The sequence below is a fragment of the Thermoactinomyces mirandus genome (assembly GCF_013868055.1).
Taxonomy (GTDB): Bacteria; Bacillota; Bacilli; order Thermoactinomycetales; family Thermoactinomycetaceae; genus Thermoactinomyces; species Thermoactinomyces mirandus.
On the sequence record NZ_JACEOL010000066.1, the window covers coordinates 1 to 52,523 of the forward strand.

52 protein-coding genes and 1 pseudogene are annotated in these 52,523 nt (G+C 44.4%); 9 read left to right on the forward strand and 44 right to left on the reverse strand.

Translation table 11 applies throughout. The features are described from left to right. A partial coding sequence (locus H2C83_RS17495) for a hypothetical protein (RefSeq protein WP_220184232.1) occupies window positions 1-234 on the forward strand: 234 nt, incomplete at its 5' end. Window positions 235-319: 85 nt separating this feature from the next. Continuing rightward, entirely contained in the window at window positions 320-871 is a 552-nt protein-coding gene (locus tag H2C83_RS15945) for a hypothetical protein (protein WP_181742175.1), read from the forward strand. Window positions 872-1,029: 158 nt separating this feature from the next. Here H2C83_RS15945 and H2C83_RS15950 read toward each other — a convergent pair whose 3' ends face one another. From H2C83_RS15950 to H2C83_RS15990, 9 genes and pseudogenes are all read right to left on the reverse strand, one after another. Then, the gene (locus tag H2C83_RS15950; RefSeq protein WP_181742176.1) at window positions 1,030-2,055 is read right to left on the reverse strand and encodes an NAD(P)H-dependent glycerol-3-phosphate dehydrogenase; all 1,026 of its coding nucleotides are present in this window, start codon (window positions 2,053-2,055) and stop codon (window positions 1,030-1,032) included. Beyond that, entirely contained in the window at window positions 2,052-2,660 is a 609-nt protein-coding gene (plsY, locus tag H2C83_RS15955; RefSeq protein WP_312853945.1) for a glycerol-3-phosphate 1-O-acyltransferase PlsY, read from the reverse strand. The genes H2C83_RS15950 and plsY overlap by 4 nt, the downstream gene beginning before the upstream one ends. A 4-nt stretch (window positions 2,661-2,664) precedes the next feature. Further along, window positions 2,665-4,002, reverse strand: a complete 1,338-nt coding sequence (der, locus tag H2C83_RS15960; protein ID WP_181742177.1) for a ribosome biogenesis GTPase Der — start codon at window positions 4,000-4,002, stop codon at window positions 2,665-2,667. 156 nt (window positions 4,003-4,158) lie between these two features. Then, entirely contained in the window at window positions 4,159-4,773 is a 615-nt protein-coding gene (locus H2C83_RS15965) for a hypothetical protein (protein WP_181742178.1), read from the reverse strand. A 111-nt stretch (window positions 4,774-4,884) separates the two neighbouring features. Then, complete coding sequence (rpsA, locus tag H2C83_RS15970; protein WP_181742179.1) at window positions 4,885-6,039, reverse strand: 30S ribosomal protein S1; 1,155 nt, start codon at window positions 6,037-6,039, stop codon at window positions 4,885-4,887. Between the two features lie 97 nt (window positions 6,040-6,136). After that, window positions 6,137-6,727, reverse strand: coding sequence for a lysophospholipid acyltransferase family protein (locus tag H2C83_RS15975; protein ID WP_181742180.1), 591 nt, complete (start codon window positions 6,725-6,727; stop codon window positions 6,137-6,139). A 3-nt stretch (window positions 6,728-6,730) separates the two neighbouring features. Next, a complete protein-coding gene (cmk, locus tag H2C83_RS15980; RefSeq protein ID WP_181742181.1) occupies window positions 6,731-7,399 on the reverse strand; it encodes a (d)CMP kinase in 669 nt (222 codons plus the stop codon). 306 nt (window positions 7,400-7,705) lie between these two features. Further along, the gene (ypeB, locus tag H2C83_RS15985; protein WP_181742182.1) at window positions 7,706-9,052 is read right to left on the reverse strand and encodes a germination protein YpeB; all 1,347 of its coding nucleotides are present in this window, start codon (window positions 9,050-9,052) and stop codon (window positions 7,706-7,708) included. 15 nt (window positions 9,053-9,067) lie between these two features. Further along, a pseudogene (locus tag H2C83_RS15990) lies at window positions 9,068-9,427 on the reverse strand (cell wall hydrolase); the annotation flags it as partial. Between the two features lie 261 nt (window positions 9,428-9,688). Here H2C83_RS15990 and H2C83_RS15995 point away from each other — a divergent pair. Then, on the forward strand, window positions 9,689-10,708 hold the full coding sequence (locus H2C83_RS15995; RefSeq protein WP_281364198.1) for an asparaginase: 1,020 nt from the start codon (window positions 9,689-9,691) through the stop codon (window positions 10,706-10,708). Window positions 10,709-11,067: 359 nt separating this feature from the next. Here the strand turns inward: H2C83_RS15995 and H2C83_RS16000 are convergent, their stop codons facing one another. Together H2C83_RS16000 and H2C83_RS16005 are read right to left on the reverse strand one after the other, a co-directional pair. Next, window positions 11,068-12,051: a YpdA family putative bacillithiol disulfide reductase gene (locus tag H2C83_RS16000; RefSeq protein ID WP_181742184.1), complete on the reverse strand. Its 984-nt coding sequence runs from the start codon at window positions 12,049-12,051 to the stop codon at window positions 11,068-11,070. Window positions 12,052-12,124: 73 nt separating this feature from the next. Then, entirely contained in the window at window positions 12,125-13,408 is a 1,284-nt protein-coding gene (locus H2C83_RS16005) for a Glu/Leu/Phe/Val family dehydrogenase (RefSeq protein WP_181742185.1), read from the reverse strand. Between the two features lie 111 nt (window positions 13,409-13,519). Here H2C83_RS16005 and H2C83_RS16010 point away from each other — a divergent pair, with 111 nt between their 5' ends. Then, window positions 13,520-14,167: a PIG-L deacetylase family protein gene (locus H2C83_RS16010; protein ID WP_181742186.1), complete on the forward strand. Its 648-nt coding sequence runs from the start codon at window positions 13,520-13,522 to the stop codon at window positions 14,165-14,167. A gap of 75 nt (window positions 14,168-14,242) precedes the next feature. Here the strand turns inward: H2C83_RS16010 and H2C83_RS16015 are convergent, their stop codons facing one another. Further along, window positions 14,243-14,833 (reverse strand): genetic competence negative regulator, encoded by a 591-nt coding sequence (locus H2C83_RS16015; protein ID WP_181742187.1) that lies wholly within the window; start codon window positions 14,831-14,833, stop codon window positions 14,243-14,245. 174 nt (window positions 14,834-15,007) lie between these two features. After that, window positions 15,008-15,571: a CPBP family intramembrane glutamic endopeptidase gene (locus tag H2C83_RS16020; RefSeq protein WP_181742188.1), complete on the reverse strand. Its 564-nt coding sequence runs from the start codon at window positions 15,569-15,571 to the stop codon at window positions 15,008-15,010. A gap of 123 nt (window positions 15,572-15,694) precedes the next feature. Here H2C83_RS16020 and H2C83_RS16025 point away from each other — a divergent pair, with 123 nt between their 5' ends. The 4 genes from H2C83_RS16025 to H2C83_RS16040 all read left to right on the forward strand — a co-directional run bounded on the left by H2C83_RS16025 (window position 15,695) and on the right by H2C83_RS16040 (window position 18,283). Continuing rightward, window positions 15,695-15,904 carry a ferredoxin gene (locus tag H2C83_RS16025; RefSeq protein WP_181742189.1) on the forward strand — a complete coding sequence of 70 codons (210 nt, stop codon included), beginning with the start codon at window positions 15,695-15,697 and terminating at the stop codon, window positions 15,902-15,904. A gap of 207 nt (window positions 15,905-16,111) precedes the next feature. Beyond that, entirely contained in the window at window positions 16,112-16,606 is a 495-nt protein-coding gene (locus H2C83_RS16030; RefSeq protein ID WP_181742190.1) for an inorganic diphosphatase, read from the forward strand. A 178-nt stretch (window positions 16,607-16,784) separates the two neighbouring features. Then, the gene (locus tag H2C83_RS16035) at window positions 16,785-17,183 is read left to right on the forward strand and encodes a GntR family transcriptional regulator (RefSeq protein ID WP_181742191.1); all 399 of its coding nucleotides are present in this window, start codon (window positions 16,785-16,787) and stop codon (window positions 17,181-17,183) included. Continuing rightward, a complete protein-coding gene (locus H2C83_RS16040; protein WP_181742192.1) occupies window positions 17,180-18,283 on the forward strand; it encodes a DUF1648 domain-containing protein in 1,104 nt (367 codons plus the stop codon). Before H2C83_RS16035 ends, H2C83_RS16040 begins: the two co-directional genes overlap by 4 nt. A 73-nt stretch (window positions 18,284-18,356) precedes the next feature. On the opposite strand, the gene H2C83_RS16045 is transcribed toward H2C83_RS16040, so the two are convergent. The 12 genes from H2C83_RS16045 to recA all read right to left on the reverse strand — a co-directional run bounded on the left by H2C83_RS16045 (window position 18,357) and on the right by recA (window position 30,382). Then, a complete protein-coding gene (locus H2C83_RS16045) occupies window positions 18,357-19,223 on the reverse strand; it encodes a 2-oxoacid:ferredoxin oxidoreductase subunit beta (protein WP_181742193.1) in 867 nt (288 codons plus the stop codon). Then, the gene (locus H2C83_RS16050) at window positions 19,210-20,970 is read right to left on the reverse strand and encodes a 2-oxoacid:acceptor oxidoreductase subunit alpha (protein WP_181742194.1); all 1,761 of its coding nucleotides are present in this window, start codon (window positions 20,968-20,970) and stop codon (window positions 19,210-19,212) included. The genes H2C83_RS16045 and H2C83_RS16050 overlap by 14 nt, the downstream gene beginning before the upstream one ends. A 249-nt stretch (window positions 20,971-21,219) precedes the next feature. Beyond that, on the reverse strand, window positions 21,220-22,164 hold the full coding sequence (locus tag H2C83_RS16055; RefSeq protein WP_181742195.1) for a dipeptidase: 945 nt from the start codon (window positions 22,162-22,164) through the stop codon (window positions 21,220-21,222). Window positions 22,165-22,239: 75 nt separating this feature from the next. Continuing rightward, window positions 22,240-22,500, reverse strand: a complete 261-nt coding sequence (locus H2C83_RS16060) for a stage V sporulation protein S (protein ID WP_037996879.1) — start codon at window positions 22,498-22,500, stop codon at window positions 22,240-22,242. 118 nt (window positions 22,501-22,618) lie between these two features. Beyond that, window positions 22,619-23,413, reverse strand: coding sequence for a TIGR00282 family metallophosphoesterase (locus H2C83_RS16065; protein WP_181742196.1), 795 nt, complete (start codon window positions 23,411-23,413; stop codon window positions 22,619-22,621). Window positions 23,414-23,477: 64 nt separating this feature from the next. Beyond that, a complete protein-coding gene (gene rny, locus H2C83_RS16070) occupies window positions 23,478-25,022 on the reverse strand; it encodes a ribonuclease Y (protein ID WP_181742197.1) in 1,545 nt (514 codons plus the stop codon). A 210-nt stretch (window positions 25,023-25,232) separates the two neighbouring features. Then, window positions 25,233-25,910 carry an ATP-binding protein gene (locus H2C83_RS16075; RefSeq protein ID WP_181742198.1) on the reverse strand — a complete coding sequence of 226 codons (678 nt, stop codon included), beginning with the start codon at window positions 25,908-25,910 and terminating at the stop codon, window positions 25,233-25,235. 1 nt (window position 25,911) lies between these two features. After that, window positions 25,912-26,157: a hypothetical protein gene (locus tag H2C83_RS16080; RefSeq protein ID WP_181742199.1), complete on the reverse strand. Its 246-nt coding sequence runs from the start codon at window positions 26,155-26,157 to the stop codon at window positions 25,912-25,914. Beyond that, window positions 26,123-27,610, reverse strand: a complete 1,488-nt coding sequence (locus tag H2C83_RS16085; protein WP_181742200.1) for an AAA family ATPase — start codon at window positions 27,608-27,610, stop codon at window positions 26,123-26,125. Before H2C83_RS16085 ends, H2C83_RS16080 begins: the two co-directional genes overlap by 35 nt. Next, window positions 27,607-28,593 carry a metallophosphoesterase family protein gene (locus H2C83_RS16090; protein WP_181742201.1) on the reverse strand — a complete coding sequence of 329 codons (987 nt, stop codon included), beginning with the start codon at window positions 28,591-28,593 and terminating at the stop codon, window positions 27,607-27,609. Before H2C83_RS16090 ends, H2C83_RS16085 begins: the two co-directional genes overlap by 4 nt. A 3-nt stretch (window positions 28,594-28,596) precedes the next feature. Further along, window positions 28,597-29,262: a RecX family transcriptional regulator gene (locus H2C83_RS16095; RefSeq protein WP_181742202.1), complete on the reverse strand. Its 666-nt coding sequence runs from the start codon at window positions 29,260-29,262 to the stop codon at window positions 28,597-28,599. Window positions 29,263-29,278: 16 nt separating this feature from the next. Continuing rightward, window positions 29,279-30,382: a recombinase RecA gene (gene recA, locus H2C83_RS16100; protein WP_181742203.1), complete on the reverse strand. Its 1,104-nt coding sequence runs from the start codon at window positions 30,380-30,382 to the stop codon at window positions 29,279-29,281. Window positions 30,383-30,546: 164 nt separating this feature from the next. On the opposite strand from recA, the gene H2C83_RS16105 reads away from it, so the two are divergent. Beyond that, window positions 30,547-30,864 (forward strand): metal-sulfur cluster assembly factor, encoded by a 318-nt coding sequence (locus H2C83_RS16105; RefSeq protein ID WP_376766373.1) that lies wholly within the window; start codon window positions 30,547-30,549, stop codon window positions 30,862-30,864. Window positions 30,865-30,945: 81 nt separating this feature from the next. Here the strand turns inward: H2C83_RS16105 and H2C83_RS16110 are convergent, their stop codons facing one another. From H2C83_RS16110 to H2C83_RS16200, 19 genes are all read right to left on the reverse strand, one after another. Then, window positions 30,946-32,529 (reverse strand): DEAD/DEAH box helicase, encoded by a 1,584-nt coding sequence (locus H2C83_RS16110; protein ID WP_181742205.1) that lies wholly within the window; start codon window positions 32,527-32,529, stop codon window positions 30,946-30,948. After that, the gene (locus tag H2C83_RS16115; RefSeq protein WP_181742206.1) at window positions 32,526-33,785 is read right to left on the reverse strand and encodes a competence/damage-inducible protein A; all 1,260 of its coding nucleotides are present in this window, start codon (window positions 33,783-33,785) and stop codon (window positions 32,526-32,528) included. Before H2C83_RS16115 ends, H2C83_RS16110 begins: the two co-directional genes overlap by 4 nt. Before the next feature lie 39 nt (window positions 33,786-33,824). Further along, window positions 33,825-34,406 (reverse strand): CDP-diacylglycerol--glycerol-3-phosphate 3-phosphatidyltransferase, encoded by a 582-nt coding sequence (gene pgsA / locus H2C83_RS16120; RefSeq protein WP_181742207.1) that lies wholly within the window; start codon window positions 34,404-34,406, stop codon window positions 33,825-33,827. 240 nt (window positions 34,407-34,646) lie between these two features. Further along, window positions 34,647-35,498: a helix-turn-helix domain-containing protein gene (locus H2C83_RS16125; protein ID WP_181742208.1), complete on the reverse strand. Its 852-nt coding sequence runs from the start codon at window positions 35,496-35,498 to the stop codon at window positions 34,647-34,649. Window positions 35,499-35,627: 129 nt separating this feature from the next. Next, entirely contained in the window at window positions 35,628-37,073 is a 1,446-nt protein-coding gene (locus H2C83_RS16130) for a helix-turn-helix domain-containing protein (protein WP_181742209.1), read from the reverse strand. A gap of 518 nt (window positions 37,074-37,591) precedes the next feature. Then, window positions 37,592-38,236 carry a helix-turn-helix domain-containing protein gene (locus H2C83_RS16135; protein WP_312853947.1) on the reverse strand — a complete coding sequence of 215 codons (645 nt, stop codon included), beginning with the start codon at window positions 38,234-38,236 and terminating at the stop codon, window positions 37,592-37,594. Window positions 38,237-38,271: 35 nt separating this feature from the next. Further along, a complete protein-coding gene (locus H2C83_RS16140) occupies window positions 38,272-39,516 on the reverse strand; it encodes a helix-turn-helix domain-containing protein (RefSeq protein WP_181742211.1) in 1,245 nt (414 codons plus the stop codon). A 29-nt stretch (window positions 39,517-39,545) separates the two neighbouring features. Beyond that, the gene (locus tag H2C83_RS16145; RefSeq protein ID WP_181742212.1) at window positions 39,546-40,313 is read right to left on the reverse strand and encodes a DUF3388 domain-containing protein; all 768 of its coding nucleotides are present in this window, start codon (window positions 40,311-40,313) and stop codon (window positions 39,546-39,548) included. A 162-nt stretch (window positions 40,314-40,475) separates the two neighbouring features. Next, window positions 40,476-40,730 carry a DUF3243 domain-containing protein gene (locus H2C83_RS16150; RefSeq protein WP_181742213.1) on the reverse strand — a complete coding sequence of 85 codons (255 nt, stop codon included), beginning with the start codon at window positions 40,728-40,730 and terminating at the stop codon, window positions 40,476-40,478. A gap of 62 nt (window positions 40,731-40,792) precedes the next feature. Further along, window positions 40,793-41,542 carry an elongation factor P 5-aminopentanone reductase gene (gene ymfI, locus H2C83_RS16155; protein ID WP_181742214.1) on the reverse strand — a complete coding sequence of 250 codons (750 nt, stop codon included), beginning with the start codon at window positions 41,540-41,542 and terminating at the stop codon, window positions 40,793-40,795. 110 nt (window positions 41,543-41,652) lie between these two features. After that, entirely contained in the window at window positions 41,653-42,948 is a 1,296-nt protein-coding gene (gene yfmH, locus H2C83_RS16160) for an EF-P 5-aminopentanol modification-associated protein YfmH (protein ID WP_181742215.1), read from the reverse strand. Beyond that, the gene (gene yfmF, locus H2C83_RS16165) at window positions 42,935-44,242 is read right to left on the reverse strand and encodes an EF-P 5-aminopentanol modification-associated protein YfmF (protein ID WP_312853946.1); all 1,308 of its coding nucleotides are present in this window, start codon (window positions 44,240-44,242) and stop codon (window positions 42,935-42,937) included. Before yfmF ends, yfmH begins: the two co-directional genes overlap by 14 nt. A 425-nt stretch (window positions 44,243-44,667) precedes the next feature. Then, entirely contained in the window at window positions 44,668-46,989 is a 2,322-nt protein-coding gene (locus tag H2C83_RS16170) for an FtsK/SpoIIIE family DNA translocase (RefSeq protein ID WP_181742216.1), read from the reverse strand. Between the two features lie 233 nt (window positions 46,990-47,222). Then, a complete protein-coding gene (locus tag H2C83_RS16175) occupies window positions 47,223-47,447 on the reverse strand; it encodes a YlzJ-like family protein (RefSeq protein WP_181742217.1) in 225 nt (74 codons plus the stop codon). Then, window positions 47,444-48,178 (reverse strand): ClpP family protease, encoded by a 735-nt coding sequence (locus H2C83_RS16180; protein ID WP_181742218.1) that lies wholly within the window; start codon window positions 48,176-48,178, stop codon window positions 47,444-47,446. The genes H2C83_RS16175 and H2C83_RS16180 overlap by 4 nt, the downstream gene beginning before the upstream one ends. Window positions 48,179-48,271: 93 nt before the next feature. Beyond that, complete coding sequence (gene dhaM, locus H2C83_RS16185) at window positions 48,272-48,664, reverse strand: dihydroxyacetone kinase phosphoryl donor subunit DhaM (RefSeq protein ID WP_181742219.1); 393 nt, start codon at window positions 48,662-48,664, stop codon at window positions 48,272-48,274. A 3-nt stretch (window positions 48,665-48,667) separates the two neighbouring features. Continuing rightward, a complete protein-coding gene (dhaL, locus tag H2C83_RS16190; protein ID WP_181742220.1) occupies window positions 48,668-49,291 on the reverse strand; it encodes a dihydroxyacetone kinase subunit DhaL in 624 nt (207 codons plus the stop codon). A gap of 12 nt (window positions 49,292-49,303) precedes the next feature. Further along, window positions 49,304-50,299 carry a dihydroxyacetone kinase subunit DhaK gene (gene dhaK / locus H2C83_RS16195; protein ID WP_181742221.1) on the reverse strand — a complete coding sequence of 332 codons (996 nt, stop codon included), beginning with the start codon at window positions 50,297-50,299 and terminating at the stop codon, window positions 49,304-49,306. Between the two features lie 368 nt (window positions 50,300-50,667). Then, window positions 50,668-52,523, reverse strand: a 1,856-nt coding sequence (locus H2C83_RS16200; RefSeq protein WP_246333972.1) for a condensation domain-containing protein, incomplete at its 5' end; no start/stop codon positions are given.

A 52,523-nucleotide genomic window follows, 5' to 3' on the forward strand; every position in this document is an offset into this window, starting at 1 on the left:
ATTACAGGAATAGCTCCTTATAACAACATACGAAGCACAAAAAGTGCAACCACCAGTAACAGCAAGAAAGATTGCACAGATAAAAACTTTCGTACCCAAGCTTTCTTTTGCTGTCGGCCAATAGCAATAAGGATATTGATCAGCACGAGCAAAAATAAAACAATCATCAAGTCCAATCGTCCAACACATCCCTTGTCAATTTTTAAACAAGCCGGCAAATCCGCATCAGCCTAAGGAAATAGCAGGACATTTGCCTTAATTCATTCGCCTGTTTGTGCATAAGATAAATGGACATTAGCCTGAAATGGAGGAAACAGACATGAATGGCAAACGGAACAGGCCAAAAACTCCCCCCAGAAAAACCAAAAAAACAAAACCCGCTTCGGTGAAACCTGTTGAATCACCGAAACAACCGCCTGATATACTATCACCACTGTCTTCCATCAATATTGCAAAAGTACTGAGTGGATTCATGACTTTGCGCTCAACCGTCCATGACCTGAGCCAATCGATCCAGAAAATAGAAAATATGCTGGATTCCGCTTGCAAAATTCTGGAGCTGACAAACCATATCTCGGCAGCCAACCGCAGGCACCGGCATCGTTCATTTCCCATGCTCTCTCCTTCCCGCCAGGAAAGAAAACAGCACCAGCCCACAGGAGACGAAGAAATTCCCGTCATCGAATGGCCGGATGAGGAGAAGCCACCCAATCCGGAACCGCCATTTGCGCCACTATTGCAATCAATCAATATCGGGCAAATAATCGAAATTCTAAAATCGCCATTTATGCAAAAGATGCTCACCCAAATATTCCAGCCAAAACCCGCGTCTACTTCATCCTATTCGCCAATGAAACGAAAACAGGGGTAATGTCCAAAGGCATTACCCCTGTTTTTCCTCTGCTTCTTCTGACCAATCTGAATCCCTGTCCTTGTATTTGTGCTCAAATTTGTGGATATTGGTTGAAGCTATTACAGAGTATGATTTCATTGAAAAGCTTGCAACAGGGAAAAAGCCCAAAAATCAATTTACCAGCCCTGAACGATCTCTTCCAGTTCCTTGGTTCTTCCACGGCTCATCAGTTCCTTGACCGCCTGCTCCGGATCTTTGTTTTCAAACAGTACCAGATAAAGCTGTTCGGCAATCGGCATCTCCACATGAAATTGCTGCTTCAGGTAATGAGCCGCCTTGGTTGTTTTTACTCCTTCCACTACCATTTGCATTTCTTCAAGAATCTCATTTAATTTTTTCCCCTGACTGAGCATATGGCCTGCCCGCCAATTCCGGCTGTGCTTACTGGTACAGGTTACGACAAGATCTCCGACCCCCGCCAGACCTGCAAACGTAATCGGTTCTGCTCCCATTGCTGAACCCAGACGGGCAATTTCCGCCAAACCGCGGGTGATGAGTGCCGCCCTTGCATTGTCTCCAAACTGCAGGCCGTCAGCCAAACCGGAGGCAAGAGCGATAATATTTTTGAGTGCCCCGCCCACCTCTACTCCAACCACATCCGGATTGGTATATACACGCAGATACCGGTTCATGAAAATCATCTGTATTTTTTCGGCAACTGTCTGTTGAGGCGAAGCTACCACAACAGTTGTCGGGCATTTTTTTATCACTTCTTCTGCATGACTGGGACCCGATAAAACGGTAATGCGATCCTGGAAAGGCGCTCCCAGCTCCTCGGTCAATACTTCGGACATGCGTTTCCACGTATTCAACTCAAAACCCTTGGCAGCATGGACAATCAGCGTCTTTGTTAATAGCAGCGGTTTCACCTGACGGGCCGTTTCTCTCACCGAATGGGAGGGTACGACAAAAACAACAACGTCGCACTCCGCCAGCGCTTCCGCCAGTGAAGAAGTGGCGGACAAAGTTTCAGGCAGATTAATTCCCGGCAAATATTTCTCATTGGTATGATGCTGACTGATTTCTTCTGCCTGGGATTCCCTGCGCGCCCACAACCTGACATCATGTCCATTTTCCACGAGAACCGTTGCCAAAACCGTTCCCCAACTCCCTGCACCAAGAACTGCAATTCGTTGTCTCATGCATCTTCTCCTTTGAAATGAATCTTTCTTTCTGTTCCATGTATTAAATTTGAAATATTTTGTTTATGACGCAAAATAGCCATAGCAGTAATGATCAACATAAGCCCGATCATCAGGCCTGAATAGTTCATGATCCACATGACAATGGGAATAAAGATGGTCAAGACAAGGGAACCCAATGAAACATAACGGGTAACCGCAATAAACAGGATGGCCAGAATCCCGGAAATGAGCGTTGCGCCAAAAAAACAGGAGGCTGCTACACCAACGGTAGTAGCAATCCCTTTCCCTCCACGAAAGCGAAGAAACACAGGCCAGTTATGGCCAACGACAGCGGCAATTCCACAAACAACCATCATAATATGGTCGCCGTGAGACATCCAATTTCCTATTCCTACAGACGCCACTCCCTTTAACGCATCCAGCACAAAAACTATGGCAGCAGGTCCTGTGCCAAGAACACGCAGGGTGTTGGTAGCACCCGCATTTCCGCTTCCATAGTTGCGGATGTCCACTCCTTTCAACCAACGTGTAAACAGGTAACTAAAACTGATTGATCCCAATAAATAGGATATTAAAATGGATATCCCCCAAATAAACAGCATTTCTTCAATCTCTCCCTGCTCGTGATTGATTAACTTTTTTCCTTAATTTAATCTTAAGAGGCGTACCGTGGAAAGGAAATGCCTGCCGCAGTTGATTTTCCAGATATCTGAGATAACTGAAATGGGCAATGTCCGGGTCATTGACAAATAACACCATCGTGGGTGGCTTAACAGCAACCTGTGTGATATATTGAACACGAAACCGTCTGCCTTTTTCCGACGGAGGTGGCGTTGTAACCATGGCATCCTGAATCACTTGATTCAGAACAGAAGTGGGGACGCGCATAGCATGTTGCTCTGCAACCTCTTCAACCTTTGGCAAAATTCTTTGAATCCGTTTGCCTGTTTTCGCTGACACAAACAGGATCGGCGCATAATGCATGAATTGAAATGAATCCCGAATCTTTTGCCGGAACTGGTCCATCGTTTTTTCATTCTTTTCGACAGCATCCCATTTGTTAACAATGAAAACAGCCGCTCTCCCGGCTTCATGTGCGTATCCCGCAATTCTCTTGTCCTGTTCGGCAATGCCACGCTCTCCATCAATGACAATCAGGCAGACATCCGAACGTTCAATGGCTCGCAACGCACGGATAACACTGTATTTTTCAACCGATTCATACACTTTTCCCCGTTTGCGGATCCCGGCGGTATCGATCAGCACAAAAGATTGCCCGTCATACTGGAACGGAGTGTCTACGGCATCACGGGTGGTTCCGGCTGTCGGACTGACAATGACCCGTTCTTCTCCCAAAATCGCATTCACTAACGAAGATTTTCCTACATTGGGCCGGCCGATCAATGAAACCCGAATCGTATCTTCATCATACTGCACATCAGTTTGCTCCGGAAATAGAGAAACAACGGCATCCAGCATATCCCCGGTTCCGGTTCCGTGAATCGAAGAGACGGGAATAACCTGCTCAAATCCCAATTGATAGAACTCATACGCGTTTTCTATATGTTTTACATCATCAATTTTGTTTACCATTAAAATGACCGGTTTATTTGACCGATACAGCCAATGTGCAATTTCCTCATCAGTTGGTGTTACTCCCTGCCGGCCATCCGTCACAAACAGGATAACATCCGCCTCATCGATCGCCAGCTCTGCTTGTTTACGAATATGTTCGATGATCTCATTTTTTTCTCCAAACTCGACTCCGCCTGTGTCAATCAGATGGAACTGGCGACCGTTCCACTCACAGGAAGAGTAAATCCGGTCACGTGTAATGCCCGGTTTATCTTCCACAATTGCAATCCGCTCACCAGCCAGTCGATTAAATATTGTGGACTTTCCCACATTCGGTCTTCCTACAATAGCAACAACAGGTAAACTCATATAAAATCCTCGCTTTTCAATTTGCCAATCGTTTATTATAACAAAATGCAGACAAATTTGCCCTACCGGTAAGTTTGCTCAATTTATAAGCCATACCTAATCTTAACGGTAAATATTTTTTTAGGCAACCACTGGCGCCCTGTTTTTAGCTTATTTTCAGTTATGACCAGTGCCGCTGCTTTTTTTCATCACCCTGATCCAAATCCATTTTTCAAGAAAATGCATGAACAGGATTCCGATCAACACAAGCCATAATGTATCCATAAATGCTTCCGACCCCAAGACAAAGGGATTAAGCCTTTCACGATAAAAAAACAGAATCCAGACATGCAATATCATTAAACACATTCCCGTGTACCAGATTCGTTCAGACAATCGGCCGGAAATCAGATAAGAAAGGAAAATCACTCCGCAAAACAGTACAAACTGAAACGGTCTATAAGTCCAGTCAGCATTTGCTTTCATCAATTCATGCAAAAAAAGAAATAATGTGCCCGTACAGAAAGAACGGCCGAATAAAGGAAAAATGGAATCGGCCGAAAGCTTATGCCCAAGACCGAAAAAGATGATCAAAAAACCAATCCAGGCCGGATGGACAAAAAACTGGCCGTTTACTTCCCACGGCCGGCACCAGCTGAGAGCAGACATCGTCAGCAAAACAAAAGTCAGGTTGGAATGGCTGGTCCTGAAATCTTCCTCCCAATCCGGAAACCATCCGCTCAAATATAAAATCAGCAAACTGAGTGAGCCGATTGGTTCTGCAATCTCCATGTCACCTTCTTCCCCTTTGTTTGTTTTAAAGTAGTTTCTGTAAAGTTTTTTTATTTAAGCATACAAAGACCAGCCAAGTTTTGGCTGGTCTTTGTACGAGGAAAATCTTCTTTATTTCAGATTGCGCAATTCGGGATAAACATCCCCCAAGGTTACATTTAAACCAGATGACTGCTGCTGTGACTGGTCACTTTCTTTTTCCTCCTTGCGCACTTCTTTCGGTTCAACTTCTTTCATGCTCAGGCTGATCCGCTTTTGCTCCGGAAGCATATCGAGCACTTTTACTTCAATTTCCTGACCTTCTTCCAATACATCAGAAGGGGTCGCTACATGACGATGGGAAATTTGGGAAACGTGAACCAGTCCTTCCACTCCGGGATAAACCTCTACAAACGCACCAAAAGATACCAGGCGTTTCACCGTACCTTTGATGACATCGCCCGTGCTGATGGCTTTTGCCACCTTCTCACACGGTCCTTCTTCTGTTTCCTTGATGCTCAGGCTGATTCTTTGCTCTTCAATATTTACTTTTAAAACTTTTACTTTTACGGTATCGCCTTCATTCAGCACATCAGCCGGATGTTCCACCCGGTGCCAGGCAATTTCAGATACATGAACAAGCCCGTCAACACCGCCAATGTCAACAAACGCACCAAAGTCGGTCAAACGTTGGATCGTTCCTTCCAACACCTGCCCTTCTTCAAGTTCCTGCAGGCGCTGTTTCCTTTTAAGTTCCTGTTCTTCTTCCAGGACCACTTTATGGGAGAGGATCAGTTTGTTTTTTTCAGGATCCATCTCAATTACTTTTAAAGTAAGTCCACGTCCCTTATATTCTGAAAAATCTTCTACGTAATGCAGTTCAACATGGGATGCGGGAATAAAGCCGCGAACTCCTACATCGACAACCAAACCGCCTTTGACGATATCATGAACGGTTGCTGTAAGAACTTCTCCTGTTTCAAATTTCTGCTGTAACTCAGCCCACGCCTTTTCAGCGTCAACCGCTTTTTTCGAAACAATCAACTTATCTTCATCTTCTTTGATGCGAAGCACCTTTACAGTTACTTCGTCCCCTTCTTTTAAAACATCAGAAACTTTATCCACATGCAGGCTGGATATTTCGGAAATCGGCAAAATCGCTTCGGATTTATATCCAGTATCCACAAGTGCCTGGTTGTTTTCCACCTTGACCACTTTTCCCTTCAGCACATCACCTACTTCAACACTTGCAACATTCGTCAATTCGGATTTCATCTCTTCAGCCATCAGCGAGCCCTCCTCATCATTGCCACGCAATCAAAACTTTTTTTATAAAAGAAAGATCAATTTGAAAAAGGAGAAAGTCTCACCTTTTCGCAGATCTTCATTCCCCTGTTTGTTCTTTTAAAGAACGTATTTCATTGACAACAAGTTCCGTTACTTGTTTGGCCGTAGCTGTTCCCACTTTTTCCTGCAAAAAAGGAGCAACATCAATGGGTGAACCAAAAACTATCCTTATTGGCCGAAACAGTCGAAATGACCCGCAGATTGCTACGGGTACAATAGGTGCTTTCCCTTTCAGGGCAATCAATGCGGCACCAAAATGAAATGGCCCCATTTCCCCGGTTTTTGAACGGGTTCCCTCGGGGAAAATACCCACCGTATGCCCATCTTTCAACAATTGAATCGCTTTTTTCAATGCTTGTCGATCCCCTGCTCCGCGCTTGACAGGGAATGCTCCCAAACGCTGAATCAAACTGCCCAGAACCGGAATGCGAAACAACTCCGCCTTGGCCATGAAATGAACTTTTCTTTCTATGGAGACTGCAAGAAGAGGGGGATCCAAATTACTGATATGATTGCAACACAAGACAACAGGACCTTTTTCGGGAATATGTTCTGTGCCTGTAGTTTTATAAAGAAAAAGCAACTTCATCAGGAATCTTGCAATTACACGAATGAAACGATATAACATATTTTACTCCTTATCGCCTAATTTGTTACGACAGAGGTGCAGAATCTTTTCGACAATTTCCGTAACTGAATGATGGGTCGAATCAATCAAAACAGCATCTTCTGCCTGTTTCAATGGAGCAATTTCACGCGTACAGTCATTTTCATCGCGTTTTTGCAGTTCAGCCTTTAATTGCTCCAGCTCAACCGCCATTCCCTTTGCTTTCATTTCCTTATACCGGCGCAATGCCCGCTCCTCAATGGAAGCAGTCAGGAAAATCTTAACATCAGCACAAGGAAGTACATTGGTTCCAATATCCCGGCCATCCATAACTACGCTTTGATGCTCAGCGATTTGCTGCTGTTTATTGACAAGCACTCGGCGAACTTTTGGCATCTTGGCAACCACTGAAGCAAGCGAAGTGATTTCCGGGGTGCGGATCTCATTTTTCAACAGGTGATCATTTATACAAATACCTTCGGGATGAAGCGAAATGTCAAGTGATTCTGCAAGCTGGGCGACCTCTTCTTCTTTCATTATATCAATACCACTGTTAAGCGCTTTCCATGCAATCGCCCGATACATGGCTCCCGTATCCACATAGGTAATTCCCAAACAGTCAGCAACCTTGCGCGCCACTGTACTTTTGCCTGCACCGGCAGGTCCATCAATTGCTACTAGAAACCTTCTCATCAGTCCATTATATCCTCCACAAACCGGGATAAAAAAAATAAAAGCAGGCGCAGCCTGCTCGATTGGAAATACTTTATTCGATTCCAAGTAAATTCCTCTCGACAAACTCAACGCATTCACATAACAACAAAAATAACATATGTATTTCCTTTTTAAGTTAAAACATGAAATTCGAGTAAAACAATGTCAAGATTTTAATAAAGGAAACCTGTATAAAGGATAACATAATTTTGTAACTGTTGCAATGAAAACAATTAAATGAGCCGATTGTATTATATCGGCTCATTTAAAAGTTTAAACAAAAATTTAAATTTGGTCCGCATCTGCCTTTTCAATCCGATCGATATACTCTTCCTCGCCATTATTGGCATTGATAAAAACCCGATACTGGTTTCCTTTGATGGAACCCAAAAATTCATAACACAATACCGGTTGGCCGGATTGATTATAGATGATGGCCAATCCGCTTTTTTGCACTTTAAGATGAGTGCTTAATTTTTTTCTTGCTTCCTCTCTGGTTAATTTTGGCTTTGTTTTGGACAAACGGAAATTGTTAAATACATATTCATCTGCCTGCAATCCCATGATTTCACCATTATCCAGAGCGACTTTTACCGCAAGAGTCTGCGGATAGATTGAAACTCCATTCTGGCGATGGACAAAGGTATAGGAGACAATGTTTGCCGTTTCATCATAGGCAATCGGTTCCATATTCTTATAACCGATTCGCTCCAAAAACCGGTCTGCTTCTTCCAGCGCCTGATTCAGACGCAACTGTTTTTTCTTGACGGGGCGGTCAAATACCATCCATACAATATGCCCGCCTTTAGCAGTAAGTTCTGTGTAAACTTCCGTATGATTGGCTCCGCTATAACGGACACTGATGGTCTCATAATCTCCGTTTTTGTTGAGTTCTGCCTTCATCCCCCTGGTTGACCCTTTTCCAAAGGCTCTGGCCACAATCTGTTTGGCCTCGTCCAGGGAAATTTTTGTACCGGAAATATTCCTGGCTCTCTCCCGTACTCTGACTTCCATATTGTTAACAGTTGGTCCCCAGTCCACTTCCGGAAATTCCTGCACTTTTTGGTTGACCATTTTAAATCCATCAATAATGGTATTGTCCATATTCTTGTCTTCGGTTGCTATTGCCAGTTCCACATCCATCCAGCGCAAGTTTTTGTCTAAAACCTTGTGCTGAACCGTTTGCATTTCATTGTTGATATTCTTGGACTGTTCATACAGCGTCTCAAGAGTTTTCCACTCTTTTTCGGTCAAAGGTTTTTTCTGAAAATCACGTACACCAACATCGTATGCAAAACGCCCCACTTTGGAAAGATATTTCTCTGCCTGGTCAAATGGAACAAGCGTCAGCGGCAGCTGGCCAATATCATTTTGCGCAGAATAGGCAAGCCGCCATACATTGGTCATAGAAGCGGCCATTTGTTTTGGTGAATTCAGGGCAAGTGATTTACCCAATTCAGCCTGCAGGCGCTCCAGGTGTTCGTTCAGATCGTGGAAGGCTCTCTGATACGAGTTTTCTGCTTTAATCAAGATGGCATTTTTGTCCTGATACTCTTGATATCCCCACACCGCAGCACCTACCAGCGCAACCATCGTAATTGGAAACAAGATGGCTGCCACTCTCTTATACATGGCATCACGTCTCCTTTATTCGCAGAAAATATGTTTTCCTATTTTCTTTTTTTGAGGCCGGGACCAGATCCATTTGGAGGTAGCAGTCGCCGGATTAAAGTAATAAATACATCCTTCTGCCGGATCCCAACCGTTGATCGCATCCATTACAGCTTTGCGGGCTGTTTCATCCGGAATCATCCATATCTGTCCATCAGACACAGCCGTAAATGCGCCAGGCTGAAATACGACACCAGAAACAGTATCCGGGAATTTTTCATTCTCAACCCGGTTCAAAATGACAGCGGCGATGGCTACCTGCCCCACATAAGGCTCGCCTCGTGATTCCCCATAAACTGCTTGACTCATCAGACGTATCTCATTTTCAGTAAATCCTTCGCTGCTTTTGCCGGTACTCACAGCCTGTGCCTTTCCTGTATCTCCCGAAACAGTGCAAAAAATGATCAAAAATATAAGAACAATCCCTATGGATCCAACTCTTTTCACTTGTTCTATCCCTCACTTCTCATTTCTTTGCATAGTTTGAGCGTACAATCGGCAAATTATGCAAAAAATACCGATAGCCGATGCTTGTGTCATCTATGTATAATCATTTTGGAGGCTGTTTTTTTTGCACAAGCTTGATAACCCGTGCGGATGATCTATACAGAGCAGGTTCAGCGGCAGAAAGGATTTGAAATGATGAACAAAAAAGTCATTGTCATAACAACCGGAGGAACCATTGAAATGTCTCAGGCCAATGAAGCAGAAGGGATCAGGATACAGGATCAGCACACATTGCAGAAAACCCTTCCATTGCTCAATCAATATGCCAATGTAGAAATGGAACATTTGTTCAATTTGCCAAGCCCGCATATCACACCTGCAGAAATGGCGCAAATAGCCAGACGGGTTGAAAAATATCTGGACAGGGAAGAAGTGAAGGGTGCCGTAATTACCCATGGTACCGATACACTTGAGGAAACTGCTTACTTCTTGGATCTGGTCCTTCCCAAAAACAAACCGGTCGTTGTTACGGGAGCAATGCGAAGCCATAATGAACTGGGCGCTGACGGACCATACAATCTGGTCAACGCAGTTCGGGTTGCCTCTCACAACAACGCTGACAGGAAGGGGACTCTTGTTGTATTTAATGATGAAATTCACTCAGCCAGAACAGTTACCAAAACACATTCCAGCAATATCGCCACCTTTCAGTCACCCGGATTGGGACCAATGGGGGTGATTACCAAAAAGAACGTTATTTTTTACAGGGAAGCCCTGTATGAAAAACAACTTCCCCTGAATACACCTTCCCATCAGGTTGCATTGATCAAAACAGCCGCCGGAATGGATGATTCCATTATTGAATGGGCCATTGCCCAAAAAATGGGAGGGATCGTTATCGAAGCTTTGGGTCAAGGAAATGTACCGCCAATGATGTTGCCAGGAATTCGGAAAGCGCTCGCTCAACGTATTCCCATTGTATTGGTTTCACGTTGTTTTAACGGAACCGTCCTGGATACATATGGCTATGAAGGAGGAGGAAAGCAGTTAAAAGAGATGGGGATCATATTCAGCAACGGAATCAACGGGCAAAAAGCCCGCATCAAGCTGATGCTTGCCCTGGAGATGACAACGGACCGTCAAAGGTTGGAAGCATATTTCCATATGTAAACAATCACTTCAAACTGCCTCTTTCCTGCAAAATTTGATCGTTAATTTCAATTTTAACTGCAATCATTTATATCATTTATTCTTTTCGATCAGGAAGACAACATTTGCGTGGATGCAGCGGAGCTCTCCCTGCCTAAACCCGGACTGTTTCATCCGTTTCCCTGGAATCGCGTTTTCCGATTTGTGACAGTTTGTGAATCTCGCTCGCTCTTTTTGTTTACCCGAACTATATCAAAAAACAAATACTCCCCTCTATTTGGGGAGTATTTCACTGGTCAATAAAATCGCAGGGAGGGAACAAAGTCTCTTTAACGAATCTTTACGGACCAGAGCATTCCACTTTTCTGGAAATCACCTGTTTAACGGATTTCCAGCTTGTTCTTTTTCTTCAAATCTTTTGCAATCAAACGACCATGATATCTGCCGTTTTCAATAAAAATCTTGGAAGAATCATGTCCGGCAGCTATCACTCCGGCCAAATACAATCCCGGGACTGTCGTTTCCATTGCTTCCGAACAGACCGGAGCTCCTGTATCTGACGAGATTTCTCCTCCCAATTGTTCAACAAAGGTAACATCTGGGCGGTAACCGGTCATGGCAAATACCGTATCAGCGGGAAGTATCATCTTTTCACCATCTTTTGGCTTGATGACTACCCCGTCAGGCAAAATCTCCACGACTTCCGATTCCCAATACATATCAATCCGTTTCTTTTCAATCGCGCTTTCAATTAACGGCCGGATCCAGGGCTTAACGCTCTGATCAAAAGCCTGCTTGCGATATACCATGGTAACCTTGGCTCCAGTCCGATACAAATCGAGAGCAACATCAATCGCAGAGTTTCCTCCTCCGATCACCACCGTTTCTTGATTGGCATGTGGATGGGAATCATAAAAATAATGATGGACATGCGGTAATTTTTCACCGGGAACTTGCATGAAATGAGGATTGTCGTAATAGCCAGTTGCCAGGATCACAGCTTTTGCGGGATATTGAAAATGATTTCCCCTTTTTTCCGTCTTAACGAGAAATCCTGCATCATCTTTGGCAATCTCAACCACTTTTTCGTACGTATGGATATTTAACTGATAATGCTTGACGACAGCACGGAAATAAGCCAACGCTTCGTTTCGGGTCGGTTTTTCATTGACCGATGTAAAAGGAATTCCACCGATTTCCAATTTGTCAGTTGAACTGAAAAAGATCATGTTTAAGGGAAAATGATAAACTGAATTCACGAGGCATCCTTTTTCGATAATGAATGGTTCAAATCCTTCCCGCTGAAGTTCAATTGCCACAGAAATACCACACGGTCCGGCACCGACGATTACTACATCTGACATAATATACCACCTCCATGGATGCAAAAGAAGAACACTCTTATTAGAGTGTTCTTCCAAACCAATGTTTATTATACTATACCCAACCGCGAAAACGGGATGCTTCCGCCATTTTTCTTACACCAACCATGTAAGCAGCCAAGCGCATGTCAACACTCCGGGACTGTGCGGTATGATAGACATTGTTAAACGCTTGCACCATGATCTCTTCTAATTTTTTCTCAACCTCTTCCTCCGTCCAGTAATATCCCTGGTTATTTTGTACCCACTCAAAATAAGAAACCGTAACACCACCGGAACTTGCCAATATGTCTGGAACCAGCAGGATGCCGCGCTCCTGGAGAATTTTGGTCGCTCCCAATGTTGTGGGGCCGTTTGCTGCTTCCACAACAATGTCAGCTTTAATGCGATGTGCATTCCCGGTTGTGATTTGATTTTGGACAGCCGCTGGCACTAAAATATCACAGTCGAGTTCCAACAATTCCTTGTTTGAAATCGTGTCTCTAAACAGTTTGGTAACGGTACCAAACGAATCTCGACGATCCAGCAAATAATCAATATCCAAACCATTCGGGTCGTAAAGTCCTCCATAAACATCGGAAATCCCGACAACCTTTGCACCAGAATCATGCATAAATTTGGCCAGGAAGCTGCCTGCATTTCCAAAGCCCTGGATCACGATCCGGGCATCTTTCAGATCAATATTCCGCTTTTTTGCCGCTTCCCGAATCATGATGGTAACCCCTTTGGCAGTAGCTGTTTCACGTCCACGTGAACCGCCAAGCACCAGAGGTTTGCCGGTAATAAATCCTGGTGAATCAAACTCACGGATACGACTGTACTCATCCATCATCCATGCCATGATTTGCGAATTGGTGTATACGTCCGGTGCCGGAATATCTTTCGTTGGCCCAACAATTTGACTGATAGCTCTTACATAGCCACGTGATAAGCCTTCAAGTTCACGAAATGACATATTACGAGGATCACAAATAATTCCGCCTTTACCTCCACCATAGGGAAGATCTACAATACCTGTCTTCAGACTCATCCAAATTGACAACGCTTTCACTTCGGATTCAGTAACATCGGGATGGAAACGGACTCCTCCCTTTGTTGGACCAACTGCATCATTATGTTGGGCACGATAGCCCGTAAACACCTTGACCGATCCATCATCCATTCTCACAGGAATACGGACCGTAAATACCCGCAATGGTTCTTTGAGCAATTCATAAACAGCATCCGGATAACCCAATTTTTTCAGTGCCTCTTTAATAACAATTTGAGTAGAAACCAGAATGTCCAGATTTTCCTTTTCATCGGGTTGATTACCTGATTCAACTGACTGTTGTTCCATCCTGACCACCTCAGAAAAATTACTGCTTGATTCATTTTAAACATTACCAAGTATACAATAAACAGCAATAGAACTAAACGAAGATAACCAAAACGGAAAGGAACGAATAAAATGTCCCAAATACAAACCATTCTTTACGTCTTTGCCCACCCGGATGATGAAACATTCAGCTGTGGCGGTACAATTTGTCATTTCCACCAATTGGGAATGAAACAGACCCTGTTTTGTGCAACACATGGAGAAGCCGGAAAAACGGGGAATCCTCAGTTATACACACAGAATGAGTTAGGCAATGTACGGCTGCAAGAATTGCAAAATGCCCTTTCTATCCTGGGAATGGACAGACTTATCATCAGGAACTGGGGTGACGGTCGCTTGTCTGAACAACCTTTTTTGTCCATCGTCAATGAATTGCATTCCGTAATGGAAGAGATTCGTCCTGACCGGGTTATCACCTTCCCGCCATCTGGAATATCGGGTCACCCTGATCACAAGGTCATCCAAAAAGCAACAATCGCAGCAATACAGAAAATTTCATTCCCCATCAAACTTTACTATATTGTCATCCCGGAATCAATTGCCCATTTGTCCTCTGTTCCCGTTTTATTTACACCGGATGAATACGTATCCGAAAAAATTGATGTTACCCCTTACCATAAAAAAATCATTCAAGCACTTTCAGCCCACAAAAACCAACACCTTTCCGTGGAAAAGATTTTTTCGGGAATTTTTGTCCGGCTGCACGGATCGACTGCGTAAACATGAATATTTTCAACTGGCAATGAAAAAACATTCATAGTGCAAAGCGCACCCGGTTTGGGTGCGCATCTATATTTATCCAAAATAATGGGATAATTGTTGAACAGCATTTTGCTCAAAAATCACTTTGCCATACTCATGCAAGAAAGGAATCGTATTTGTGGACATCTCCCCAAATTCGGACAGAATGGCCACCAACGCTTTCAACAGGTCCGGCTTGAATTCCTGCTCAAAAATCAGATAGTAACACCCACGATAGGCGTAAACCTGTCCCCCCTGCGTGAGATGTTCAATGTGACGGGCGGCCTGCACCAAAAATTCAAAGTCATGAAAGCAAAAAACTATATCCTTGGTTTCTTCAAGGGTGACTTCCAGTTCATAGACGTCAGGTTCATGGTCAAATTCATCAAGCGGTTCTTTGGGAGCCTGACCACGGGTGACAACAACAACCATCCCTTGTGCAGGCAGTGCAAAGACTTCCACAGCCACTGGTCCGACTACTTCAAATCCCAATTCCTGATAGGCATGTTCCATCATGTCATTAAACAATTCATGTACTTTAGGGATATCCCGCCAGATATCCTCTTTTTCGATCCCGCGATCCGCAAGATCATCCAAAGTGAGGAAAAAGCGGATTTTATCTCCCCCAAGACGTTCGACACGCATGGCCTACCCTCCCTCGCTGGAGACCTTTCCATATACCATATGTTAAAAAAAGGCATCATGTTACGCAGTCAAGTCTCCTTTTTCTATAATCATAATTCACATGCCAAGATTAGGCATATAAAACTAATTAAATCATCTTTAAACAAACTGTCAAGGTTTTATTTCCCTTTTTTTCTACAACTCATGTTTTAATTTGCAAAAACGCAGATAACACCCAAGGATAAAATCGACAAGACTATGGGCAATAATAACAGGAGCCAGATCCTGACAGGATTCTGCCAGAAATCCCAACCCGATACTGATAAAAAAAACAACCGTCACCAGTAACCATTTGCGCAGATAACGCGTATGCAAAAGTACAAACAAAACGCTGGTTACCCAAATGCCAAGCCACTCCTGCAAGACTCCCCGAAACAGGATTTCCTCAGAAGTAGCTGCCAAAAATGAAATAACAAGAATATGCACAAGTGAACGGTCTTTGAACAACAGACGGTTAATTCCCCCGTCATCCATCCAGCTTTGCGGAAACCATTTGATCAGCACAGCTTCAACCAGAAGAATAAGGGCTGCCGCCCCCAATCCCAGAATCCACATGGATCCGGAATCAAACGAGAAGTAATTTTTTTGAAGTTTTCCCTGCCACCACAAAACAGGCACACCAACTGTCAAAATCAGGAACTGGGTAATGTAAAAGCTGTATAAAACCTGCCTGGATGAATAAAGATGCTCTGATGTCATAAACGGATACCCCTTATTTCAATGTTGGATTGCTTCTTGCAATTCTAAACAATTCGTTCTAAAATGGTCATTGGTGAAAGGCATATCATATAGGTATTCAGACATGGAAGGAGACTAGGACTTATGCGTACTTGGGTAGACAAAGATACTTGTATTGCTTGTGGAGCATGCGGAGCAACAGCTCCTGATGTTTATGATTATGATGAAGACGGTATCGCATATGTAATTATTGATGATAACACAGGAAGCGCAGATGTTCCAGAGGAACTTATGGATGATGTCCGGGATGCACAAGAAGGTTGCCCAACAGATTCAATCAAAGTGGAAGAGTAATGAAAAAACAAGCTGCCCATCTGTTTGGGTGGCTTCTTTATTCAGACGGACCTGTGGGATATTTTCATTTTTCCGATTCTCTTCCGGCCTGAATGCCTTATGCATTGCTGTTATGTAAAAATTTCTGCAATCTGTTTCTATTTGCGCATCCGGTAAAAACAGACTACAATGTTGGTTAGGTTATACATATCCAAAGGAGGTACAACGATGTCCAAGCCATTGATCGTTGACGCGTTTATCGAAATTCCGACCGGAAGCCAAAACAAATACGAATATGACAAGGAAAAAGGTGTTTTCCGGCTTGACCGTGTTCTATATTCGCCAATGCATTATCCAACCGATTATGGCTATCTTGAAAATACATTGGCTGAAGATGGAGACCCGTTGGACATTTTAGTCCTTACAACTTTCCCCACCTTCCCGGGATGCGTGATCTCCAGTCGGATTATCGGCGTATTGCTGATGTCCGATGACAAAGGGCAAGATGAAAAATTACTTGCTGTCCCGGCCGATGATCCCCGGTTTAACGAGGTAAATTGCCTGGAGGATATTGCCCCTCACAAGTTGAAAGAAATTGAACACTTCTTCCAGGTATACAAAGACCTCGAAAATAAAGAAACGAATATTATGGGCTGGAAAGACGCAGAATTTGCTGCCGGCCTGTACGAAGAATGCAAAAAACGTTACCAGGAAAACAGATAATAACAGCACCGCCATCTGTTGAGCTTTTTTGCCAAAGTGCAAGAAGACGATTTTTTCTGCAATCCGGGCTATCCTGAAAATATTGGGATAGCTCTTTTTGTTTTTAAATTGCCATTTCGCCCTATCTGTTATATGATATTTATAACAGATAAAACAAAGTAGTGAAGGGAGTGAGAATGTGTATATTCACCTTGATTTTGAATCAGATACGCCGATCTATAAGCAATTAATGCATCAAATTATCGCCGGAATTGCCAAACAGGAACTGAAACCGGGTGAAAGCCTCCCCTCCGTTAGAACGATGGCAGCGGATATTGGCATAAACCTCCATACTGTCAATAAAACCTATCATCAGTTGAAGGAAAAAGGATTTATTCTAATCCACAGGCAAAAAGGAGTTGTTATCAATCCTGATGGGACTCCCAAAGCTGATGAGATCTATATGTTGCAACTGAAAAATGCACTTTATCCCTTGGTTGCCGAATCAGTCTGCCGTGGAGTGAAAGAAGAAGAATTCAGGCAACTGTGTATCTCTCTCTTTCAAGAATTTACACAAAGAAAGGATAGAAGCAAATGAACATGGATATTCTTCTGATCAGCATCATCATGCTTCCCATTTTTATTCCTTTTGTCTTTATTCCGTACTGGACAAGAAAGACAGAAAGCTTTGGTGTCTTTATTCCGGAAGCAGTCTATGACAAGCCGGAACTGAAAAAATTGCGGAGCCAATATGCATGGAGCATGGCGATGATCAGTGCGGTCACACTCGCTGTTTTTCTGGCGACTTCAGCCCAATCCGCCGGTCAGGCAGAACTCCTCAGCCAATTGTTTGCTTATCTCATCCTTGCTTATATCATCGTTAGCTTTCTCATCTATTTATTTTTCCATCGTAAAATGAAAAAATTGAAAAAGCACGCTGGCTGGACAGAAAAGAAACAGCAAATGGTTATCATTGATACGGGGTTTCGCCATAAAAAACTGACCTATTCCAATTTATGGTTTATGGTGCCATTTGCCATTGCGATCGGAACCATGCTGTTTCTGTTAAACTCTTATGATCAGATTCCTCAAACAATCCCAATGCAATATGATTTTTCCGGGGAAGTAACCCATTATACAGAAAAATCATACCGTACTGTGCTGATTTTCCCGATTTTGCAAGTTTATCTGACATTGCTGTTTTTGTTTATCAATACAATTATTGCAAAAGCCAAACAGCAAGTAAGTGCAGAAAACCCGGAACGGTCCGTCAGGCAGAATATCATTTTTCGGCGCAGATGGTCAGCATTTACTATTCTTTCCGGTACGGCGATTGTTTCCATCTTTCTGTTTACAGCACTTTCCATGGTTTATCCGATCAATCCAACCCTTTTAATGCTTATTCCCGTTGTAGTGGCGATCGGGATTGTATTTGGGGCAATCCTGCTGTCTTTGTTCACCGGACAAGGAGGAAGCCGCCTGAAATTCAGTGAAGGCAAAAATGGAGAAACGATTAGCCGGGATGATGACCAATGCTGGAAATTGGGACAATTCTATTTCAATAAAAACGATCCCTCCGTATTTGTCGAAAAGCGGTTTGGAATTGGCTGGACCAATAATTGGGCTCATCCGTTATCCTGGTTTTTTCTGATCCTGATCCTGGGACTTGCAATCGGACTACCTCTTCTGCTTTTATAACAGACATCGCCTGAAGCAAGGAAAAAAGCCGTGCAGATATGTTTTCTGTTTTCTGCACGGCTTTTTTAACATTTTATGCAAACTGGGCAACCAATTTATTAAAATCTTGTTCAGAAATCATAATGTCTTGTTTAGCCAACGGCTCTTCTTTAAACCCTTTAATCATTTCTTCATAAGAAGGTTGTTCTTTATTTTGATATATCAATCCTGTAACTAGCGCATTATTTTCCATTAATTTTTGCATAGCCATGTGGCGATTGGATGGATCATACTCAGAATCTTCATCAAGATTTACCAGATGTTCCTTGAAAAAGTCATAGGTATTCATTTTATTATAGGTTACGCAGGGGCTGAAAACATTGATCAGGGAAAATCCTTTATGCTTGATTCCCGCTTCAATTAGACCGGTCAGTTGTTTAAGGTCGCTGGAAAAGGCTTGCGCAACAAAACCGGCTCCAGCCGTTAACGCCATTTCCATTGGGTGAATCGGGGACTCAATGGAACCATAAGGCGTACTTTTTGTTATAAAGCCTTTTTGACTTCGCGGAGAAGTCTGTCCTTTCGTTAAGCCATAAACCTGGTTATCCATTACGATATAGGTGATATCCACATTCCGGCGAATGGCATGAATAGTATGCGCCATTCCAATTGCAAATCCGTCTCCGTCACCACCAGCCGCAACAACAGTCAAATCCCGGTTTGCCAACTTTAACCCTTGTGCAATCGGCAATGAGCGTCCATGCACACCATGGAACCCGTATGCGTTAAAATATCCTGAAATCCGTCCGGAACAACCGATCCCGGATACAATCGCTACTTCATGCGGTTCTAATCCTGCATTGGCAAAAGCACGCTGCATGGCGGCCAACACGGAATAATCGCCACAACCGGGACACCAGTTGGGTTTTATTTTATTGCGAAAATCTTTAAATGTGGCCATGAACCAACAGCTCCTTACATTGATTATAGATTTCGGAAGGCACAAATGGATTTCCGTCGTATTTCCCGTAATGAACAAGCTTTTCAGCCATTCCTGCATTCATTTTAATGAGACTGGCTAATTGTCCGGTTGCATTGTTCTCCACAACCAGTACCTTTCTGGCTTTTTCCATTTGATTTTTGACAATTTCTGTCGGGAACGGCATAATTTGGCGAATGTGTGCATGATTGATTTTTATTCCTTCTGCTTCCGAACGTTCTTTTGCCTCCTGAATAGTACCGCGAGTAGAGCCAAAACCGATAATGAGCAAATCCGCATCTTCATGCGGGGCATCCAGATATACCGGATTTTCAAAGTCAATTCCGTTTTTCATTTTGGCCAAACGTTTATCCATCATTTTTTTACGGTTAACCGGATTTTCAAACGGCCGTCCGGTGGGATGGTGTTCAATGCCTGTTACATGGTGCAGGCCGCCTTTTTGGCCTGGCAAAGAGCGGCGAGAAACTCCATCCTCTGTAATCTCATAACGCTGAAACAATTCAGGATATTCCAGATCCGGCAAATCTTCATCCCAGGAAACCAGTTTTCCGCGCCTGATTTCAATCCGATTATAATCCAGAGGTTCTACCGTTTGTTTTCCTAATGACAAGGCAAGGTCAGACAAGATAATGACAGGACATTGGTACTGCTCTGCAAGATTAAAAGCCTGTATGGTATCATAGAAACATTCTTCAGCTGTACTGGGAGCAATTACAATCTTCGGAATTTCACCATGAGTGCTGTAAAGCATAGCCATTAAGTCACTTTGTTCCTGTTTGGTAGGAAGACCCGTACTAGGACCTCCACGCTGGGTATTAACGATGACAGCAGGTGTTTCTGTCATTCCAGCCAAACCGATCGCTTCTGTCATCAAAGATATTCCGGGACCTGATGAAGCGGTAAGCGCACGTACTCCGCCATAGTTTGCACCGATCACCATCGTAATCGCCGCAAGTTCATCCTCAGTTTGGACTACGGTGCCGCCAAACTTTGGCAGTGTTTTTATTAAATATTCCATGATCTCTGAAGAAGGCGTAATCGGGTAAGCGGCCATCAAACGGGCGCCTGCTGCCACAGCTCCCAATGCAATGGCATCATTTCCGATCATATATAGGCGCTTTTGCCCATCGGAAGACTCCAGACGAAATTTGGTAATCATGTCGCCAATTTCGTTTTCTACATATTCAATGCCTTTAGAGATTGCTTTCATGTTCCTGTCAACCACTTTTTGCCCTTTTTTGGCAAAACGCTCTTCAATCACTTCTTTAAAAGCATCTACCGGAACGCCCAACAAGGCAATGGAAGCACCGACGGCCACCATGTTTTTCATTTGGGACATTCCTACTTCCTCGGCAATTTTGGTAAATGGAACAGCGAGAAGTTGTGCATTTACTCCTTCCGGAACGATTGGATTAAACTTGGCATCAGCCAAAATAACTCCACCATCAATCAACTCATGAGCATTCAGGTCTATTGTTTCCTGGTCAAATGCGACAAGTATATCCAGCTCGTCGGAAATGGAGCGGATTGGGTTTATGCTGATCCGAATCTTGGTATTGGAGTGACCACCCTTAATTCGTGAAGAAAAGTGTCTGTAACCATATAAATAATACCCTTTACGATTCAAAGCCGTTGACAGAATCTCTCCAGCACTGTCAATACCTTCCCCTTGCTGTCCGCCCACTTTCCACGAAAGCTGCTTAACCATGAACTCATCTCCTTTAATACTGCCACACACTACACAATATTAAGTAACTATAAATTATATCAACTCTTCACAAATAAAGGACAAGTCTTGCATTGTGAGGAGTGATAGCATTTTCATGTACTAATTCTAGACCTGTATTGCTTAAAAAGCAACCACTTTATGTTCTCTATCTTTTCAATTTTTCTTTTTTTCGATGCAAAAAAACCCCTGATTATATACAAGTTCTTTTTTACTAATCTTTTTTCCATTTTATGATGGCAAATGTTTTAAATAAAATTCAAAACCGTTATCCCAAGCCCATTTTTTCACCATTGATTCAGGATAATGTTGCAGGAGGGCATTCTTCAAATGATAAATCTCTTTATAATTTCGCAGATTTTTGATCTTGTTTTCGATCCCGTCAAAATCAGATCCAAAACAGAGGTGATTTTCCCCTCCCAGACTGCACACGTGTTCAATATGGCGAAGGATGTGATCAACCGTCGCCTTATGGGAAGGTTGACAGACAAAAGAAGGAACAAAGGTGATGCCAATCAGTCCCTGTTTGTTGATAATGGCCCGGATCTGTTCATCATCCAGGTTCCGTTTGTGGGGGGTGATGCTGAGACAATTGGAATGGGACGCGAGAATGGGCAGGTTTGTCCCGATCACTTCCCAGAATCCCCTCACTGAAAGATGGGAAACATCTAAAATTATACCAAGCCTTTCCATTTCTGCGATTAATTTTTTCCCAAACAGCGTCAGGCCACCATTCCGATCTTCTTCAATCCCATCCGCCGCTTCATTGGCATAATTCCAGGTTAGCCCCAATTGCCGGACTCCCAATCGAAAAAAAAGGCGCAGATTCTCCAGTTCGCCTTGCAGCGCATCTGCCCCTTCCATTGTAAGTATTGCTCCCATTCGGTTTTGGGAGCATTTTTTCAATTGACTCTTTGTATCAACCAGATGAACCTGCTTTCTTTGCTGAATAATCTGCTCATAAAACAAATCAGCTTGTTTTAACGCAACCGACAGCCGCTCTGCCCTGGGAACGGATTCAGGAACCCAAATGGCAAATACCTGCAGCGCTACCGCTGCTTCCCGCAATTTATGATAGGAACTGTCCAGTTTGGAATTGGCATCATAAAACAGATGTTCAGACAGGTTTTCCCACATTTTGCTTAACACATCACAATGTTCATCAAGCCATTGCATCCGATTCATCCTTCCATTTAAAAAAACCTGTCTATATAAATAAACAGGTTTTTTTGAATATATTGACCAAATTACCTAACGAGGTTCCACGATTAATTTGATCGCGGTCCGTTCTTCACCATCGATCATAATATCTGTAAAGGCAGGAATACAGATTAAATCAATTCCACTTGGCGCCACGAATCCTCGTGCAATCGCAACTGCTTTTACAGCTTGATTCAGCGCGCCTGCGCCAATCGCTTGCATTTCTGCTTGACCACGTTCACGCAAGACCCCGGCGAGTGCACCAGCAACAGAGTTCGGATTAGATTTTGCTGAAACTTTTAATACTTCCATGAAGGTACCTCCTCGATGGTTGGAGTGAGTCCACTAATATCCTATTCGACTCGCAAGTAAAAATTCCTTCCAATTTACATAGATAGGGGTAAAAAATCATAAATAAATTTATTTTATATCAACCGATAAGCGGATGTTCTTCATCAATGCGAATTCTGGTTAATTTCGTGGTTTTCTTGGTCTGCTTGTCCAAATCAATCAATACGGCATTAAATTGTTCTCTACCTTTGGCAACTGAAAAACGTATTGGCATTTGTGTAATAAAACGCTTGACCACTGCACTTTTTTCCATTCCGATAACGCTGTCATACGGGCCGACCATGCCTACATCCGTCAGGTAACCTGTTCCCTTTGGCAAAATCCGCTCATCGGCGGTCTGAACATGGGTATGGGTTCCAATGATCGCTGATACACTTCCATCCAGGAAATATGCCAACGCCTGTTTCTCTGAAGTGGTTTCCGCATGAAAATCAACCAATATATAAGGAGATCCTGGAATTTGTTCCAAAATCTCATTCATTTTGCGAAAAGGACAATCCAAAGTTCCCATGTACGTTCTCCCCATCAGGTTGACCACGGCCAGTTTTCCGCTTTGCAGATTCAACAGGGTATATCCTTTTCCTGGTGTGCCAGCCGGAAAATTGGCCGGACGGATCAAGTTGGGTTCCTCATCGATAAAGTCAAAAATCTCAGACTGTGCCCAAGCATGATTTCCCAGTGTAATGCATTGAATTCCCAAATCCATCAGTTCCCGTACAACTTCCCGCTGAACCCCCCGGCCATTGCTTGCTGCATTCTCACCATTGGCCACAATCGCATCCGGGGAAAACATTTGATTCAATTTTGGCAGATAAGTTGCAACCGCTTTACGGCCTACTTGTCCTACGATATCACCAATCATTAAAATTCTCATAAAATTGTATATCCTCCAACTCCATGCTTATTGCTAGAAAAAATAAAGCGGCCGCAAGGCCACTTTATTTCGCATATTCAACCGATCTTGTTTCCCGGATCACCGTTACCTTGATGTGACCGGGATAATCCAGTTGACTTTCAATCTGTTTCGTGATTTCCCGTGACAAGCGAACGGCCTCTGCATCATCCACTTCATCCGGTTTCACGATAATCCGACACTCACGTCCAGCCTGGATTGCATACGATTTTTCCACCCCATCAAACGAATCGCAAATCTCTTCCAATTTCTCCAGGCGCTTGATATATGCTTCCAAAGTTTCACGTCGAGCGCCTGGACGCGCTGCTGACAATGCATCTGCTGCCCTTACCAATACGGCGATAACACTCGTTGCTTCACAATCTCCATGATGGGAAGCAATGCTGTTAATCACAACTGGGTGTTCCTTGTATTTTTTGGCCAATTCAACACCAATATCCACATGGGAACCCTCTATTTCGTGATCGATCGCTTTTCCGATGTCATGAAGCAAGCCGGCCCGTTTAGCCAAATGGATATCTTCTCCCAGTTCCGCTGCAAGCAATCCTGCGAGATGAGCCACCTCCATGGAATGCTTCAATACATTCTGCCCATAACTGGTGCGGAATTTTAACCGGCCAATAATTTTTATCAGGTCCGGATGCAACCCGTGAACTCCTGTTTCAAAGGTTGCCAGCTCACCATATTCACGGATGCGTTCATCCACATCCCGACGCGACTTTTCAATCATTTCCTCAATCCTTGCCGGATGAATTCTTCCATCTGCGACCAGCTTTTCCAAAGCAACACGAGCCACTTCCCGACGTATTGGATCAAAACCAGATAAAATCACCGCTTCAGGTGTATCATCAATGATGAGGTCTATTCCTGTCAACGTTTCAAGTGTCCGGATATTCCGACCTTCCCGGCCAATGATGCGACCTTTCATTTCATCATTCGGCAAATTTACCACGGATACGGTCGTTTCGGCGACGTGATCCGCTGCACAACGTTGAATAGCTAAAGACAGAATTTTTCTCGCACGCCGATCGCCCTCTTCAATCGCTTGCTGTTCCATCTCCTTCATGATTTGGGCAGTCTCGTGCTTCATTTCATTTTCAACTTTAGCCAGTATCAACTGACGTGCTTCTTCTGTTGTAAGTCCAGAAATCCGTTCCATTTCTTTGGTTTGGTCCTGGTATAGCTGATCGATATCCCGTTGGCGTTGCTCAATGTATTTCTCGCGTTTTGCCAACTCTTCCTCGCGGGATTCCACATTAAACTGTTTCCGTTCCAAAGTTTCCTCTTTCTGGTTTAAGCGACGTTCAATCCATTGCAATTCATTCCTCTGTTCGCGGATCTCCTTTTCCGCTTCAGTACGCAATCGATGTGCTTCATCCCTGGCTTCAAAGATTTTTTCCTTCTTGATCGCTTCAGCTTCTTTGCTTCCTTTTTCCAAAATTTCAGCTGCTGCTTTCTCTGCACTGCCAATCCGGGCTTCTGCTGTAATTTTGCGAATCCAGTAACCTGCACCGATTCCGATGCTGAGAGAGGCAAACATCAGAATGATGTCATATCCATCAAACACCATCGTTCATCGCTCACCTCCTCTTTTTCTATTTACAAAATAAGACCGATGAACTCGGTCTTCTCGTCCTCATCATGTTTTGCTATACCAGGTTCAAGGCTGGAAAACCAGCGAACATTTTTCAAATCCTTTAGGTTATCAATTCCAAACTTACGTTCATCAGAAGGTATCTTTCAACCATAAAAAGGCAAAGATACACTTAAATTGTATTATTTATAAAGTATTATTGTCAAGATTACGGCTAAGTTCCACTTCTGACTTTCCGGAAGCCAGTCGCACAAAGTAGGCACAATCAGCGGACTCCGTCAAATGCGTATTGTGCGTGACAAGGATAATTTGCCTGCCAAATATTTCCCCCACGGATTTCAAAAACTCAACCATGGGGACAATATAATCTTCACTTACATGTTTTCCGGGTTCATCCAGGATAATTGGCCCTTGTATACGGGGTTTTATGGTTTCCATCAAGGCAATCCGGAGCGCCAGTGACACAATATCCACCACTCCGCCACCACGGGCGTCCTGAGGACGGTTTTTCACTTCCTGACCTTCCCATTCCGACACGACATAAAACTCGGCTGTCGGATTCCCTCCGTGATCCGACAACTCAATTTCAAACCGGATCGATGAGCCGAACACATATTTCAAGGCATTGGTTACCAATGTTTCAAGTTGCTGCTTTGCCTGCTTCCGTGCATGATCCACAGACAATTGGAACAACAGTCGAACCCGGTCCAAAAGTTCCCTTGTTTCTTCACAGGACTTCAATCTATCCACCGTATCATGCAACTGATTGAGATGGATTTCCTTTTCCGCCTTGCGCCTGACCAATTCGGTCCTGGCTTCATTCAAGGCTTTCCTTAATTCATCTATTGATGATTCCGGTTTCATCTCACCTTCTCAACTCCTGCGGCAAATAACTCCACGCTCTTTCCAGTCCCTCTTCTATTTCCTTTTGCAGCCGCTCAATCTCGGCCTGCAAGTCTTCCGGTTCCACACCCAATTCCCTGACTTCCTTCAGAATGTCTTCCTCCTGCTTCTCCAAATCTTCCAGCCGCGCTTTGGCAATGGCGTAATCGTTTTTAGCTTTTTCAATTTGCGATTTAATCTGCTTGATCTTCTCTTCCAGCTGCTGCACGGAACATTCCTCCTTGATATTCTTCCATGATGTGTTCCAACACCGAATGACTGATCGGCATCCCGCATGTCGGACATTTGCCCCTTTGCTTTAACAGATGATACAATTCCTTGGCATATCGGTAAATTTCCTGCTCTCTCTCTTTGATAAAGTTTCTTCCTGTCTCGATTCGCCTCGTTTTGTCAAGCAGCATTGTTTGCAGGCTGACCAGTTTCTGCATGCAGGATACCTTCTCCGTAAGTTTCGGCACAATTTCCTCCAGAACCTTTAATGTTTGCTGGCTTTTCTTTTCAATTCCACGCCAGTTGTTCAAAGCCCTGATATTTTGTTCCCTTCTGCGCACCAAAGGTTGAATTACCCTCAGACGGTCCGCTTTTTCCTCAATCCGTTCATATTCTTCTACTGCTTCAGGAACCTGTTTTAACCTGACCAACACTTGATAAAGCTGGGTAATCTTGTTTTTGTTGATCCTCCACTGTTTTTTCAGCTGTATGAATTGCAGCAGTCGATTCTTGTTTTCCACCAGGGCAGCCAGGCTTTTTTCAGCTTCGGGAAGATGCCTGCACCTTTTGACAAGATCCTGTTTAAGCTGTTTTTCCTGCTGAAGCTGCTGCCATCGATCGCGAAAACGTTCAAATTGGTGAAGGAGGGTTTTTTTGTACTCCAGATGCAATACTTCCTGTTCCGATTGCGGCAAATGCTCAAACGAGGCAATCTTCTCCAAAAGCAATTTTTTTTCCCGGCAAATCTTCTCCAGGTATTTCAGCACTTTTTTCAGATGTTCTTTGAGTTGCTCTTTTTGTTGCACTTCATGAAATGCCTGTTCAGCAATGAGATAACTGGTTTCCAATTCCTCGAGGTTATCATATGGTTTCAGTTTTCCTTCCAATTTTGCCCTTTCTTTTTCCAGCTGTTTTATTTCTCCGCCAAGGGCAAGCCGGTCACTGCTCGTTTTCTTTAAAGCATTGTCAATCAGATGTGCACCACTGATCCGACCAATGGTCTTGGCCTTATTCTGATTTGATTCAAAAAGCAAAAAGGGGCTTTCCAACTGGGACCCGAAATGCAAAATCAATTCTTTTTGGTCCAGCCGAACCGGAACAATCTGATGCAGTCTTGTGATTTCTTCAGGAACTGTATTGCCGAACCCTTCAAAAATCTGTTCATTTCCGTCCGCTGTACGAAGAACATACCGGTTGACTGAACTGCTGCGAATTCGCGTAACTTCCGTACCATCATTCAAAATCAGGCAAACTCTGCACTCCCTGGTCCCCGTACGGATAAAATCGGTTCCGCGCGGAATATTAAACAGAACCCACTTCAAGGCGCGCAAAATTGCACTTTTCCCACTGTCGGAGGGACCGACAAAAACATTCAGCCCATCCGTCAACTCAATTTCTGTATGTTTATGAGACTGAAAGTTGTCAATCACCAGTTTCTTAAAGCCATTCAATGTATGCTCTCCTCTCCCGCCTCTTGTTCAACAGCAATTCTTCTCAACGCCTCAAGCGTCACTTTTTCCTCGATTTGATGTAATTGGGCAATTTCATTGATAATGTCCCTGATATTCATCGTTTGAAAATTTGTTGATGAATCGACGATTTGTACGAATTCAGCCAGCTTTTCCTGTCGAAACGCTTCCTGTTCAATATAAGAGCGATCCAGAATTTCCTCTCCCGGTTTTGCACATTGAAGGGGAATCAACCGGACATCAATTCCGTCTTTGGAGAGTTCGAGCAAAGCAACCTGAGGCATTCTTTTTATTTCTGACCGATGGTTATTAATACGCGCCAACGCTCCCGGATTTACAATATATTTCCCATTTCGATACTGTAACGGGAAACCGGCATGATAGTGCCCCGTCAGCAAAATATCCACAGAGTCGCACCAGACATCATACACTACGGTATGTGGCACACTGTCCGAAAAAGCGCGATCTACCAACATTCCATGAACCATATGTATGCAATAGTCCGCATTGCTCTCATTTTGTACACAATAATCCATCTGGGGATCTCTCTTATCCAAATCATAATGGAACGGCTGCCCGCTTATTTGCACAGTCACTCCATCCTTTTCCCATTTGATACGCTCTCCTTCATGAATCAGGCGGATCGCTCCAAACGCGTCCAGAAGCCCCAGCATGGTCCGATCGATGGTTGCAGGATTGTGTCCATATATATCATGATTTCCGGCAATACCGAGTAAAGGAACAGGCAGGTTCCGAAAAATCCGGGCAAACTTCCTTACAATCGCCGGCGAGAGATTGGGCCGGTCAAACAAGTCTCCTCCGTGCAATACCAGGTCTACTTCCTCACTTCTTGCGATCCCGATCACTTCTTCAATTTTTTCCCGGATCGCCTTTTCAAAATCATCGGTACGGCTTCGTGGAGACGTTCCACGGATGTGCGTATCCGTCATATACAGTATTTTCATTGCTCATTCATTCCCCTTTTCTTCCTCATAACGAATCCGAAAAAGATGCAACACCTCATAAACAATGGACATGGAATAACCTTGCCGCACCAGATAGTTTCCCAACCGCCGCTCAATTTTGGGCCACGGCTCGCCACATATACGAGAATAGCGCCTTTCAGCAATTGATATTGCCAACCGGCGCTGCTCGTCATCATCCATATCTGCCAATATCCCATCGACAATCAATAGAGCAATTCCTTTTTTCAGCAGCTCTTGCCGCAAGCGTTTTTTCCCATACCCCTTGTGCCGCTTTCGTTCCTCCACCCAGGCTTTCGCGTATTCCAGGTCATTTAAAAACCCCAGTTTTTCCAGCTCATGGATGACGCGTTCCGTATTCCCGCCATCATAACCTTTCCGGTTTAAGTAACTCTTCAGTTCCTGAACTGTTCGGGGGCTGTAAGATAAGTAACGCAAAGCAACCTGTTTCGCCTTGTTGTATTCTTCCGCCTCAAGTAAAGCGTGGATCTCCTTCTCATCAATTTCCATACCTTTGTGAAGCCGGTACTTCACCAGCACATCTTCATGGACAGAGAGAAGACACTCTCCGTCTACATAAACATTATACCGCTTTGTACGGGAAGACGGTTTTTCAATTTGGGTAATCTTTCTTTCTTTCACTTGACTCATCCGCTCTTTTCAATGATCAGGACAGATCAAGGGAGGGCGTTTCCACCTTGTTCTCTTTGCTTTTTCTTCTGGATTTCTTTTTGCTTTTCTCTTCCACCGGTTCCGGTTCCGATGCCTTTTCCTCAACCTGAATCGTTGGCAAACCATGGTGGGACCGAATCAGGTTTTCTATTTTCAAGCATAGATCGGGATGTTCTTTAAGGAACTGTTTTGCATTTTCGCGGCCTTGCCCCAAACGGTCCCCCTCGAAGGAGTACCATGCCCCGCTTTTATTGACGATATCCAAGTCGGAAGCAATGTCAAGAACACTGCCTTCCCTGGAAATTCCTTCGCCAAACATGATATCGACATCAGCCTGTTTAAAGGGAGGGGCCACTTTATTTTTCACCACTTTAATTCTGGTGCGGTTCCCCACCATGTCACTTCCCTGCTTGATCGTTTCTGCCCGGCGCACTTCCAGACGGACACTGGAATAAAACTTCAACGCACGGCCGCCAGGAGTCGTTTCGGGATTACCAAACATGACACCGACTTTTTCCCGGATCTGGTTGATGAAGATGGCAATTGTCTTTGATTTGTTAATGGCTCCGGAAAGCTTGCGCAGCGCCTGGGACATCAAACGGGCCTGCAAACCGACATGCGAGTCTCCCATTTCTCCTTCAATTTCAGCTTTCGGCACAAGGGCTGCCACCGAATCGATCACAATAATATCTACCGCACCGCTGCGTACGAGTGCTTCTGCAATTTCCAGAGCCTGCTCTCCCGTATCGGGCTGGGACAATAACAGCTCGGAAATATTTACCCCAAGCTTGCTTGCATATACCGGATCAAGTGCGTGTTCTGCATCAATAAAGGCAGCTTGCCCCCCGATTTTTTGCACTTCTGCAATGGCGTGTAAAGCAACAGTGGTTTTCCCGGAGGATTCCGGCCCGTACACTTCAATAATCCTCCCCCGTGGATAACCGCCCACTCCCAATGCAATATCCAGAGCAAGCGCCCCGCTGGAAACCGTTTCTACCTGACGTGTGCTATCTTCGCCCATTTTCATGATCGAACCTTTGCCAAATTGCTTTTCTATCTGTCTCAATGCCATTTCTAACGCCTGTCGACGATCTGACATGGTTGTTCCTCCTCTTTCCCATTAATCCATATCATCATCATAACGTGTTTTCGTTTTCCTGCCAAGATCATTTACGAACATTTATTCGATTCTTTTTCAGCAGTTTCTGGTATCATGTGAAAAAATGTGGTATTTTTAAATCAGTCGGAAAAAAGGAGTGAAAGATTTTGGATAAAGAAAAACTCAAGGAACAGATTCTGGAACAACTGGAAGAAGTAATCGACCCTGAATTAAATATTGATATCGTTAATTTGGGTTTAATATATGGAATAGACATCAACGATGACGGCGATGTGAAGATCACCATGACACTGACCGCCATGGGCTGTCCCCTGGCAGGAGTAATCCAGCAGCAGGTTGTAAGAGCCCTCCAGGACATTGACGGAATCAACCAGGTCGATGTGGATATCGTCTGGAATCCGCCGTGGGACAAAAGCCGGATGTCCCGTTACGCCAAGATTGCCCTGGGTATATTTGACTGACTGAAAAAACTCTTGCCATGTGGGCTTTCCACATGACAAGAGTTTTTTTCCCATACCGTCCTGATTTGTTGGATGCCATCTTCACGAACGGTTTCGGGGACGTGCCGGTTCCATATTGACACGGGATCCGTTGATTTTTGACTGATGCAAGGCTTCATAGACAAAAGGAGCCACGTCTTCCGGAACTTCCACAAAAGAAAACCGGTCATAAATGTTGATTTTCCCGACTTGCCTCAAACCAATCCCCGCATTTTCGGAAATCGCTTTTGCCAGTTCCTGCGGGCGCAAATTGGCATTTCGCCCGACGTTGATGAAAAAGCGAACCATGCCCGGCGAAGCGCCTGTTTCACCAAAGTTATAAGTCATATCAATATTTTTGACAAACCGGTCCGAAAAGGCGAGATAGAGCGAGGCTGCCGTTACCTTTTCAAGTGAAAATTTCTTGCCCAGTTCACCGATCATTTCCTCAAACAGACTCATGTCCAGTTCAGACTGGATCACATTTTCGATCTGGGCCATCCAGCTTTCCTGCTGTTTCGCTGCCACTTCCTCCAGAGTAGGCAAATCACTGGCAATCAGCTTTGCCCCGGTTTCCTGTTCAATGGTACGCAGCTGTTTCATTTCTCTCGGGGTTACAAGAGTCAGAGCCACTCCTTTGCGGCCTGCCCTTCCTGTTCTTCCGATCCGGTGGACGTAGCTTTCCACGTCCTGGGGAATGTCGTAGTTAATCACGTGTGAAACGCTGCCCACATCAATTCCGCGTGCTGCCACATCTGTTGCGACCAGGAGTTCAATTTCTCCGTTGCGGAATGCCTGCATTACCCGGTCCCGTTGCTGTTGGGCCAGATCCCCGTGCAACCCCCCTGCCAGATATCCTCTCCCTTGCAAAGAGTCAGACAATTCATCCACACCTTTTTTGGTGCGGCAGAAAATGATGGCCAAATCCACCTCTTCACTGTCAAGAATCCGGCAAAGGGCATCGACTTTGTAACTGTCCAGCACCCGGTAATAAATCTGGCGGATCACCGGTACCGTTATTTCACCCCGGTTAACGGTGATATATTTTGGCTTGTGCATATATTTCTGAGCCAACTGGCGAATGCTGGGCGGCATCGTAGCCGAAAAAAGCAACAACTGACGCTGCTTCGGTACAAAACTGAACACCTGCTCAATATCGTCAATAAAACCCATGTCCAGCATTTCGTCTGCTTCATCCAGCACCATTACTTCTACATGGGACGCATCAATCGTTCCGCGCCTTAAATGATCCAAGAGACGCCCCGGGGTGCCAATGACAACATGTACTCCCTGTTGCAGTGCTTTTATCTGCCGGCCAATCGACTGTCCTCCATAAATCGGCAAAGTCTTTACTCTTTTAGGACGCCCTATTTTCCGCAACTCTTCTGATACCTGAATGGCCAGTTCACGGGTTGGAGTCATGATGATGCTCTGAATGGACCGCTCATTCAGATCAATCCTCTCCAAAATAGGAATCCCGAATGCAGCCGTCTTTCCTGTCCCCGTTTGTGCCTGTCCAATTACATCCTCTCCGCGAAGCACGGCAGGAATGCACTCAGATTGAATGGGAGAAGGCTCCTCAAACCCGATTTGATAAATCCCTTTTAAAATAACATCACTTAATTGAAACTGATCAAAACGATTCATCTTGTTGTTTCACCTTTCTTTAAACATTGCTGAAGAAGAAAACAGGCATACTTCGCAGCCATCAGCTGAATGCGCCTGCGGGAACCTTTCAACTGGAACTGGTAAACCCGCACCGGTTTCCCGGATTCAGCCAAACCAATATAAACGGTGCCAACTTTCTTCTCCTCAGCTTCGGCAGGACCAGCCACACCGGTTATTCCAACAGCAAAATCAGTATCAAAAAGCTTCATTGTATTTTCTGTCATAATTTCGGCAGTTGCTGAACTGACCGCACCATGTTCTCTCAAGCAGGAGGCTGGAACAGAAGCGATATTTTCCTTGGCTTTATTGGTATAGGTGACCAAACCGCCATAGAAAGCCTGGCTGCTTCCCGGAATTGATGTCAACAGATGAGCCAGCAATCCTCCCGTACAGCTTTCTATCACTGAGACGGTTTTCCCTTTGTTCAGCAATTCAGAAACAACCACTTCTTCCAGCGATTCATCTTTCTCACTGTAACAATATTCACCAATCCGGTCCAAAACATTCCTCTTCAGGTCATCAATCAGCCGGTTCGCTTCCGCTTCTGACTTCGCCCATGCTGTCATTCTGACCACAACCCCAATCTCTTTGGCATAGGTCGCCATAAGGGGATTTTCATGTTGCTGGATCAAATCTTTAATCTTTTCCTCCAACAGTGACTCGCCGATCCCAAAGAAAGAAAGTGATTTTGCAAGAATGACCTGCTTCTTGTCAGAGATGACTTCCCGGATCAGGAAGGGGCGTACCTGTTCTTCAAACATGGGAACCAATTCCCGCGGAGGCCCCGGAAGCAGGATATAGGTGATCCCATCCACCTGAACAGCCAGCCCGGGAGCAGTTCCATTTTTGTTATAAAAAACAAAGCCACCGGAAAAAACATACGTTTGCTTGAAATTATTCGCCGGAATAGCTTCCATTCGACCTTTGAAATACTGTTTGAGATGATGTACAGCCTTCGGGTCCTGTACCAGTTCTGCTCCCGTTACTTCTGATACAATCTCCTTGGTCAGGTCATCCATTGTCGGACCAAGTCCCCCCGCGAGCAGGATCAACTCAGACCGGGTATGCGCCACAGAAAGAACTTCATGCAAACGGCTTGCATCGTCACCCACGGAAGTGTGAAGGCAAACATCGATTCCCAGTGAATGAAGTTCCCGGGACAAATACGAGGAATGTAGGTCAACGGTTTCTCCTGATAACAGTTCAGAGCCTACCGTAATAATTTCCGACTGCATTTTATCTTTCCCTTCTTTGCAAATAACACATCCGACTTACTACGAATTGCCAAATGTAACGATTTTACGGTTTTTATAAAAATAATCCAATCCCGAAAGAATGGTTATGATCACAGCCAGCCAGGTTGCAATCATAGAAAACGGAAACTGAATGGAAGAAAACGGAAAATTATTGAGCATCAATGACACAATTGCTATAATCTGTATGAACGTTTTCAGTTTTCCCAAAGGGCTTGCTGCAATTACATGACCCTCAGCAACAGCTATTGTCCTGAGCCCTGTTACCGCAAATTCGCGGCTGATGATCACAATCGCAATCCATGCTTCCAGGCGCTGCATCTCTACCAAAGAGATCAAGGCGGCGGTAACCAGTAATTTATCAGCCAGTGGATCGAGAAATTTCCCCAAATTTGTAACCATTTTCTTTCTTCTTGCTATGTAACCATCCACCCCGTCAGTTAAGGCCGCTAACACAAATATGAACGTAGCAATCAATTCGCCCGTGGTCAATTTTACTGCTCCCATCTGTATCTCTCCAATATCAAATTGGAAAAGCAAGAAAATCATGACGACGGGAACGAGAAAAATTCGTGCCAATGTAATTTTATTGGCCAGGTTCATCCCATCCTACCTCCCTGGCAATGACCATTTTCCATATTAAAAACACATCCACAGATTTTTTACATGAAATGTAAACAAAACCGGTTCGTTTTTTTATAAATATTTAAGTGTCATTACATAATATTGACGAGAACTTTCTTGTTTAATTCTTCCGTAAGTATAAACCATGGTTCTTAGGCATGTCAAAAAAAAGCAGAGAGAAAAGAGGATTCTCTCCGCTGACTATACTTTATTCTGCATTTATTTTTCTTTTATTTTCAATTGATACAATGAAACCTCTTTTTGTTTTGACGTATCTATCAGTACTCCATTAACATATATTTTTACGTGATCCGGATGATCCACACGCAGGGAAAGCCATTTGGGATCGGAAAACATTTCAGTTTTCTTGGCCCGCAATGTTTTTTCAGCTATTTTCTCTCCTGTCGGCCCACCGGAACGAACCTGGATTTCGGCCAACTTCACAGCTGAAATCCTTACTTCAACCTTGTCAGCGTTTTCTATGCTGTATACATCGCCATAATCACTTTTCTCGGCCGGTTGAGCCAGCCTTACCACTGGCCGCTTTTTTACCATGGCCGCTGAGGATGAATCAGGTGCTGAGGATGAAGACTGATTAAGCTGAACCGTCTCGGCACCAGAATAAACTTTATCAATAATCAGCCAAATGACGGCGCTTGCAGCAAGTATCAGAAAAACTGCAGAAGAAACCAGTATCCTTTTTTTCTTCACGTTTAATGTTTTAAATTTCTCAATAGCTGAACCAGGACTCTTCCAACCGGCTTTCCGGTTTTTCTGGTAACGGCTGCTTCGGGATGGAAGGGAAACTTGCTGGTTTGTTTCTTCAATAAAATTGACTTCTTGTTCCCATTCTCTATAAGCGTCCAAAATTGGTTTTGCATTCACTCCAACCGTTTTTGCATACCTCCGGATAAATCCTCTTACATACAGGGGATCAGGAAGCAGGGAAAATTCAGCGTTTTCCAATGCAGCGAGATATTCCGTATCAATTCCGGTCATTTCCGCCACTTGTACCAAACTCATTCGCTTCTCATTTCTGGCGCGTTTTAATTCCTCAAAAGGCTTGGACATCCACATGTCCCCCCCCATTGATGGTGTATCCAGTCTGTTTTCTAACTTTTACAGTATAGCCCAGAAGCAAAAGTACGTCAAAAAAGCAAGTGCAATAAACACTTGCTCTCGTTCCGATTCCTATTAAGGTTAATCCATCTTCCGAATATGGACATAACGGGCCGATTTCACCACTTGTCCATTTATATAGACAATTGAATCTTCCGGAGCAGACAGCCCGATATAGAAATCGGAATTTCCACTATACGTATACTGATAACTCCACTTTTGTCCATGTGGCAAAGTCACGTCCTCAATCGGAGTTCCACCATCTGAAGGCAATGCCGTGCTGAGTTCAACACGTGACTTTCCGCCCGCGGCATGAACCATTACCACTATCTGATCTGTTCCCTCCAACCGATAATGAACAACATTCACATCCTGTTGTGCCAATTGCAATTCCCCTTTTTTGTCTGGTGCAATCACAGGGGGCTCTGTTGATTCTTTTTCCTGCCGTTTGGGAGCGGGATCAGGTTGAACATCATCTCCGGTAAATGACATGATCGTCCAGCCTAAAGGAATACATAACAACAAGCCGGCCACAGCCATTGCCACCGGACTTTTGAATGAAAACTTGGACAGAGATTTTTTTGCGCCTCTCCGGCTCCTTGACGCACTCCGACCAAGACGATTCATTCTGCTTAAACGTTGATGACGCACTTCTCCCGAACTTTTATCCAGTTCATCAGGCGAAACAGAAGGCAGCGGGGCTTTGTTCAGGTCCACTTTTTTGAAAGACCCGGAAGCACGGGATACCGGCCCGGTATTTGACATCAATCTTTGATTCGGTGATGTTGTTTGTCCTTGCTGATAGCCGGACTGTGCTTTGACCTGCTGATGATAACCTGTTTGCCTTGTCCTCGATGCAGCAGTAGGATACAATTCCTTTCTTGCCGCTATAAATTTTCTGGAATTGCTTGTGTATCCAGTTGTGGTTTCACTGGCTGTCAAAGACGGGTCTCTCTGATTGATTCCGGTTGTTCGCTGATATCCCAGATCACGGCGCGTTTGTGCCCGTTCATTTGTCCGGTTCGGATTCTTTTTGGCTGCAGTTAATGCTGTCTGTGTGTTAATCCGATGCGGCGAAGTATTTTGGGTTGGCAATGTTTGTGTATTAAACCGATGCGGCGAACTATTCTGTGTCGGCAAAGTTTTCATACGCACCGTATTTTGTGTTGGATTGTTACTATTAACCACAGGCATTTTTCCAGTCTGCTGCCATTTTCCCAGCGGGGGCAATCCCTGAGTCTGTTGCAAATCATTTGGTGTTACTGCTTTATGTACCCCGGTCAATCTTTCAGCCTGTTCCATCTTTCGGTATTGCCGCAATATATGATGTGGTTCAACTTTTACGCAATTAGCATAAGAACGCAGGTACGTCCGAACATAAAAAGGGCTTGGTAATTTATCAAACTCGCCATTTTCAATCGCAATTAAAAACGATTTTTGAATTTTCGTTTTTTCTTGTAATTGTTCGAGGGACAGTCCAATTGCTTCTCGGGCTTGTCGAAGATATGATCCAATTTCGACAGACACCCCAGCCACCTCCTGAAAGGCTGTTTGAACAATACGCTTTTGACAACAAAAGACATGCTGCTCAGCAACCAATGAAATTATAAAGCTTCCGATTGTATTTGCTGTTTGTTACACTGGAAACAGCACTTTTTATAGGTTGAGTCATTCTCACAGGCACTAAACGAATCACTGTTTTCAATCATACTCTTTCACAAGAACAAAATCTATTTTTTTATTTATATCAAATCAAACAAAAATCAACAATTATTGATCTTTCCAGGTTATTTCTATTCATATACAGAAACACACTGATTTTGACGGCGTATGTCAGGAATCATCAATTCGTTTCAAGCATACCATGGTCTTAGAAATGTGTCAAAAAGCCCTTTTGCTTAACTATACGGAGTAAGACAAATTTAATCTTTTTTTAAAAATGCGTAATTTAATCAACAAAAATAAATTTATGAAAATTTCCTTATATTCAAATATTTCTGCCCGGTTTCCCGGTTTGGGAAACCGAAAATAGCCAAATGGCCCTATCAAGCATTTACCATTCTGAACCATATAAACCAAATCGATGCGATAACCAGCAAAATGGCCCCGATCAGCAAAAACCATGTGTAAACTTTTTCAAATACCGACTTTTTCGTACCTCGCCGTCTGCTCCGGCGGCTGTAAGATTCTTCGCGACGCGATAAACGCTTTGTTCTTTTTTCTTCTACAGCAGTTGTTTCGGAGAACCTCATGGGTTCCCTGGCAGAACGGAGATGCTGGCTGCGGGTTCCTCTAGGCCCGTATGATGACGCTCCATCTGCCGTGTGCTCCCGTCCGGAATGATAAGGCCGTTCGTGGCGGTTTGCCAGACGGCGAGGCGGCGCCGTCCGCTCCATATTGTTGGAAGCTGTCGGCAGAAATTGCCGGGCATTCTGATCAGACCTCCTGATCCGCTGTACCGTTTCCTGCTTTTTATGCAATTGGTTTAAAATTAATTGCGGATTTTCCCCCACTGCATTGGCATACGCACGAATGTACGACCTGACATAAACAGGGTTGGCATGAAAATCGAACCTTCCCTGCTCAATAGCGATTAAATCTCTTCTTGAGATTCTGGTACGCCTTTCTATGTCATGCAAAGTCAGACCGCGTGCCTCCCGGGCATTTCTGAGTCTCCTCCCGATTTCCACGGACAACGACATACCCTCCCTAACTACTTCACTTTTTATTCAACTTTTACAATATAACTTTTTTCAGCATCTTGTGCATCAGTATTAATTTGTTGGCCATTTACAAGAATCTCTACATTGGATGGTGTGCCTAACCGAAACCAGATGTAATTTTTCCCAGCTGTATCCAGCGTCACTGTTTGCCTTTCCTTTAACGTTAATTCTTTTGGTTTATCATTTGGGGTAGGGGCGTATAGCAGTGTAGATGTTCCGCTTCGGCCTTTTAACACCACTTCCAGTTTATCGACATTTCTAATCAGGTATGTTTGTCCAACTTTGGGATCTGTAGAAGCTTCTCCTTCCACCAAAGCAGGTGTTTTTTTCGATTCGGCATTTACATTTTCAAAGGATGCTCCACTGTAGATATCGGTTGTTGCGGTATTGTTGTTCGTTGATTGCGAGGCCTTGTCATGATCCATAAAAAAATAGTAAAATCCTCCGCCCAACAACAACAGAGCACCAACGGCAATGGCAATGATTTTGTACCTTTTCTTTCTCAAAGTTACTTTTTTTCCTTTGTTCTGCAGTTCTTTTGCTGCCATAGCAACACTGCGCGGAGTCAGCAGATGTTGTTGTGTCGCTTCAAGCGGGGGAAAAGACATGGTTGACTGGGGAACCTCATGCTGTGGCCCGGTTGTGGGCGAAACATTTTTGGGAGCCATATAAGGTGGTTGCAGGTTTTGCCGGATATTCGGATTTGTATTTGGATTCATGTTATTCATGTTTGGATTTGTATTTGGATTCATGCCTGAATTAGGCATTACAGGTATTCTTTGCGTATCTGTCATGGGCATGTTCATTCGGTTATGTCTTGTGCCTGCACTTTGGTTTCTATAGTGATTTTGGCCTGTCGTCTGCCTCTCGTCTCCTGGATAAGACGCTTTCCCGGTTACCGAACCCTCGGGCAATTTCCCTCTGGGACTGGTGGGCAAGAAATTTTTATTGTATCTTGGCAATATTTGTGGGGAAGTTACGGTATTCCGAACCGGCTTGCGGGAAGGCATTTTGTTTTTTAACAATTTATCCAGATGATCCAGCAATGGTTTCGCGTCGATTCCCAAACTTTTGGCATAAGTTCGCAAAAAAGCCTTGGCATAAAAAGGACTGGGCAGTAAATCAAACCGGTCATTTTCCAGCAAATACAAATATTTGGTGTGAATATTTGTAAGACGGTTCATTTCTTCAAGTGAGTACCCCCGCTGCTGTCTCACTTGTTTTAAATAATCTCCGATCCCCGCCACTTCGATCACTCCCTTATATACAGATCACATCAAATTAAAAAACCTTCATCGTCTTTCAGTACTTCATAGGAAATAACTTCTTCCGGATGATTTCGCAGTTCAATAATATAATCAAAATCATCCAATGTGTACTCTGTTTCCTGAACAAATACATCCGGATGTTCGATCACTTTGGGGGCATTCATGCACAATATCTCCCGTACAAGCATATCATGACGCTCGGTTGCCCGAAGTGTAGAGACAATCCCATCAATAATATACACGTTTTCTTCGGTAAGTTCATCTTGTGCCAACTGGCTTCTTATTGTCTGTTTCAGCAAAGTTGACGAAACAAATGTCCATCGTTTATTGGCGCACACACTGGCAGCTACGACCGATTCGGTTTTCCCCACCCTCGGCATTCCTCTGACACCGATCAATTGAGAACCTTTTTTACTGAACAGATGGGCCATAAAATCAACAAGAAGGCCCAGTTCTTCCCTGGTAAAACGATAGGTTCGCTCATCTTCTGTATGCTGTTCAAGGTAACGGCCGTGCCGGACAGCCATCCGATCCATCAATGTAGGGGGGCGCAACGCCGTGATGGTGATATTATTCACTCTTGTCAAAATTTGTTTTAAAGATCCGATTTTTCCGTTATCATCTGTCCGAAGCAGCATGCCGCGGCGATCGTTTTCGACTCCATTGATTGTAATGATATTGATCGACAGCATGCCCAGCAGTGAAGCAATATCACCCAGCAGTCCAGGGCGATTCTTATGAATCTGATATTCCAAATACCACTCCTGGTGCTCCATGACCACACACCCTTTCCTACCGGAAAACGCCTCAATCCAGTGTTGATATGTTAATTAGTATAGCATATCCGCAAAGATCCGAGAAAGTTTTTGACCAAAGAAATAAATCTCTCCAAAAATTAAAACACCCAGTTTATGGGTGTTTTAATACAATAAAAGTTTTTATCTGTTTCCATCATTAACCATTTTTACCATCAGGTTTGCAATCGTGCGTTGTTCATTTTCGTCTGCCACACTCCAGAGATCTTTTAAAAGACGCTCTTGAGTATTCTGCGGATCAACATCTTTTGCCAGGTAATCGCCCAACTCGTAAGCCAGCTTCGAAATATCCTGATCATTCATCCCCAGCTTGTGCGCCTGGTCTACTCGAGAATGCAAAAATTCTTTCCAATCCTGAAAATTGTCGAGAACTGACATCCTTTTTTCCTCCTTTTACTGATGCGTCATTCTACTTCTAATATGAATCGAAATCTTTCATTTTATGTATACCATCCGCCATTAACCGCAAAGACCTGTCCGGTAATGTAAGATGATTGCGGCAAACACAGGTATTGGACCAGTGATGCCACATCCCGGGCCCGGCCCAGCCTCCCCACGGGAATTTCTCCGGCCAGTTGTTCTTTTTCCGGCCGGGACAATTGCCGGTCCAGCAAATCGGTTTCAATCGCTCCAGGCGCAACCACATTTACGGTAATTCCGCTCAAGGCGACCTCCTTGGCCAATGCCTTGGCCATACTGATCTGTGCTCCTTTTGCAGCTGAATACAATACTTCCCCTGCTCCGCCCGTTTGCCCCCAGATAGATGAGATGAAAACCATCCGTCCGTTTTTTTTACGAATCATTTGGGGCAATGCAGTTTGGGCCAGATAAAATGCTCCTCGTACATGAACATCCATCAGCTCATTATAATCATCATCTGTAAAATCCTGAATTAATCCCCATTTCGTCGTTCCTGCTGCATGCACCACAATTTCCGGCGGGGACAAATACATGGAAACTTCCCGGTAAGCCTGCTCCACGGATAAACGTTTCCCCAGATCCAAATAGACCCGACAGGCATTAACGCCCAAGCTTTTACATTGTTTAACCGTTTGTTCGGCCTGAGCCATGTTTGTATGATAACCTATCGCTACTGAAGCGCCGGTTTCAGCGAGCTGAATGCAGACCGCCCCGCCAATCCCGCCGCTACCGCCAGTAATCAGTGCCGTTTTTCCTTCCAGGACCGTCATGATTTTCCTTCCTTTCAAAAAGCGCCCTTGTATGAAGGGCGCTTCCAACTGATAAACATCTGATATTCAAGGCAACTCACACGCTTTACAATAAAATTCAAGCATTTTCCTTAATCTTTTGCCGGCCGCACGATGGAAACCGCAAATCTTTCCCACCGCATATGTTCCCGCATCCGCCGGTTTACATCGTCCAGGGAAAGCGACTCCAGAACCGGAACGAGATTGAACAGATCAGCATCATTAAAACGGTAACCCGTAAATTGGTTGGCAATCCATTCGGGTGAATTCAAATAACGAAGGTTGGCTCCGATTTTCTTCTTGCGAATCCGCTCAAAGGTGTCCGGATCAAGCCCCCGTTCAATCAGACGCGGTAATTCCTGTTTGATACGCTCAAGCAGACGGTCCGGATCTTCGGTATCTCCGCCCATCATCGATAATCCAAATCCACGGTCCAATGTATAACTTACCCCAAAACTGTCATCAATCAAACCATCATCATAAAGAGACTGGTACAATTCCGAAGAAGAACCAAGCAGGGCATCGAGCACGATTTGCGTTGCCATTTCCTGCTTTAACAGTTCATCACCGGTAACATGAACACGGTTTTTCGTTTCTTTAAAACCAAACATACATTTGGAAATCCCGACACTTACCTCAATTTCTTTCAGTTTATCCCCGGCCTGCTCCGGTTCGTCGGGAAAGAAGCGCTTGATCTCGGTTTGCACGGGAAAGGATTTTCCAGCCTGATTTTCCCTGACAAGATTGATGATTTGCGCCGGATCTACAGGTCCAACCACAAACAGAACCATATTGCCGGGATGATAGAAAGTCTCGTAACAGGTATACAGCAAATCCCTGGTAATCTCCGCAATGGATTCAGTTGTCCCCGCAATGTCGATCCTGACCGGATGCTGTTGATACATGGCTTCAAACAATCCAAAATAGACACGCCAATCAGGATTGTCATCATACATTCGTATTTCCTGACCAATAATCCCTTTTTCCTTTTCCACATTCTGTTCCGTAAAATAAGGAGACTGCACAAAATCGAGCAACGTCGTCAGGTTTTGTTCCACCTGTCCGGTACAGGAAAACAGATAGGCGGTGCGTGTAAAACTGGTGAATGCATTGGCTGAAGCACCTTGTCTAGAAAACTCCTGAAAGACATCCTCACCGGAAGACTGTTCAAACATTTTATGTTCCAGGAAGTGGGCAATCCCGTCTGGAACCTGATGCTTTTCTTTTCCAGGAACCTGGAACCCATTGTCGATCGATCCGTATTTCGTGGTAAATGTCGCGTAGGTTTTAAAAAATCCCTTTTTCGGCAAAACATAGACACTCAGCCCGTTGGGAAGTTCTTCAAAATACAGGGATTCCTGAACCTGATCAAAATCAACTTTTTGCATCTTCGTTTCCTCCCCGGTTCCGCAAAAAATAAATGGTATCCAGTTGTACCTTTTCAGCCATTTTTTGTACCTCTTCTATTCGGACCTGATTAATTTGCTCCAGTAACTCTTCCAGCGGACGCTGCATGCCGCTTAAAACAGATTGGTAATGATAAAAAATCATTTCATAGGAACGATCCATTTGCGAACGTAACTGGTTGGACAGGGTTGCTTTTGTCTGCTTCAATTCCTGCTCTTCTATTTTCCCTTGCCGCAGATTCTCCAGCTGTTCCCTGATAATATTGACAGCCTGTTCATAATTGGAAATTTCAATGCCGGACTGGATAACCAGCAATCCTTTATGGCTTTCCAGGCGAGAAGAACAATAATAGGCCAGACTGGCTTTTTCACGCACATTGCGGAATAACTTGGAATGAGGGAAACCGCCCAGTATTCCGTTGAACATCAACAAAGCCGGGTAATCTTCATCCTGGACCGATGTTTGTGTCCGGCAGCCGATATTCAATTTCCCCTGCTTTACATTCATCCGTTCAATAACAACACGCTCCTCGGAAACCGGATGATGTACGGGTGCCACCTGAATCGTCTTTCTCGCCGCTTTGGCAACCCCGCCGAACTGTTTCTCCAGCAGTTCCATCACTTCATCAACAGTAACGTTTCCCACACAATAAAAATCAATCGGACATGTGGATAATACGTCCTGATAGTATGTATACAAGTTTTCCGCATCAATTTTTGCCAGATCTTCAATCCTTCCGTGATTAAACAAGGCAAAGGGTTCTCCCTTACACATTGCTTCAATCATGCGGAAAGAGGCATAACGGATTTTATCATCTTTCAGACTCTCTATTTTTTGCTTCAGGTTTTTCTTTTCCGCTTCAACATATGCAGCTTTAAATGCCTTCTTTTCCAATACGGGTTTTAACAGGACTTCACTTAGAAACTGAATCCCCTCTGCCAACAGTTTTGGCGCTTCCTTCAAATACTGTTCATTGGCAATTTCCATCGCAAATTGCATGATATGCCGTTCGCCCCGCTTGAATACATCCCCGTACAACACTGCTCCAAACAGATCATCCAGCTTCCTTTTAAAGGAAATGGTTGTTGGCACGGAAGCAGTTCCCCTCTGCAATACACTCGGCAGCAGAGCGGTTTTCGTAACCATCTCCGGCGCCAACTCCTGCTGAAAAAACGCCATCAACGTCGTTGTCTTGAATTTTTCACTGGTACAGACATGAACACGAATGTTCCCGATCATCCTTGAATCAAACTGAGCGTACTCCAAATTAGCCACCTCTCCTTAGATAGGGTCAATTATACCTATTATAGACGAATCATGTGTTGTTGGAAACGTTAACCATTATTCTTTATTATGGTCCGCAATACAAAAAACTTGCTTGCCGGTAAAAAAGATGAATCATCTTTCCCGAACCGGCAGGGGTAACAACCGACTAAATATTTTAAAAATTTATTTAACTGAAACCCTGATTCCCAATAAGATCAATAGACATAAAAATATCGGAAGAATTCTGATAGCTTCAATAAAAAGCGGCTGGAAGACTTCAGCCGCTTTTTATTGCCGACTGTGAACTTCATTCGTGTTCACTTTACAATGAAATCAATCAGGCTATTCAATATTTGCATTTAGTCAAGGGGAAAACTGTCTCGCTTGTTTTTGTGCAAATTGTCTCAAATTCACATAAAACCTTTCCACAAACTCTACTTGACAGCTTCTTTCCTTGCTTCATTCCGATTCTCGATGGATGTGACCAATACTTCACGCGGCTTGCTCCCTTCATGAGGTCCGACGATCCCTTTGGCCTCAAGCATATCGATTAAACGGGCAGCCCTCGTATAACCGATGCGCAGGCGCCGCTGCAACAAGGAAACGGAAGCCGTCTGTGCTTCCACCACCAGTTCCATGGCTCTCGGAAACAGTTCATCATCCACATCTGACTTTTGCTGTTCGGGAGCGTTTGGAATCATTTCTTCCTGATATTCCGGTTCCTGCTGCTCCTTCACAAATTTGACGACAGCTTCCACTTCTTCGTCCGTAAGGAAAGCTCCCTGAATCCGGGTTGGCTTGGATGCTCCCGTCGGCAAATACAGCATATCTCCACGTCCGAGCAGCTTTTCTGCGCCCCCCATATCCAGTATGGTGCGGGAATCGGCTTGTGAAGAAACCGCGAAAGCGATTCGGGTCGGGATATTCGCTTTAATCACCCCTGTAATGACATCCACTGAAGGACGCTGGGTGGCGATAATCAGATGGATTCCCGCCGCCCTGGCCATCTGCGCCAGACGGCAAATGGCATCTTCCACATCAGACGGGGCGACCATCATCAAATCGGCCAACTCATCGACAATGACCACAATATATGGCAGTGGATCCAGATCTTTTACCTTTTTCGTTTTGATTAACGAATTGAAACGCTCAATGTCACGGGCACCATGTTTGGCAAAGAACTCATAGCGTTTTTCCATTTCCGCTACGACTTTTTTGAGGGCAATTGCCGCTTTGCGGGGATCGGTGACAACCGGAACCAGCAAATGGGGAATTCCGTTATATATATTTAATTCAACCATTTTCGGATCGATCATCATCAGCTTTACTTCATCAGGTCGGGCTTTATACAGCAGGCTGATGATAATGGCATTGATGCAGACGCTTTTCCCTGACCCCGTTGCACCGGCGACCAACAGGTGAGGCATTTTGGACAGATTGTCAATGATGGGTTTGCCGTAAATATCCCTGCCCAGCGCAATGCTCAGTTTGGATTCCGAATTCAGATATGCACTGCTTTCCAGTACATCCCGCAGACCAACGATGGCCACCTCGGTGTTGGGAATTTCAATCCCTACTGCCGATTTCCCCGGAATCGGCGCTTCAATCCGGATATCCTTGGCTGCAAGCGCCAGTGCTATATCATCTGCCAGGTTAACAATCCGACTCACTTTGACTCCTTTTTCCGGTTGAATTTCATAGCGGGTTATCGCCGGCCCGCGATGGATTTCGCCAACAGTGGCATCGACTCCAAAGCTTTTTAATTTATCTTTCAAAACTTCAGCTTTTGCTTTATCCTGCATATCCTCCTGCTCTTTTCCCTGTCTCTTCCTGGCCGTCTTTAACAGCACCGTTGGCGGCAGTACATAGTTTTCCATGTTGGAATGGGTATTGAATTTTACAACAATCGGTTCCTCTTCCTGCGGTTTGTCCTTGGAACTCTTCTTCATCCGCGTCTCAGGAACGCCGGGCCTGTCCAGGCGCAATTTCAACTGCTGCTGGGCAGGCCCGTTTCCTTCGTCTGCCTGGTACACCAAATCTTCAAAATCATAGATAACCGGGTTAGCCCTTTCCTGGCTGTCATTTTGGCTGTCAGCCACTTTTTTCCTGCGGTTCCGCTTCTGTTTTGACTCTTTTTGGCGATATTGGTGCTTGATCCAGCGTATCAGCCATTCTCTCGCTTTTTTCTTTTGTGTTTTAAACAAATTTTTTATTCCTGAAAATATTTTTACGTATGAAAGGTCGGCAATTAATAAAAATCCGCATAACACCACTGCTCCCAGCACAATCAATGTGCCAACATCGTCAAACAGAAATTGAAGCAGGGCATACGAAAAGGCACCAACCATTCCACTCCCGATATCCATCGGTACCTGGGAGTTTCTTTCCGAAAGCAACAGATTCCATGTATGATCAATAATACCCACATTGGCGTCAAAAGTTTTGAAGGTCAGATAGTGATTAAAGGTCAGGACTGCAATCAGGACAAGCGCAATCCCTGTCCATCTGGGGGACCAGTCGGAAGGCCACTTGCGATTGGCCATAATATACAAGGCCAGCCAGATTCCGAACAATGGAACAATAAAATCCCAGGTTCCCATGATAAAACGGGACAGGTAGGTCAAATTCCTTCCAATGGCCCCATAACTGGCAATGGTAATCAAAGATAAGGATAAAATAACAATCCCGTAAATTTCAAACATGATTTCCTTTTTTGTCTCTATCGCCTGGTTTTTCTTTTTTTTCTTTTTTGTCATTGGAACCACCTTTTCAACGATCCGTCAACGCTTATTATAACATGGAAATTCTCACCAGTTTAGTTTTACCCGAATTTTTTTGTTTCCGGATTGAACGAGCGACTCCTTCCAAAAATAAACAGGGTTCTTTTTTATTTTCCGGCTTAATGGCAAATTCCCTTCCGGCTCTCATAAAAAGAAGAGAACTTGCCTGAAATGAAATCAAAAAAACCGCTGTTTTTTCAGCGGTTGTTTTAGTGCTCTTGGATAAACGGTGTATGCCTGATTTTCTTTCCGGGCTGAAACCGGGGATCCAGATAATGGGCGGGATCGGCACTCAACACCCGGACAATGGTGGCTTCCTGTTCATTTTCTTTGTGAACGAGCATGTTTACGCCCTGAACCTGGATCTCCTGCAATGCCAGCTCGTCAACATTGTAATACGCCAATTCGATCGGGATTATTGAATAATAAATCATTGCAGAATCTCCTTTTCCCGCTTTCTGGCTTTCACCATTTTATTCAGTTCGGCCAATGCCTCAGAAATGCCGCCAACATCATCGATTAGCCCATATTTGACCGCATCTTTTCCAATCACATTGGTCCCGATATCCCGTGCCAAATCTCCGGTACGAAACATGAGTTCACGAAACTTCTCTTCGGAAATCCCCGAATGGCTGGCAACGAAACGGGTTACCCGGTCCTGCATCTTTTCCAGATATTCGAAGGTTTGTGGCACACCGATCACCAGACCGCTCAATCTTACCGGATGTACCGTCATGGTCGCTGTTTCCGCAATAAAGGATTTATCTGCCGCCACCGCAATCGGAACCCCGATACTGTGTCCTCCTCCCAAAACAATCGAGACGGTCGGCTTGTTCATGGTAGCAATCATCTCAGCAATGGCCAGTCCCGCTTCCACATCGCCGCCGACAGTGTTCAATACAATCACCATTCCCTCAATTTTGGGATTTTGTTCAACAGCAATGATTTGGGGAATCACGTGCTCATACTTGGTTGTTTTGTTTTGTGGAGGCATCACCAGATGTCCTTCGATTTGCCCGATAATGCTTAAACAAAAAATATTGCTTTCCAGTTGCGGAACATTGGTTTGTCCGAGTTGCTGAATCATTTGGGCGGCTGCATTTTTCTTTTTCTGTTCTTCATCTTCCGAATGATTCGGAGCAGATTCATAAATTTGCTCTTTCATCGGGCTCACTCCTTCTTAAAAATCTAACCATTAGTATGTACAAATATTATGCTGTTATTTGAAGCCCGAATGAAATCGCCGTTTAACCTTCTGTTATCCGAGTTTTTGCAAATTGTTCACTTTTTCCGCAGAGGCCAGCACCTTTTCCAGACTGCTTTGGACGGAAGCCTGAACAACTGCGGCATAGGCCCCTTCTACCAATGGAGCATCAGCCACCCGGATCCGTTTATCCGGCCCCAGCATTTCAATCGCCATTTCAATCGACATGGAGGCACTTCCAAAATCAAATAAAATGATTACACCCTGATCGGAATATACGGATTCAATCGCTTCCTTGATTTTTTGCATACTTGTACCCAGTTCGCCTTCATCGGTTCCGCCGGCTATAGCAATCGGAACCTGCTTTTGCACCTGGCTCAGGAATTCTGCCAGCCCTTCGACCAGTTTTTCACTATGGGACACAAGAACCAATCCAACACAACTCATAAACTATTCTCCTTTTTGCAATTGATCTGCTAATGTTTGAAAGAGATAACAGGACGAGACAGCGCCTGGATCCACATGACCGATTGATCGTTCCCCCAAAAACGACGCACGTCCTTTTCTGGCCTGCAACTCCTTTGTTTTTTCCATCGATTGTACGGCTATATCCTTTACTTTTTGCCAGGAAAGATCCTGTCCGGCCCGAACCATATAATCAACAACCGGTTCCCAAACATCAATCATGGTCTTGTCGCCCGGTTCCGCTTTTCCTCTCATTTTCAACCCGTTCAGGGCTTCCGTGAGCGCCAATCCCCATTCCTGCAAGGACAACGCCTTTTTTCCTTTGCATACTGCCGCCATTTTTAAAAATGCAGTGCCGTACAACGGACCCGATGCACCTCCCACCTTGCTGAGTAGAGCAAGGGAGACACGTTGAAACAAAGCCCCAATATCCCCGTCTTCCGTCTCTTTAAGCAACTGCTCAACTTCCTTGAACCCCCGTGCCAGATTTATTCCGTGATCCCCATCACCGATCGCCTGGTCATACAGGGACAATTCTTCCTTTTTCTCCTGGATCAGCTTACTGAGATTTAACAGCCAACTTTTTATTTGCCCGCAGGTGAAATCCATTGCTTTTCCTCCTTATGCCTGAACCCAGGCTGCCGTGTTTGCCGGTGCTTCCAGTCCTTTTCTCAATTCGTCATCCAACCGAAGCAGGGTAAGGGAACAGCCGGCCATCTCCAATGAGGTCATAAACTCACCAATATGTGTGGAAAATACATGAATCCCTTTATCTTGTAAACATTTTGATATCTTCCTGTTTAAAATGTATAACTCCATTTGGGGCGTTGCTCCCAGACTGTTTACCAAAACAGACACTTGATCCCCTTCCTTTACGGGCAAGTCTTCCAAGATATGATTCAATAAATCGACTGCAACTTCATCGGATGTCATCAAGCTTCTTCTCATGATTCCGGGCTCGCCATGAATCCCCATTCCCACTTCCATTTCATTCTCGCCGAGTGAAAAACCGGGTTTTCCCACCGCCGGTACTGTACATGGTGTTAACGCCACACCCATGGTGCGAACATGCCGAACCGTTTTTTCGGCAATCCGGTGAACCTCCTCCAGGCTTGCTCCTGCTTCGGCCCAGGCTCCGGCGATTTTATGGACAAACACCGTGCCCGCGATTCCTCTGCGTTCCCCTGACTGTTTATTTTTCAGGGCAACATCATCATTGACGATCACTCTTTTGACAGGGATTCCTTCCACTTCTGCCAATTCGGCAGTCATATCAAAGTTCATCACATCACCAGCATAGTTTTTGATAATGAGCAGAACTCCCCGTCCCCCGTCAGCCGCTTTAATCGCCTGCAAGATCTGGTCCGGAGCGGGAGAAGTAAATACTTCGCCAGCAACGGCAGCATCGAGCATCCCACTTCCCACATACCCCCCATGGGCTGGTTCATGTCCGGAACCTCCGCCGCTTACCAACCCGACTTTGCCTTGAACAGGAGCATTTTTGCGAACAATCACTGAAGAACCTGGCAGCCTTTTTAACAGATCAGGATGTGCCGCTGCCATTCCATCCAACATTTCATCGACGACTGCTTCAGGATGATTGATTAACTTTTTCAATTTCAACTCCCCTTTGTTAGGCAACTTTTAAAAAAATATATGAGCTGATGCTTCTCTTATTATATCTTACCGGAACAAGCAGCTAAAACTATCCAATCGAAAAAAATTCCAGAGTAAAGGATAAAAATCCATTTATTTCCTTAACATCTGTTCAAAAAAGTCATCTATAATAAAACAAGAGATGATAACTTGATTATCTACAGGTTGTGATCTCAGCAAGTGGTTTTATGAATTTGTTCCCCGGATCTAAGAGACCGTTTTGCGGTCTCCTTTTTTTTGACAAACTTTCCTGGACCGGACTGGTATCTGAAGAGTAAAAAGGTAATTGAAACAGAAAGCCTGCCCCTTTTTTGGGACAGGCTTTCCGTTTATTTTGCCAGGGCTTCTTCCCGGCAAAACTCAACAATTCTTCTTAAATGATGGAGATAACGGTTTACCAGCTGTTCAATCGTTTCCCGGTAATAAAGGGATTCGTGGTAACGGATCGGGACGATCAGTTCGCCGTTTTGCACAAATGACACAAAATCCAATTTGTACGGCCATTTTGTCAACGGATGCACCCCTTCGCCGGCGGACATGTTTGCGATTTGTACGCCTTCTTTTTCGACATCCTGTACAAATTCCCCCTGATAGTTAAAGTTTATCTCCGGTTTCAGCTTGAAGTGCAAATTCTGCTTGTATCGGGGATCGGTCAGGTATTTCAGTATTCCGTAACCAACCCCTTTGTTGGGAACCTGACGCAGCTTCTCTTTCACATAGGGAATCACATCGGCCGGATTTTGGCTGTCGATGTTAAAGACGACTGGATACATCGAAGTAAACCAGCCAATGGTCCGGTTCAGGTCTACGCCATCGATGATTTCTTCCCGGCCATGGCCTTCCAGTTGAACTGCAACCGTACCGTATGTCCAGCTGTTCAGCGTCATGACCAATGCGGACAGTAACAGATCATTGATCTCGGTCTGGTAGGCGCGATGTGCCAGTGACAACAAATCACGGGTATGATCCCGGTCGAGACGCCCCTCTGCGATTTTCACATGTTTGCTGGAATAATCAACATTTCCCCATTTATCGACAGGAAGGGCGGGAGCCTGCTCGTGGTCTGTCTGTTGCCAGTATGGAATCTCACTTAGCAGAGATGGGCTGTTTGCATACTCATGCAACTTTTTACTCCATGTCTGGAAGGAAGTTGTTTTTGGCGGAAGCATGACAGGTTTCCCGTTTAACTTTCGCTGGTAAGCCGAATGCAAGTCTTCAGACAATACCCGCCAGGACACGGCATCCATCACCAAATGGTGAATGATGATCAGCAAATAGTCTCCTTTGCCGGTATGGAAAATTCCCAACCGAATTAAAGGTCCGTCGTTGATCCGAATGGAACGGTGCAAACGGGTAGATTCTTTTTCTATAATCGCCGCAACATTTTCTGTTTCTTTTACGTCAAATTCGTAGATTCTAAAATACTCGCCCGTCAGGTCACGATTTACCGCTTTAATCTGTCCTTCTTCCTGTTTGAAGGACATCCTCAAGGCATCATGATGGGCAACCAGTTCCTGGAAGACCAGTTTTAAAATGTTTGCATCCCAACCCTGTTCGCGATGCAGGACAATGGCCATGTTCCATTGATCCGGATAATCCGTCTGTTCATACATCCAATGTTGAATCGGGGTTAAAGCAACTTCGCCTGCAACCGTTTTTTCCCCAACTTCATCTGTTGCTTTCTGAATATGTTGGGCCAGTTCCTCAATTGTGGGATATTGGAACAGATCTTTCAACCGCAGTGTTAACTGGTGACGTTTTAACCGGGAAGCAATTTGCATCGCCTTGATTGAATCTCCGCCAAGTTCAAAGAAATGATCCTGCACTCCGACACGATTAACCTGCAAGACCTCTTGCCACAATTGTGCGAGGATTTTTTCGGTTTTGTTGGAAGGAGCAGCATATTTTACTCCTGTTTGCATTTGGTCGGGTTTTGGCAAAAGTTTTTTGTCAATTTTCCCGTTTGCCGTCAAAGGCAGTTCTTCCAGTTGCATAAAGTATGCGGGAATCATGTAATCCGGCAACTCTTTCCCCAGGTATTGACGGAGGCCGGAAATGGAACAAGGTTCGGAGACCGTAAAATAAGCACACAGGCTCAATTGATTTCGTTCATCCGTTTGAGCCACAACAACAGCCTCTTTCACGGCTGGATAACTTAATAACCTGCTGGCTACTTCTCCCGGTT

Bases quoted from the DNA above. Each gene is read 5' to 3' on its own strand.
- H2C83_RS16030 (WP_181742190.1), top strand. From the start codon at position 16,112: ATGTCCAAGCCATTGATCGTTGACGCGTTTATCGAAATTCCGACCGGA.
- der (WP_181742177.1), bottom strand. From the start codon at position 4,002: ATGAGTTTACCTGTTGTTGCTATTGTAGGAAGACCGAATGTGGGAAAG.
- H2C83_RS16010 (WP_181742186.1), top strand. From the start codon at position 13,520: ATGTCCCAAATACAAACCATTCTTTACGTCTTTGCCCACCCGGATGAT.
- H2C83_RS16170 (WP_181742216.1), bottom strand. From the start codon at position 46,989: ATGACAAAAAAGAAAAAAAAGAAAAACCAGGCGATAGAGACAAAAAAG.
- H2C83_RS16015 (WP_181742187.1), bottom strand. From the start codon at position 14,833: ATGCGTGTCGAACGTCTTGGGGGAGATAAAATCCGCTTTTTCCTCACT.
- H2C83_RS15945 (WP_181742175.1), top strand. From the start codon at position 320: ATGAATGGCAAACGGAACAGGCCAAAAACTCCCCCCAGAAAAACCAAA.
- ypeB (WP_181742182.1), bottom strand. From the start codon at position 9,052: ATGTATAAGAGAGTGGCAGCCATCTTGTTTCCAATTACGATGGTTGCG.
- dhaM (WP_181742219.1), bottom strand. From the start codon at position 48,664: ATGAGTTGTGTTGGATTGGTTCTTGTGTCCCATAGTGAAAAACTGGTC.
- H2C83_RS16125 (WP_181742208.1), bottom strand. From the start codon at position 35,498: ATGTCCAAGCCTTTTGAGGAATTAAAACGCGCCAGAAATGAGAAGCGA.
- H2C83_RS16115 (WP_181742206.1), bottom strand. From the start codon at position 33,785: ATGCAGTCGGAAATTATTACGGTAGGCTCTGAACTGTTATCAGGAGAA.
- H2C83_RS16150 (WP_181742213.1), bottom strand. From the start codon at position 40,730: ATGTCAGTTCTCGACAATTTTCAGGATTGGAAAGAATTTTTGCATTCT.
- H2C83_RS16110 (WP_181742205.1), bottom strand. From the start codon at position 32,529: ATGAATCGTTTTGATCAGTTTCAATTAAGTGATGTTATTTTAAAAGGG.
- H2C83_RS16175 (WP_181742217.1), bottom strand. From the start codon at position 47,447: ATGATTTATTATTCAATAATCCCGATCGAATTGGCGTATTACAATGTT.
- dhaL (WP_181742220.1), bottom strand. From the start codon at position 49,291: ATGGATTTCACCTGCGGGCAAATAAAAAGTTGGCTGTTAAATCTCAGT.
- H2C83_RS15975 (WP_181742180.1), bottom strand. From the start codon at position 6,727: ATGTTATATCGTTTCATTCGTGTAATTGCAAGATTCCTGATGAAGTTG.
- H2C83_RS15995 (WP_281364198.1), top strand. From the start codon at position 9,689: ATGATCTATACAGAGCAGGTTCAGCGGCAGAAAGGATTTGAAATGATG.
- pgsA (WP_181742207.1), bottom strand. From the start codon at position 34,406: ATGAACCTGGCCAATAAAATTACATTGGCACGAATTTTTCTCGTTCCC.
- H2C83_RS16180 (WP_181742218.1), bottom strand. From the start codon at position 48,178: ATGAAAGAGCAAATTTATGAATCTGCTCCGAATCATTCGGAAGATGAA.
- H2C83_RS16045 (WP_181742193.1), bottom strand. From the start codon at position 19,223: ATGGCCACATTTAAAGATTTTCGCAATAAAATAAAACCCAACTGGTGT.
- H2C83_RS16090 (WP_181742201.1), bottom strand. From the start codon at position 28,593: ATGAAAATACTGTATATGACGGATACGCACATCCGTGGAACGTCTCCA.
- ymfI (WP_181742214.1), bottom strand. From the start codon at position 41,542: ATGACGGTCCTGGAAGGAAAAACGGCACTGATTACTGGCGGTAGCGGC.
- H2C83_RS16005 (WP_181742185.1), bottom strand. From the start codon at position 13,408: ATGGAACAACAGTCAGTTGAATCAGGTAATCAACCCGATGAAAAGGAA.
- rpsA (WP_181742179.1), bottom strand. From the start codon at position 6,039: ATGGCTGAAGAGATGAAATCCGAATTGACGAATGTTGCAAGTGTTGAA.
- H2C83_RS16055 (WP_181742195.1), bottom strand. From the start codon at position 22,164: ATGCAATGGCTTGATGAACATTGTGATGTGTTAAGCAAAATGTGGGAA.
- rny (WP_181742197.1), bottom strand. From the start codon at position 25,022: ATGGTGTTTGATGGATATGACATCATTCTGATGTTTGCCTCTCTCAGC.
- recA (WP_181742203.1), bottom strand. From the start codon at position 30,382: ATGTCAGATCGTCGACAGGCGTTAGAAATGGCATTGAGACAGATAGAA.
- H2C83_RS15950 (WP_181742176.1), bottom strand. From the start codon at position 2,055: ATGAGACAACGAATTGCAGTTCTTGGTGCAGGGAGTTGGGGAACGGTT.
- cmk (WP_181742181.1), bottom strand. From the start codon at position 7,399: ATGAGAAGGTTTCTAGTAGCAATTGATGGACCTGCCGGTGCAGGCAAA.
- H2C83_RS16075 (WP_181742198.1), bottom strand. From the start codon at position 25,910: ATGAAACCGGAATCATCAATAGATGAATTAAGGAAAGCCTTGAATGAA.
- H2C83_RS16145 (WP_181742212.1), bottom strand. From the start codon at position 40,313: ATGGAGCACCAGGAGTGGTATTTGGAATATCAGATTCATAAGAATCGC.
- H2C83_RS15965 (WP_181742178.1), bottom strand. From the start codon at position 4,773: ATGGAGATTGCAGAACCAATCGGCTCACTCAGTTTGCTGATTTTATAT.
- H2C83_RS16065 (WP_181742196.1), bottom strand. From the start codon at position 23,413: ATGAGAATTTTAATGATTGGTGATATCGTAGGACAAGTAGGCCGTAAA.
- H2C83_RS16040 (WP_181742192.1), top strand. From the start codon at position 17,180: ATGAACATGGATATTCTTCTGATCAGCATCATCATGCTTCCCATTTTT.
- H2C83_RS16050 (WP_181742194.1), bottom strand. From the start codon at position 20,970: ATGGTTAAGCAGCTTTCGTGGAAAGTGGGCGGACAGCAAGGGGAAGGT.
- H2C83_RS16000 (WP_181742184.1), bottom strand. From the start codon at position 12,051: ATGTCAGATGTAGTAATCGTCGGTGCCGGACCGTGTGGTATTTCTGTG.
- H2C83_RS16095 (WP_181742202.1), bottom strand. From the start codon at position 29,262: ATGAGTCAAGTGAAAGAAAGAAAGATTACCCAAATTGAAAAACCGTCT.
- plsY (WP_312853945.1), bottom strand. From the start codon at position 2,660: ATGCTGTTTATTTGGGGGATATCCATTTTAATATCCTATTTATTGGGA.
- H2C83_RS16060 (WP_037996879.1), bottom strand. From the start codon at position 22,500: ATGGAAGTATTAAAAGTTTCAGCAAAATCTAATCCGAACTCTGTTGCT.
- H2C83_RS16020 (WP_181742188.1), bottom strand. From the start codon at position 15,571: ATGACATCAGAGCATCTTTATTCATCCAGGCAGGTTTTATACAGCTTT.
- yfmH (WP_181742215.1), bottom strand. From the start codon at position 42,948: ATGCAAAAAGTTGATTTTGATCAGGTTCAGGAATCCCTGTATTTTGAA.
- H2C83_RS16025 (WP_181742189.1), top strand. From the start codon at position 15,695: ATGCGTACTTGGGTAGACAAAGATACTTGTATTGCTTGTGGAGCATGC.